This is a genomic window from Micromonospora pallida, from assembly GCF_900090325.1.
Classification (GTDB): domain Bacteria; phylum Actinomycetota; class Actinomycetes; order Mycobacteriales; family Micromonosporaceae; genus Micromonospora; species Micromonospora pallida.
This window is the reverse complement of sequence record NZ_FMHW01000002.1, coordinates 7,467,501-7,524,480: the sequence shown is the minus strand read 5'-3', so window position 1 is coordinate 7,524,480 and position 56,980 is coordinate 7,467,501. Positions and strand designations below refer to the sequence as shown.

Annotated in this window: 48 protein-coding genes, 2 rRNA genes and 1 pseudogene (2 of these 51 only partly in view); 14 read left to right on the top strand and 37 right to left on the bottom strand. The window is 72.0% G+C overall.

Annotation, left to right across the window (positions count from 1 at the left end; translation table 11 throughout):
* Positions 1-1,116: the 5' portion of a radical SAM family heme chaperone HemW gene (gene hemW / locus GA0074692_RS32415; RefSeq protein WP_091654469.1), read on the bottom strand. The gene continues 108 nt to the left of window position 1, outside the view; the window shows 1,116 of its 1,224 coding nt (coding positions 1-1,116); it begins with the start codon at positions 1,114-1,116; its stop codon lies off the left edge, out of view.
* 20 nt (positions 1,117-1,136) lie between these two features.
* Here hemW and GA0074692_RS32410 point away from each other — a divergent pair, with 20 nt between their 5' ends.
* The 3 genes from GA0074692_RS32410 to GA0074692_RS32400 all read left to right on the top strand — a co-directional run bounded on the left by GA0074692_RS32410 (position 1,137) and on the right by GA0074692_RS32400 (position 3,992).
* Positions 1,137-1,928 (top strand): enoyl-CoA hydratase family protein, encoded by a 792-nt coding sequence (locus GA0074692_RS32410; RefSeq protein WP_091651918.1) that lies wholly within the window; start codon positions 1,137-1,139, stop codon positions 1,926-1,928.
* A gap of 122 nt (positions 1,929-2,050) precedes the next feature.
* A complete protein-coding gene (locus tag GA0074692_RS32405) occupies positions 2,051-2,914 on the top strand; it encodes a hypothetical protein (protein ID WP_091651915.1) in 864 nt (287 codons plus the stop codon).
* Between the two features lie 175 nt (positions 2,915-3,089).
* Positions 3,090-3,992, top strand: coding sequence for a phytanoyl-CoA dioxygenase family protein (locus tag GA0074692_RS32400; protein ID WP_245730566.1), 903 nt, complete (start codon positions 3,090-3,092; stop codon positions 3,990-3,992).
* A 162-nt stretch (positions 3,993-4,154) separates the two neighbouring features.
* Here the strand turns inward: GA0074692_RS32400 and GA0074692_RS36315 are convergent, their stop codons facing one another.
* Entirely contained in the window at positions 4,155-4,805 is a 651-nt protein-coding gene (locus GA0074692_RS36315; RefSeq protein WP_091654466.1) for an MOSC domain-containing protein, read from the bottom strand.
* A gap of 80 nt (positions 4,806-4,885) precedes the next feature.
* Here GA0074692_RS36315 and GA0074692_RS35490 point away from each other — a divergent pair, with 80 nt between their 5' ends.
* The gene (locus GA0074692_RS35490) at positions 4,886-5,659 is read left to right on the top strand and encodes a hypothetical protein (protein ID WP_245730564.1); all 774 of its coding nucleotides are present in this window, start codon (positions 4,886-4,888) and stop codon (positions 5,657-5,659) included.
* Between the two features lie 147 nt (positions 5,660-5,806).
* Here GA0074692_RS35490 and GA0074692_RS32385 read toward each other — a convergent pair whose 3' ends face one another.
* From GA0074692_RS32385 to GA0074692_RS32360, 6 genes are all read right to left on the bottom strand, one after another.
* A complete protein-coding gene (locus tag GA0074692_RS32385) occupies positions 5,807-6,652 on the bottom strand; it encodes a carbohydrate ABC transporter permease (RefSeq protein ID WP_091651904.1) in 846 nt (281 codons plus the stop codon).
* Positions 6,652-7,635, bottom strand: coding sequence for a carbohydrate ABC transporter permease (locus GA0074692_RS32380; RefSeq protein WP_091651901.1), 984 nt, complete (start codon positions 7,633-7,635; stop codon positions 6,652-6,654). Before GA0074692_RS32380 ends, GA0074692_RS32385 begins: the two co-directional genes overlap by 1 nt.
* Positions 7,632-8,921: a sugar ABC transporter substrate-binding protein gene (locus tag GA0074692_RS32375; protein ID WP_091651896.1), complete on the bottom strand. Its 1,290-nt coding sequence runs from the start codon at positions 8,919-8,921 to the stop codon at positions 7,632-7,634. Before GA0074692_RS32375 ends, GA0074692_RS32380 begins: the two co-directional genes overlap by 4 nt.
* Before the next feature lie 186 nt (positions 8,922-9,107).
* Positions 9,108-9,392, bottom strand: a complete 285-nt coding sequence (locus tag GA0074692_RS32370) for a GlsB/YeaQ/YmgE family stress response membrane protein (RefSeq protein ID WP_091651891.1) — start codon at positions 9,390-9,392, stop codon at positions 9,108-9,110.
* Positions 9,393-9,711: 319 nt separating this feature from the next.
* Entirely contained in the window at positions 9,712-11,589 is a 1,878-nt protein-coding gene (gene lepA, locus GA0074692_RS32365) for a translation elongation factor 4 (protein WP_091651888.1), read from the bottom strand.
* A gap of 215 nt (positions 11,590-11,804) precedes the next feature.
* Complete coding sequence (locus tag GA0074692_RS32360) at positions 11,805-12,341, bottom strand: DUF4240 domain-containing protein (protein WP_091651884.1); 537 nt, start codon at positions 12,339-12,341, stop codon at positions 11,805-11,807.
* Positions 12,342-12,399: 58 nt separating this feature from the next.
* On the opposite strand from GA0074692_RS32360, the gene GA0074692_RS32355 reads away from it, so the two are divergent.
* Entirely contained in the window at positions 12,400-13,404 is a 1,005-nt protein-coding gene (locus tag GA0074692_RS32355) for a phosphotransferase (protein ID WP_091654465.1), read from the top strand.
* Positions 13,405-13,672: 268 nt separating this feature from the next.
* A complete protein-coding gene (rpsT, locus tag GA0074692_RS32350; protein WP_091651881.1) occupies positions 13,673-13,939 on the top strand; it encodes a 30S ribosomal protein S20 in 267 nt (88 codons plus the stop codon).
* A gap of 68 nt (positions 13,940-14,007) precedes the next feature.
* On the opposite strand, the gene GA0074692_RS37070 is transcribed toward rpsT, so the two are convergent.
* From GA0074692_RS37070 to pepN, 9 genes are all read right to left on the bottom strand, one after another.
* Positions 14,008-14,667: a hypothetical protein gene (locus GA0074692_RS37070; protein ID WP_245730562.1), complete on the bottom strand. Its 660-nt coding sequence runs from the start codon at positions 14,665-14,667 to the stop codon at positions 14,008-14,010.
* Positions 14,664-15,644, bottom strand: coding sequence for a DNA polymerase III subunit delta (gene holA, locus GA0074692_RS32340; protein WP_091651878.1), 981 nt, complete (start codon positions 15,642-15,644; stop codon positions 14,664-14,666). The genes GA0074692_RS37070 and holA overlap by 4 nt, the downstream gene beginning before the upstream one ends.
* 165 nt (positions 15,645-15,809) lie before the next feature.
* Positions 15,810-18,182, bottom strand: a complete 2,373-nt coding sequence (locus tag GA0074692_RS32335) for a ComEC/Rec2 family competence protein (RefSeq protein ID WP_245730560.1) — start codon at positions 18,180-18,182, stop codon at positions 15,810-15,812.
* Between the two features lie 125 nt (positions 18,183-18,307).
* Entirely contained in the window at positions 18,308-19,135 is an 828-nt protein-coding gene (locus GA0074692_RS32330) for a ComEA family DNA-binding protein (RefSeq protein WP_245730790.1), read from the bottom strand.
* Between the two features lie 231 nt (positions 19,136-19,366).
* Positions 19,367-20,218: a DegV family protein gene (locus tag GA0074692_RS32325; RefSeq protein WP_091651874.1), complete on the bottom strand. Its 852-nt coding sequence runs from the start codon at positions 20,216-20,218 to the stop codon at positions 19,367-19,369.
* Between the two features lie 136 nt (positions 20,219-20,354).
* Positions 20,355-21,017, bottom strand: coding sequence for a histidine phosphatase family protein (locus tag GA0074692_RS32320; RefSeq protein WP_091651871.1), 663 nt, complete (start codon positions 21,015-21,017; stop codon positions 20,355-20,357).
* Complete coding sequence (gene rsfS, locus GA0074692_RS32315; protein ID WP_091651868.1) at positions 21,014-21,427, bottom strand: ribosome silencing factor; 414 nt, start codon at positions 21,425-21,427, stop codon at positions 21,014-21,016. The genes GA0074692_RS32320 and rsfS overlap by 4 nt, the downstream gene beginning before the upstream one ends.
* Positions 21,428-21,504: 77 nt before the next feature.
* Positions 21,505-22,134 (bottom strand): nicotinate-nucleotide adenylyltransferase, encoded by a 630-nt coding sequence (gene nadD, locus GA0074692_RS32310; protein ID WP_091651865.1) that lies wholly within the window; start codon positions 22,132-22,134, stop codon positions 21,505-21,507.
* A gap of 127 nt (positions 22,135-22,261) precedes the next feature.
* On the bottom strand, positions 22,262-24,778 hold the full coding sequence (gene pepN, locus GA0074692_RS32305; protein ID WP_091651860.1) for an aminopeptidase N: 2,517 nt from the start codon (positions 24,776-24,778) through the stop codon (positions 22,262-22,264).
* A 67-nt stretch (positions 24,779-24,845) separates the two neighbouring features.
* Between pepN and GA0074692_RS32300 the strand changes: the two genes are divergently transcribed.
* Positions 24,846-25,064, top strand: coding sequence for a DUF397 domain-containing protein (locus GA0074692_RS32300; protein ID WP_091651857.1), 219 nt, complete (start codon positions 24,846-24,848; stop codon positions 25,062-25,064).
* A gap of 174 nt (positions 25,065-25,238) precedes the next feature.
* Here GA0074692_RS32300 and GA0074692_RS32295 read toward each other — a convergent pair whose 3' ends face one another.
* The 11 genes and pseudogenes from GA0074692_RS32295 to GA0074692_RS32245 all read right to left on the bottom strand — a co-directional run bounded on the left by GA0074692_RS32295 (position 25,239) and on the right by GA0074692_RS32245 (position 37,499).
* Positions 25,239-25,580, bottom strand: coding sequence for a hypothetical protein (locus GA0074692_RS32295; RefSeq protein WP_245730558.1), 342 nt, complete (start codon positions 25,578-25,580; stop codon positions 25,239-25,241).
* A 472-nt stretch (positions 25,581-26,052) separates the two neighbouring features.
* Positions 26,053-26,703: a DUF3618 domain-containing protein gene (locus tag GA0074692_RS32290; RefSeq protein WP_091651854.1), complete on the bottom strand. Its 651-nt coding sequence runs from the start codon at positions 26,701-26,703 to the stop codon at positions 26,053-26,055.
* Positions 26,700-27,176, bottom strand: a complete 477-nt coding sequence (locus GA0074692_RS32285; RefSeq protein ID WP_425413371.1) for a phage holin family protein — start codon at positions 27,174-27,176, stop codon at positions 26,700-26,702. The genes GA0074692_RS32290 and GA0074692_RS32285 overlap by 4 nt, the downstream gene beginning before the upstream one ends.
* 67 nt (positions 27,177-27,243) lie before the next feature.
* A complete protein-coding gene (locus tag GA0074692_RS32280) occupies positions 27,244-28,167 on the bottom strand; it encodes a YfjI family protein (protein WP_245730556.1) in 924 nt (307 codons plus the stop codon).
* A 248-nt stretch (positions 28,168-28,415) separates the two neighbouring features.
* On the bottom strand, positions 28,416-28,865 hold the full coding sequence (locus GA0074692_RS32275) for a GNAT family N-acetyltransferase (RefSeq protein WP_091651851.1): 450 nt from the start codon (positions 28,863-28,865) through the stop codon (positions 28,416-28,418).
* Positions 28,866-28,935: 70 nt separating this feature from the next.
* Positions 28,936-30,395 (bottom strand): annotated as a pseudogene (gene obgE, locus GA0074692_RS32270) (GTPase ObgE).
* 117 nt (positions 30,396-30,512) lie between these two features.
* Positions 30,513-30,770, bottom strand: a complete 258-nt coding sequence (gene rpmA / locus GA0074692_RS32265) for a 50S ribosomal protein L27 (protein WP_091651848.1) — start codon at positions 30,768-30,770, stop codon at positions 30,513-30,515.
* An 11-nt stretch (positions 30,771-30,781) separates the two neighbouring features.
* Positions 30,782-31,096, bottom strand: coding sequence for a 50S ribosomal protein L21 (rplU, locus tag GA0074692_RS32260; protein ID WP_018787289.1), 315 nt, complete (start codon positions 31,094-31,096; stop codon positions 30,782-30,784).
* 289 nt (positions 31,097-31,385) lie between these two features.
* Positions 31,386-34,469, bottom strand: a complete 3,084-nt coding sequence (locus GA0074692_RS32255; protein WP_091651846.1) for an Rne/Rng family ribonuclease — start codon at positions 34,467-34,469, stop codon at positions 31,386-31,388.
* 134 nt (positions 34,470-34,603) lie between these two features.
* Positions 34,604-35,410, bottom strand: coding sequence for a TIGR03936 family radical SAM-associated protein (locus GA0074692_RS32250; protein ID WP_091651843.1), 807 nt, complete (start codon positions 35,408-35,410; stop codon positions 34,604-34,606).
* A 97-nt stretch (positions 35,411-35,507) separates the two neighbouring features.
* On the bottom strand, positions 35,508-37,499 hold the full coding sequence (locus tag GA0074692_RS32245) for a TIGR03960 family B12-binding radical SAM protein (protein ID WP_091651840.1): 1,992 nt from the start codon (positions 37,497-37,499) through the stop codon (positions 35,508-35,510).
* Positions 37,500-37,657: 158 nt separating this feature from the next.
* Here GA0074692_RS32245 and GA0074692_RS32240 point away from each other — a divergent pair, with 158 nt between their 5' ends.
* The 4 genes from GA0074692_RS32240 to GA0074692_RS32225 all read left to right on the top strand — a co-directional run bounded on the left by GA0074692_RS32240 (position 37,658) and on the right by GA0074692_RS32225 (position 41,745).
* A complete protein-coding gene (locus GA0074692_RS32240; protein WP_141725464.1) occupies positions 37,658-38,293 on the top strand; it encodes a hypothetical protein in 636 nt (211 codons plus the stop codon).
* A 135-nt stretch (positions 38,294-38,428) separates the two neighbouring features.
* Positions 38,429-39,685, top strand: a complete 1,257-nt coding sequence (locus GA0074692_RS36625; protein ID WP_141725463.1) for a hypothetical protein — start codon at positions 38,429-38,431, stop codon at positions 39,683-39,685.
* Complete coding sequence (locus GA0074692_RS32230) at positions 39,673-40,206, top strand: hypothetical protein (protein ID WP_245730554.1); 534 nt, start codon at positions 39,673-39,675, stop codon at positions 40,204-40,206. The genes GA0074692_RS36625 and GA0074692_RS32230 overlap by 13 nt, the downstream gene beginning before the upstream one ends.
* 66 nt (positions 40,207-40,272) lie before the next feature.
* Entirely contained in the window at positions 40,273-41,745 is a 1,473-nt protein-coding gene (locus GA0074692_RS32225) for a cryptochrome/photolyase family protein (RefSeq protein ID WP_091651831.1), read from the top strand.
* 6 nt (positions 41,746-41,751) lie between these two features.
* Here GA0074692_RS32225 and GA0074692_RS32220 read toward each other — a convergent pair whose 3' ends face one another.
* The 3 genes from GA0074692_RS32220 to GA0074692_RS32210 all read right to left on the bottom strand — a co-directional run bounded on the left by GA0074692_RS32220 (position 41,752) and on the right by GA0074692_RS32210 (position 47,739).
* Positions 41,752-42,429, bottom strand: coding sequence for a lysophospholipid acyltransferase family protein (locus tag GA0074692_RS32220; RefSeq protein WP_091651828.1), 678 nt, complete (start codon positions 42,427-42,429; stop codon positions 41,752-41,754).
* Positions 42,430-42,649: 220 nt separating this feature from the next.
* The gene (gene ileS / locus GA0074692_RS32215; RefSeq protein ID WP_091651823.1) at positions 42,650-45,835 is read right to left on the bottom strand and encodes an isoleucine--tRNA ligase; all 3,186 of its coding nucleotides are present in this window, start codon (positions 45,833-45,835) and stop codon (positions 42,650-42,652) included.
* 332 nt (positions 45,836-46,167) lie between these two features.
* A complete protein-coding gene (locus GA0074692_RS32210) occupies positions 46,168-47,739 on the bottom strand; it encodes an alkaline phosphatase D family protein (RefSeq protein WP_091651820.1) in 1,572 nt (523 codons plus the stop codon).
* A gap of 267 nt (positions 47,740-48,006) precedes the next feature.
* On the opposite strand from GA0074692_RS32210, the gene GA0074692_RS32205 reads away from it, so the two are divergent.
* Positions 48,007-48,444 (top strand): carboxymuconolactone decarboxylase family protein, encoded by a 438-nt coding sequence (locus GA0074692_RS32205; RefSeq protein WP_091651817.1) that lies wholly within the window; start codon positions 48,007-48,009, stop codon positions 48,442-48,444.
* 77 nt (positions 48,445-48,521) lie between these two features.
* Here GA0074692_RS32205 and ndk read toward each other — a convergent pair whose 3' ends face one another.
* Positions 48,522-48,947, bottom strand: a complete 426-nt coding sequence (gene ndk, locus GA0074692_RS32200) for a nucleoside-diphosphate kinase (protein ID WP_091651814.1) — start codon at positions 48,945-48,947, stop codon at positions 48,522-48,524.
* 143 nt (positions 48,948-49,090) lie between these two features.
* On the opposite strand from ndk, the gene GA0074692_RS32195 reads away from it, so the two are divergent.
* On the top strand, positions 49,091-50,809 hold the full coding sequence (locus GA0074692_RS32195) for a VOC family protein (protein ID WP_245730553.1): 1,719 nt from the start codon (positions 49,091-49,093) through the stop codon (positions 50,807-50,809).
* A 20-nt stretch (positions 50,810-50,829) separates the two neighbouring features.
* On the opposite strand, the gene GA0074692_RS32190 is transcribed toward GA0074692_RS32195, so the two are convergent.
* From GA0074692_RS32190 to GA0074692_RS32180, 3 genes are all read right to left on the bottom strand, one after another.
* A complete protein-coding gene (locus GA0074692_RS32190; protein ID WP_091651811.1) occupies positions 50,830-51,240 on the bottom strand; it encodes a DUF4233 domain-containing protein in 411 nt (136 codons plus the stop codon).
* Positions 51,237-52,508 (bottom strand): bifunctional folylpolyglutamate synthase/dihydrofolate synthase, encoded by a 1,272-nt coding sequence (locus GA0074692_RS32185; protein WP_091654447.1) that lies wholly within the window; start codon positions 52,506-52,508, stop codon positions 51,237-51,239. The genes GA0074692_RS32190 and GA0074692_RS32185 overlap by 4 nt, the downstream gene beginning before the upstream one ends.
* A gap of 110 nt (positions 52,509-52,618) precedes the next feature.
* The gene (locus GA0074692_RS32180; protein WP_091651808.1) at positions 52,619-55,237 is read right to left on the bottom strand and encodes a valine--tRNA ligase; all 2,619 of its coding nucleotides are present in this window, start codon (positions 55,235-55,237) and stop codon (positions 52,619-52,621) included.
* Between the two features lie 69 nt (positions 55,238-55,306).
* On the opposite strand from GA0074692_RS32180, the gene GA0074692_RS32175 reads away from it, so the two are divergent.
* Positions 55,307-55,993, top strand: a complete 687-nt coding sequence (locus GA0074692_RS32175; protein ID WP_091654444.1) for a hypothetical protein — start codon at positions 55,307-55,309, stop codon at positions 55,991-55,993.
* A gap of 136 nt (positions 55,994-56,129) precedes the next feature.
* Here the strand turns inward: GA0074692_RS32175 and rrf are convergent.
* Together rrf and GA0074692_RS32165 are read right to left on the bottom strand one after the other, a co-directional pair.
* Positions 56,130-56,246: ribosomal RNA gene (rrf, locus tag GA0074692_RS32170) — 5S ribosomal RNA — on the bottom strand.
* A 79-nt stretch (positions 56,247-56,325) separates the two neighbouring features.
* Positions 56,326-56,980: ribosomal RNA gene (locus GA0074692_RS32165) — 23S ribosomal RNA — on the bottom strand (it continues 2,452 nt past the right edge of the window).

Genomic DNA, 56,980 nt, shown 5'->3' with positions numbered 1-56,980 from the left:
GGCCCGCTCGGCGCCGGCCCGGCCGGCGGGGTCGAGCACCGCCAGCGGCAGCCCGGAGGCGAGCCGCAGGCGGAGCATCACGTCCTCCATGTGCGCCTCGTCGGCGGTGAGGATCTCCCGGGCCTGACCGGGTGACGCGCCGCCGGCGAGCCGCGCCGCGTACGCGCTGGGGTGCTTCACGTTCCACCAGCGCACCCCGCCGACGTGGCTGTGCGCCCCCGGGCCGAGGCCCCACCAGTCCCCGCCGGTCCAGTAGAGCAGGTTGTGCCGGCACCGGGCGGCCGGCGTCCGGGCCCAGTTGGAGACTTCGTACCAGGAGAAACCGGCCGCGTCGAGGGCCGCCTCCGCCGCCAGGTAGCGGTCCGCCGCGACGTCGTCCGAGGGGTACGGCAGCTCGCCCCGGCGCATCCGGGCGGCGAGCCGGGTGCCCTCCTCCACGATCAGGGCGTACGCGCTGACGTGGTCCACCCCGGCGGCGATCACCTGGTCGAGCGAGGCGGCGAAGTCCTCGGCCCGCTCCCCCGGCGTGCCGTAGATCAGGTCGAGGTTGACGTGGTCGAACCCGGCGTCGCGGGCCTCGGTCGCGGCGGCGGTGGCCCGCCCGGCGGAGTGCGTCCGGTCGAGTACGGCGAGCACTCCCGACGCCGCCGACTGCATCCCCAGCGAGATGCGGGTGTAGCCGGCCGCCCGCAGGGTCTTCAACGACTCCGGCGTCACCGACTCCGGGTTCGCCTCGGTGGTGACCTCGGCGTCGGCGGCCAGCCCCCAGGTGCGGTCGATGCCGTCGAGGATGCGGGCCAGGTCGTCGGCGGGGAGCAGGGTCGGCGTGCCGCCACCGACGAAGACGGTGTCCACCCGGGGCGGCGGAGTGTCCCCGAGCACCCGGGCGGCGAGCGCCAACTCGGCCAGGACGGTGTCGGCGTAGTTCTCCCGGCTCGCGCCCCCGCCGAGCTCGCTGGTCGTGTAGGTGTTGAAGTCGCAGTAGCCGCAGCGACTGGCGCAGAAGGGCACGTGGACGTAGACGCCGAAACCACGCGCGCCGACCGCGCGCAGGGCGGTCGATGGGAGCGACCCGTCGGTCGGTACGGATTCGCCTTCTGGAGGGAGGCCGGGCATGGCCACTAGTGTGCCCTTCCATGACCTCTCCCGACGCGCTGGTGCGGGTGTCGACGGCCCGTGGGGTGACCACGCTCACCCTGGACAGCCCGCACAACCGCAACGCGCTCTCCACGCCCCTGATGACCGAGCTGCTCGACGGCCTGTCGGTGGCGGTCGCCGACCCCTCGGTCCGGGTGGTGGTGCTCGACCACACCGGCCCGGTGTTCTGCTCCGGTGCCGACCTCAAGGAGACCGCGGCGGCGTACGCGAGCGGGAGCGTGCCCGCCGGGAAGCTCGGCGACGTGCTCGCGGCGGTCCGGGAGTGCCCGAAGCCGGTGGTGGCCCGGGTGGCCGGACCGGCGCGGGCCGGTGGGTTGGGTCTGATCGCCGCCGCCGACCTGGCGGTCTGCGGGGAGGAGGCGACCTTCGCCTTCACCGAGGTGCGGCTCGGGGTGATCCCGGCGGTGATCTCGGCGACCGTCCTGCCCCGGCTGACGCCCCGCGCGGCGGCCGAGCTGTACCTGACCGGGGAGACCTTCGACGGCCGGCGGGCCGCCGAGATCGGCCTGGTCACCACAGCGGTGCCCGGCGCCGAACTGGACGAGACGGTGGCCGGCTGGTGCGCGGCGCTGCTGCGGGGAGCACCGGCGGCGCTGGCCGGGGCGAAGGAGCTGCTGCGCCGTCCGGCCGAGGCGGACCTGCGTCGCGAGCTGGCCCACCTGGCCACGCTCTCCACCGGCTACTTCCTCTCCGAGGAGGGACGCGAGGGGGTGGCAGCCTTCCGGGAGAAGCGGCCGACCCGATGGGTGGCGGCCCTCGACGAGGGGTAGGCGGAAGGGGCTGTCTCTGACGACGGACATCGCCGGAGGAACGGGGCACCAGGGGCCGAACCGGGCGACGGTGCGGAGTGGTGGGACGCGGGACGTACGCTTGGCTGACTGTCGTTCAGGGGGTGTGGGTGCGAACTCGGGCAATAGTGGCAATCGGCCTCGGTCTCACCATCATCGCCAGCATCGGGATCTATCTCGGCATCCGGAACGTCGGCGACGACCTCCGGCTGCCGATCGCGGGACGGAGCTGCACCGTCCAGGCCGACGGGCAGGTACGCCTCAACGCCGAGCAGATGGCGAACGCGGCGACCATCGCCGCCATCGGCATCCAGCGGAAGATGCCCGAGCGGGCGGTCGTGGTCGCGCTCGCGACCGCGTACCAGGAGTCCGGTCTGGAGAACCTGGCCGGCGGCGACCGGGACTCGATCGGCCTGTTCCAGCAGCGGCCCAGCCAGGGCTGGGGCACCCCGGAGGAGATCCGCGACCCGCGCTACGCGGCGAAGAAGTTCTACGCCGGGCTCAAGAAGGTGCGCGGCTGGGAGGAGATGCGGGTCACCGACGCTGCCCAGGCCGTCCAACGGTCGGCGTTCCCAGAGGCGTACCAGAAATGGGCCGACGAGTCGGAGGTCCTCACCCGGGCCCTGCTCGGCGACGCCACCGCGGCGGTCGCCTGCACGGTGGGCCGGACGCCGGTCATGCGGGGCGACGCCGCGGCGGCCGCGCTGACCCGGGGTCTCACCCTCGACTGGGGGTTGTCCGAGACGGCCAGCCTGGCCGAGCTGACCGGACTGGCCGTGCCCGCCGCCGACCCCCGGGACGGCTGGCGGTACGCCCACTGGCTGGTGTCGCACGCCCACGACCACGGGGTCAAGCGGGTCCGTTTCGCCGACCTGGAGTGGACGGCCAGCAAGGGCACCTGGTCCCGGGTCTCCGACCGGGACCGGCAGGACACCCGGGTGGTGGCCGAGGTCTTCGGCGAGGCGTGACCTACCTCGCTTCGTGACGACCCACGGGTCCACGTCGTTGCCCCAACGGGTGGACCGTCCACCGTCAGGCCGGTTCCCGGTGGTCGGGTGTCGGACGTCGACCTTGGCGACGGCGCGTTAACATCGGCGATCTGTGCCAGAAATGACGGAATCCTTTCGGGGAGGGGTGACAGCGGTGTTCGACTACGGCGCCCGGACCGGGTACGAGCCGATCAGCGATGTTGATCGCAAGGAGTTTCACGAGCAGGGTTTCCTCCTGCTGCGCAACGTACTGACGGAGGATCACCGGGCCGCCCTGGAGGCCGCGGTCGACCGCGTCTACGAGGAGGAGAAGGCCAAGGGCAACACCACCAAGGACGGGACCCTGCACCTGCTGGGCTTCCTGGAGCGGGACGAGCTCTTCGGCCAGCTGCTCACCCACCCGATCGCCTTCCCGTACATGTGGGGGCTGGCCGGCTGGAACATCTACACCCACCACAACCACCTGGACGTGACCCCGCCGGCGCTCGAGCCGGAGAAGCCGTACTGGGGTTGGCACCAGGACGGGTACCGGCAGAACTCCGACCCGGAGACGATGGACCCGAACCTCCCCCGGCCGATGTTCTCGCTGAAGGTGGCGTACGTGCTCTCCGACCTGTCGGAGAAGGGGCGGGGCGCGACCAAGGTCATCCCGGGCAGCCACCTGTGGAACTCGCTGCCCCGGCCGGACGACCTGACCGTGCACAACCCGGACCCGGAGGGCACGGTGGAGATCACCGCCAACCCGGGTGACGCCTTCATCTTCGACCGCCGCCAGTGGCACTCGCGGTCGACGAACCTGTCGACCATCACCCGCAAGATGCTCTTCGTCGGCTACACCTACCGGTGGATCCGGCCGCTGGACGAGCTGCACATCGACAAGGACGGCGAGTGGTGGGCCAACCGCACGCCGGTGCAGCGCCAGCTCTGCGGTGAGGGCACCCACACCGCGAACTACTGGGGCATCAACTGGAACGGGTACATCGACGACGAGATCCCGCTGCGCAAGGAGCTGAAGAAGCGCGGTCTGCTCGACCGCAGCGTCCCCTGGCTCCGCTGACCGCAGCCGCCGCCACACCGGCGTCGGGTGCCTGCAGGGGTCCCCTGTTACCCATTCTTGGGTAACAGGGGACCCCTGTTACCGCTTTTTGCGTAGCAGGGGTCCCCTGCAGGCACAGCAGGCCGGAGACGATGCAGTCCGGTTCGGGCCGAGACGACCCAGTCACCTCGGGTCGGTGGTGAGGCCCAGCCGGCGGCGGGCCTTCTCCCGGATCGCCTCGGGCAGCTCCGTCGCCTCGAGCAGCCGGGGCAGCAGCTCCGGCTCACGGTTCAACGCCCGGAACACCTCACCGACGGTGACCCCGTGCGCCGGGCGGTCCCGTACCTCGACCGGATCGCCGGCAGCGACCTCACCCTCCCGGAGCACCCGCAGGTACGCCCCGGGCGCGGCCCGCGCGGTGAACCGCTTGACCAGATCCGGTACGCCCCAGAATCCGGCGAACGTCCGGCAGGGCGTACGCGGCTTGGTGACCTGGAGCAGCGCGGACCCGATCGCCCACTGCTCGCCGATCACCGCCCCGGTCACGTCCACCCCGAGGGTGCTGAGGTTCTCGCCGAAACGTCCCGGCGGCAGGGCGCGGCCCAGCTCGGCCGCCCACCAGTCGGCGTCCTCCGTGGCGTACGCGTACACCGCCTGGTCGGGGCCGCCGTGGTGGGCCCGTTCGGCGATGAAGTCGCCGACCACCCCGTCCACCCGAACCGCCACGCGCCCGGCCGCCGGCCGCTTGTCGATGCCGCTGAGACCGCTGGCGTCACCGGCCCACTCCGCTTCGGTGACCACCGCGAGGTTCACCGAGATCACCTTTCCCGTTATACCGGTCAGCCTACGACCGGGCCTGGGGCGGCTGGCGGGTCGTGTCCCGGCGGCCGGTCCGGGTGGTCGAGAATGTGCACGTGGCGATGTCCCGTACCGGAGGCGACGGAGCGGCCGACCGGCCGCTGGCGCCCGTCCGACGGCCCCGGCCCACCGCGCCGGCGCTGGACTACTACCTGGTCCGTCCCCGGCTACCGGACGACCGACCGGCCGCGCCGCCCGAGGGCATCGTCGTCGAGGAGTTCCTGTTCGGCGCGGACCACACAGTGCTCCGGGTGGACAGCGCCGCGTGGACGCCGGGCGGACCGGGTTGGTGGACGTCATCCGCGCTGAGCAGGAGCATCCGGGCCGACCCCGAGCTGCGCGGACGGGTCGTCGGGGTCCCTCGCCACCGGGCCGAGGTCGTCTACCGCCAACTCGGCGGGGCCACGCTCCCGGACGAGGCGACCCTGCGCGGTCACCTGCGCGCGGGAGACACCCGTGCGGCGTCGGCTCCGTTGCTGCTGTCCCCGGAGCGGGTCACCCCCGGCTTCCACAGCACCCGGGTCTACCGGGTGCTGTTCGCCAACGAGCTGGGACCGGACGACCTCGTCCAACTGTCGTCGGGGTGGCCGATGACCCGCACCGATCCGATCCGCTCGAACGGGGTGGTCGGCACCGCCCGCCGTCGGATCGGGGCGGACGTCTTCCGTTGGGATCTGCGCCGAATCGGCATGATCGGGGCGTACGGCCTGGACCCGACCGTCGACCTGGTGACCGGACGGGACGACGGCGTACGGCCGGTGCTGCGTGAGCTGACCACGACGCTGCGCCTGCGGGGCCTGATCCCGGTCACCGTCGAGCGCTTCTCCTGAGTCCGCCCGGGCGGTTTGTCTGCCGGCTGGCCAGGCTGGTCAGCCGGGCGGGTGCGGTGGGTGGGCGGCGGTTGAGGTGTTTGCAGGGGTCCCCTGCTCCGCAAAAAGCGGTAACAAGGGTCCCCTGCTACCACCTCAACCGCCGCCTCAACCCTTGACCGCGCCCGCGACCAGGCCGGAGACCATCCGGCGCTGGACCACCAGGAAGAAGATGATCACCGGCAGGGTGAAGATGGTGGAGGCGGCCATCACCGGGCCCCACGCCGTGTCGTCCCGGCCGAAGAAGAACGTCATCGCCACCGGGAGCGTGTACCGGTCCTGGTCGTTGATGAAGGTCAACGCGAAGATCAGCTCGTTCCAGGCGGTGATGAAGGAGAAGATGCTCGTCGCCACCAGACCGGGAGCGACCAGCGGGAAGAGGATCTTCCGGAAGATCTGCGCGCGGCTGGCCCCGTCGATCGCCGCCGCCTCCTCCAGTTCCTTCGGCACGGCCGCCACGAAGCCACGCAGCATCCAGACCGCGAACGGCAGCGAGAAGCCGAGGTAGGTGAGGATCAGGCTGGGCAAGGTGTTGTACAGGCCGAGCCGCTGGATCATCAGGAACAGCGGGATGACCAGCGCCTCCAGCGGGATCATCTGGACGATCAGCAGCATGATCAGGAAGCTGGTCCGAAGCTTGAACCGGAACCGGGCCACTGCGGTGGCGGCGAGCAGCGCCACCAGGCCGCTGAGCAGCACGGTCGCCCCGGCCACCAGGACGCTGTTGAGGAAGAAGTCCGCGAAGGTGACCCCGGGGATCAGGTTGCCGGTGAGGATGTCCCGGTAATGGTCCAGGGTCGGCGCGGTCGGCACCGGTCGCGGCGTCGAGGAGAAGATCTCCCGGTTCGGCTTGAGCGACGTCGCGATCATCCAGTAGACGGGGAAGGCCGCGAAGAGGGCCACCAGCAGCCCGGCGCCGTTGAGGGCGATCCGCCTCACGGGGGTGCCGCGCATCACTCCTCCTCCTGCTTGAGCACCATGCGGACGTAGAAGCCGGTCACCACGAGCAGGATCAGGGTGAGGATCACCGCGATGGCCGCGCCCAGGCCGTACTTCGGCGGCGGCGAGAACGCCTCCGCGTAGGAGTAGATGGAGAGCATGAAGGTCGGACGGTCCTGGGTGCCACCGGCCAGCACGAACTGCTGGGTGAAGACCTTGAAGTCCCAGATGGTGGAGAGCACGATCAGGATGCCGAAGACCGGTCGCAGCAGCGGGAAGGTGACCTTCCAGAAGACCCGCCACGGGCCGGCACCGTCGACCCGGGCCGCCTCGTGCAGTTCGCTCGGCACGCTCTTCAACCCGGCGAGCACGCTGACCGCGATGAACGGGAACGAGTGCCAGACCACCACCAGGGTGAGGATGGCGAAGAAGAGCAGCGGCGAGTTGAACCAGCCGTAGCCGGTCCAGTCGGTGCGGCCGAAGAGCGCCTGGGACAGCCCGTCCGGCAGCGCGTTGAACAGCCAGGTGACCAGACCGCTGGTGTCGTCGAAGATCCACTTCCAGACGATCGTGCCGGTCAGCGCCGGGGTGGCCCAGGCGAGCATCACGCAACTGCCGACGAAGGTCGCCATCCGCTTGCCGAGCCGGTTGAGCAGCAGCCCGACCAGGGTGCCCAGGATCATCGTCAGCGCCACGTTGGCCACCGCGAAGAGCACGGTGTTGCGCAGCACCGTCCGGAAGAACGGGTCGGTGAGGATCTGGACGTAGTTCTCCAGCCCAATCCACGGCCACTCCCGGTCGCCGCGCAGCTGCCGGACGTTGTTGAGCCGGTGGAAGGACATCCACACGACCTGGCCGAGTGGCCAGAGCAGCAACACGGCGATGATCGCCAGGCAGGGCAGGAGCAGCAGATACGGCAGGCGGTCCACCCGGGGCCGCCGCCGCGCGGGGGTATCCCGCCCGGCGGCGACCTTCGGTGTGTCGGTCAGGGTGCTCACTTGGCGTTGAGGATGCTTTCCATCTCGGCCGCCGCGTCGGCGGTGGCCTGCTCCACCGTCTTCTGCCCCTTCATCACCGAGCTGTTCATCGCCTGGGTCACCGTCTTGGTCCGGCTGACCTCCACCCACTTCGGGGTGAGCGGCGTGAGCTTGGTGTTCTGGAGCGTGGTGGCGAACGCGCCCATGACCTTGTCGTTGGCGTACTCACCGCCGCCGACCAGGTCGGAGTAGACCGGGAAGAAGCCGAGGCTGTCGGCGAAGGTCTTGGCGTTCTTCTTGTTCAGCAGCACGGTGAGGTAGTCCCAGGCGAGGTCCTTGCGCTCGCTGTCCTCCCAGATGCCCAGGTCGGAGCCACCGGCGAAGGCCGGGGCCGGCTTGCCGTCCGGGCCGGGGATGGGGAAGGTGCCCCAGACCTTCTCGATCTCGGGGTTGTCCTTCTTGATGGCGCCCTGCTGCCAGCTTCCGGCGAACGCCATCGCCGCCTTGCCGGTGGCGAACTGGGTCCGGGCATCGATCTCGTTCCACCCGGCGGCGGCCGGCGGGGCGACCTTGTGCACGGTCACCATGTCGGTCCAGAACTTGACCGCCTTCTGGGCCTCCGGCGTGTTGTAGCCGGACTTCCAGGTGTCGCCCTCCTTGGTGGCAATCTCCGCGCCGGCGCTCCAGAGGAACGAGTAGAAGGGCAGCTCGGAGTTACCCGGCAGGGCGATGCCGTAGGTGTTCGGCTTCTTGGCCTGCACGGCCTTGGCGGCGGCGACCAACTGGTCCCAGGTCGTCGGCGGCTGCACGCCGGCCTCGGCGAACCAGTCGGTGCGGTAGTACATCGCCCGCACGCCCGCGTACCAGGGCAGGCCGTACTGCTTGCCGTCGAGCTGGGCGTTCTTCACCAGGTCGGGAAGGATGTCCTTGCCGTCGGCCCAGCCGTCCATCCGGCCGCTGAGGTCGGCCAGCGCCTCCTGCGCGGCCCAACCCTGCGTCTCGGTGTTGCCGAGCTCGGTGATGTCCGGCCCCTCACCGCCGGCGAGCGCGGCCTGGAACTTCTTCGGCGCCTCGAGCCACGGAATGTACTGGACCACCACGTCGGTCTCGGGGTGCTTCTTCTTGAACTCGGCCTCGACGCCGTCGAGGAAGGCGGTCTGCGCCTCGCTTCCCTCGCCCATCATCCAGACCGTCAACTTGCTGTTATCAGCTGACTCACCCTCGTCGGAGCCACCGCAGCCGGCGATCAACATCGCGGCCGAGGCCACGACGGCGGTGACCGGAGCCAGCCGTTTCCACCTGTTCACGCCACTTCTCCCTCGCGCCGTCTGGCACAAACCTTCTCCGCCGCACCTTAGCCGGTAAAATTCTTTTACGACAGGGGTGGACGCGAGGCGACCGTACAACAGACAGCAGGAGTCCCCGGCCGATCGGCCGGGGACTCCTTTGTGGTTGATATGGGGCTGTTACCGATGCGTGATGCGACGATGCCGTTACCGGTGCGTGACGTGGCGACGACGGCCGGAACCGGCGACCAGCGCGACACCGATGGCGGCGAAGGCGACCTGGAACAGCAGTTCGACCCAGTCGATGCCCGCGGTGTTCGCGACACCGAGCGCGCGGGCCACGATCGTGCCCAGCAGCGCGGCGCCGACACCGATCAGCATGTGCAGCCAGATCGGCATGTTCTGCCGGCCCGGGACGACCAGACGGCCGAGCGCGCCGACGATGAGACCAACGATGAGCGCAGTGATGATTCCCCAGACGGTGAGCTCCACGGTCGCCCTCCTCCAATGTGTTGTGTCACGTGGTGTGTCGTTCCTGTCGTGACCGCTAAGTTCCCTGGGCGCCGAAATCTCAAACCGGCACAACCGGACATCAGGCAACCGGCACCCGACCGCCGGCAACCTGAGAGCCACCTGAAAGCTCGGAGAAACCCCAGGTCAGAGAAGATTCGAGCCGCCCGGCGCCGCGTCGGGCGCAGTGCCGGAAATTCCTTCCGGTACGCGGGACGCAGCGTCGGGCGGCTCGTGGAGGCGCCATGAGCGGGCCGACCCGGCCCGCAAATCTGATACGGAGAGTGACTAACTGTAGGGACTACTTCTTTCCGGCAGCCTTGCCGTCACCGCTGTCGGAAGAGAGGGCGGCGATGAAGGCCTCCTGCGGCACCTCCACCCGGCCGACCATCTTCATCCGCTTCTTGCCCTCCTTCTGCTTCTCCAGCAGCTTGCGCTTCCGGCTGATGTCACCGCCGTAACACTTGGCGAGCACGTCCTTACGGATCGCACGGATGGTCTCCCGGGCGATCACCCGGCTGCCGATAGCCGCCTGGATCGGCACCTCGAACTGCTGGCGCGGGATCAGGGTGCGCAGCTTCGCGGCGATCGTGGTGCCGTAGTTGTACGCCTTGTCCTTGTGCACGATCGCGCTGAACGCGTCGACCGGCTCGCCGTGCAGGAGGATGTCCACCTTCACCAGGTCGGACGCCTGCTCGCCGGAGGGCTCGTAGTCGAGCGAGGCGTAACCCTTCGTCCGGCTCTTGAGCTGGTCGAAGAAGTCGAAGATGATCTCCGCGAGGGGCAGCGTGTAGCGCAGCTCCACCCGGTCGGCGGAGAGGTAGTCCATGCCGAGCAGGCTGCCCCGCCGGCCCTGGCAGAGCTCCATCACCGCGCCGACGTAGTCGTTCGGGGTGAGCACGGTGGCCCGTACCGTCGGCTCGTACACCTCGGCGATCTTGCCGGTCGGGTACTCGCTCGGGTTGGTGACCACGATTTCCTCGCCGTCCTCCTGGATCGCCCGGTAGACCACGTTCGGGGCGGTGGAGATCAGGTCGAGGTTGAACTCCCGCTCCAGCCGCTCCCGGATGATCTCCAGGTGCAGCAGGCCGAGGAAGCCGCAACGGAAGCCGAAGCCGAGCGCGCCCGAGGTCTCCGGCTCGTACGTCAGGGCGGCGTCGTTGAGCTTCAGCTTGTCCAGCGCGTCCCGCAGGTTCGGGTAGTCCGAGCCGTCGATCGGGTAGAGACCCGAGTAGACCATCGGCTTCGGATCCTTGTAGCCACCGAGCGCCTCGGACGCCGGCCGGGTGTTGATGGTGACGGTGTCACCGACCCGGGACTGGCGGACGTCCTTCACGCCGGTGATCAGGTAACCCACCTCGCCGACGCCGAGCGCGTCGGCCTTCTTCATCTCCGGGGAGATGACGCCGATCTCCAGCAGCTCGTGCACCGCGCCGGTGGACATCATCTTGATCCGGTCGCGGGCACTGATCCGTCCGTCGATCACCCGGACGTAGGTGACCACGCCCCGGTAGACGTCATACACCGAGTCGAAGATCATCGCGCGGGCCGGAGACTCGGCCTCGCCGACCGGCGGGATGAACTGCCGGACGATCTCGTCCAGCAGGTACGGCACGCCCTCGCCGGTCTTGCCGGAGACCCGGATGCAGTCCTCCGGCTGGCAGCCGATCAGGTGGGCCAGCTCCTCGGCGTACTTCTCCGGCTGGGCGGCCGGCAGGTCAATCTTGTTGAGCACTGGGATGACGTGCAGGTCGTTCTCGAGCGCCAGGTAGAGGTTCGCCAGGGTCTGCGCCTCGATGCCCTGCGCGGCGTCGACCAGCAGCACCGCGCCCTCACAGGCGGCGAGCGAGCGGGACACCTCGTAGGTGAAGTCCACGTGCCCCGGAGTGTCGATCATGTTCAGGACGGCGTGCTCGCCCTTGCGCTCGCCCTCCCGGACGGTCCACGGCATCCGGACCGCCTGGCTCTTGATGGTGATGCCGCGCTCCCGCTCGATGTCCATCCGGTCGAGGTACTGCGCGCGCATCTGCCGGGGATCCACCACCTCGGTGAGCTGGAGCATCCGGTCGGCCAGGGTCGACTTCCCGTGGTCGATGTGGGCGATGATGCAGAAATTCCTGATGCGCCCCGGGTCGGTGGCACCAGGAGCGTTCGCGCCGGAGTCGAGCATCGGTGGCACAGCGGTCCGTTCTGGTCGGCGTGACGTGAGCAGGCCGGCATGACGCCGGCCCCCTCTATGCTCCCACGTCCCCCCGGACACAGTCGGAGCGCTCCTCCACGCCCTCCCGCTCTCGTGGTAGCAAGGGTCCCCTGCTACCGCTTTTTGATGAGCAGGGGACCCCTGCTACCACCGAAGCCGGCGGCGGAGGCACAGGCGAGGGAGGGGCGGGGTGATCACTCGGCGGGGGGTTCGGTGAAGAGAGCGGCCAGCCGGGGCAGGTGCCGCCGGGCCTCCTCCTCGTCGTCGAAGTCCCAGAAGTCGTTCAGGTCCGGCGCGGTGACCGGGTCCCGGTCCGCCGGCAGCTCCGCAGCGGTCGCCTTCCGGTACGCCTCCCAGGGCACCGCCAGCATCTCCTCACACTCGAACTCCTCGCCGCTGAGCGCGGCGGCCCGGACCCGGGGCAGCTCGGCCAGCGAGTCCGGGTCGGCGACCGCCCGGGCGTACACCGCCCGGCCCTGGGTCATCAGCCAGCCCCGGAAGTACTCGAAGCCGTCGTCCGAGGCGCCGCCGTTGATCAGGTACGCCGCGCCCCAGAGGTCGACCCGGTACGAGGCGGCCAGCACCCGCCGCTGGTGGCTCGCGTACCCGACGATCTCCTCCGGGTTCCGCTCGGCGAGCAGGGCGACCGCGCGGGCGGCGACCGCCTCGGGTTCCCCGCCGGCGCCCTCCCGGGCCCGGTCGATCAACTGCCAGAAGTCGTCGGTCCTCATGAGGTCGCAGTCTGACAGAGCATGCGGTACGACCCGACCACGCGGCACCATGGAGGCCATGCGCGCGGTCTCGTTGCCCCCGGTGTCGTACGCGGTCACCGCCGAGCGTCCGGCCTGGGCGGACCTGCCGGCCGGGCTGCGCGACGCGGTCGCCGCGCGGCTCGGCGCACCGGTGCGGTCGGCCCGGGTCGCGTCCGCCGGCTTCACCCGGGGTTTCGCCGGTGTGCTGGAGAGCACCGACGGGGCGCGGGTCTTCGTCAAGGCGGCGTCGACGGCTGAGCAACCCCACCTGGTCGACTGGTACGCCCGCGAGATCGCCATCCTCGACCGGCTCCCGGCCGACCTGCCGGTGCCCCGCCCCCGGTGGACGCTGCACGCGGCCGGCTGGTTCGCGGTGGGGTCGACCGCGATCGACGGGCGGGTGCCGGAGTTGCCCTGGTCCGCTGCCGACCTCACCGCCACCCTCGCCGGGTACGCCGAGGTCGCCGCCGCGCTCGCCGATCCCCCGGCCGACCTGCTCGGGGTGGGCCTGCCCCGCCTCGCCGACCTGGCCTGGGCGGACCTCACCTGGTGGCGGGAGGTCGCCGCCGGGCGGGAGCCGTATCCGGGGCCACCCCCGACCGCCGCCGGCTGGGCGGCGGTCCTGCCCGAACTGGTCCGGCTGGAGTCGCTGCTGGTCGGGTACGCGCAGACCAGCGGCCTGGCCCACGGCGACCTGCGACTGGACAACGTGCTGATCGACCGGACCGGTCGGGCGTGGTTCTGCGACTGGACCTGGCTGTGCCAGGGACCGGCCTGGTTCGACCTGGTCGGCCTGCTGCTCACCGCGTACGGCAGCGGCCTGGACGCGGATGCTCTCTTCGCCGGCCATCCGGCGGCGGCCGGGGCCCCGCCGGACGCGCTGGACGCCGCGCTGGCGGCCCTGTCCGGCTACTACCTCACCGGCGCCAACGCCGCGCCCGGCACCGCCTCGCCGCAGATCCGGGCGCACCGCCTGTTCAGCGGTGGCCTCGCCCTCGACTGGCTCGCCGAACGGCGCGGCTGGCACCGGCCGGAGCGCTGACCGGCACCAGCCCGCCGGCCTGACCGTCGCCGCGTACCGGCCGCGCGGCGTGGTGCGCGTGCCTGGTCGCCCCCGCGGCCGTGCCCGGTCGCCCGCACGGCGTGGTGCGCGTGCCTGGTCGGCCGTACTGCTGCGGCCCACCGGCCCGCCTGCCCGTTTTTGGCTCGTCCCGAGGGACCTGGTAACCTGGCTTTTCGCGCAGCGATGACGCATGCTCGTCGCGCGCGATGCAGACCCAGAACCCGAGCTATCAAGACGAGGCTGTCGCGTGGCGAACATCAAGTCCCAGATCAAGCGCAACCGGCAGAACGAGAAGCGCCGGCTGCGTAACAAGTCGGTCAAGTCGTCGCTGAAGACCGCCATCCGCAAGTTCAACGAGGCCGTCGAGGCCGGCGACACCGAGAAGGCCGCCGTGCTCATGCGCGACGCCTCGAAGAAGCTGGACAAGGCCGCCAGCAAGGGTGTGATCCACGCCAACCAGGCCGCGAACCGCAAGTCCGCGATCGCCAAGCGCGTGGGCTCCCTCGCCGCCTGATCCGGCGACGTACGCCCTGACCGGGAACCCCCGGGCCGATCGGCCTGGGGGTTCCGGCTCTTCCCGGGTCAGGGCCGGGTCGGGCGGGGCGGCTTCGGGCGCCACCGGCCGGACTCGGCAGCCCGCCGGTCCGGGTCGGCGTGCCCCTGTGCTGGCTCGACAGCCAGCCGTTCCGGGGCGTTCCCCCGCCCGGGCACGGTCCGCCGACCCTGACCACCGTCGCCCGCCCGAGTCCCCGGAACGCGGCTCTGGCGAGCCTCCGGATCGCGGCTCTGGCGGGTCGACACCACCTCACCGGGGATCCACCAGGCCCGGCCGGTCTCCGGGTCGACGGGATGGTTGACCGGGGCGGCGTCCTGCCGGCCCGACCGGCGCGTCACTCGGGCTGGCACCGGGGCCCGTCCCACCGCCGGCTCCATCTGCCGGCGGAACCGGTCCCGCTCCTGTTCGGGGACGAGGGAGGCGGAGCGGACCACCGAGGCCGCCACCACGTCGTTCAGCTTGACCATCACCGCCACCGCGGCCGGCAGCAGCAGTACGGACCACCAGCTCACCAGCTCGGCGAGGGCGAGCAGGGCGGCCAGCGCCACCGCGCCCTCGAAGAAGAGGAAGCAGAGCACCCCACCGGGGTTGACGAACCGCAGCCCGAGAACCCGGGCGTACAACGGGCGGTACCGCTCCTCGTCCGCCGCGAGAGTCGCCCAGCCGGTCCGCGTCGGTCCGGTCACCGAGCACTGCCCTGCCGGGCCGCCGCCACTGAGAAGACCGCTCGTTCCAGCGCGTACGCCCGGTCGTCCGCGCCGCCCTTGACCGCCGCGTTGCACTCGGCGGCCACCCGCATCGCCAGGACCAGCCCCTCCGGGGTCCAGCCCCGGGCCTGCCGCTGTGCCCGTTCGATCTTCCAGCCCGGCATACCGAGACTGCTCGCGAGCTGGTACGGGCTGCCCCGACCGGCCGAGGCCACCCGGGCCACCGTCCGCACCCCGTCGGCGATCGCGTCGGCGATCGGAACCGGGTCGACCCCGACGTGCAGGGCCCAGCGCAGCGCCTCCAGCGCGGCCGGCACGTCACCGACCATCACGGCGTCGGCGACGGTGAAGCCGCTCACCTCGGCCCGCCCCCGGTAGTAGCGGGCCACCGTGTCGGCCCCGATCCGCCCGTCGGTGTCGGCCATGAGCTGCGAACAGGCCGCAGCCAGCTCGCGCAGGTCGTTGCCGACGGCGGCAAGCAGCGCGTGGGCGGCGTCGTCGGTGCATCTGCCCCCGGCCCGGCGGATCTCGTCCCGGACGAAGGCCACGCGTTCCCGGTCCCCCTTGAGCTTCGCGGCGGGGACCACCTGGGCGCCCGCAGCCCGTAGGCCGTCGGCGAAGGCCTTGCCCTTGGCCCCTCCCAGGTGCAGGACGACCAGGCGGACGTCCGGTTCCGGATCCTTCGCGTACGCCAGCAGCGCGGCCGCCAGGTCCTTGCGGGCGTCTTGGCCGGACCGGAGGACCAGCACCCGCCGCCCGCCGAAGAGCGAGGGGCTGATCATCTCGGCGATCTCGCCGACGGTCAGGCTGCCGGCCTGGTACTCCCGGACGTCCACGTCGGGGTCGATGGCACGGGTCTCGGCGACGGCCTGGGCGACGGCGCGCGTGGCGAGCAACTCCTCGTCACCGAGGACGAGCAGAATGGGTGCGAGGCTGGCGGGGGTCACGCCGCCCATATTCGCACGCTCCGGAAGCGCATCGTGCCTGCTCGCCATCGCCGCGACGGCAGAGCCCGCACTCAGTGCAAATCCAGACATCTAACTCAATCCGCCACCCATGCGGTCAATATGATCCATGGGTAGGCCACAAAGACGAGCCAGCCTCCCGCTTTCCGAACCGCTTCAGGGACGGCGTCCCGGGTCCGTTCCCCGCGCCACCACCGCTAGGCGTCCATTGGCGGCCACCACGGCCAGGTCTCCCTGGGTGTCGGTCCGCAGCACCCGGGCCCCGCCCCGGGCCAGCCTCGACAACACGGCCGGACTCGGGTGCCCGTAGTCGTTGTCGACGCCCACCGGCACCAGCGCCACCGCCGGACGGGTCGCGTCGAGGAAGGTCGGATCCTGGTAGGCGGATCCGTGGTGGGCTACCTTCAGCACGTCGACCCGGAGCGCATCGGGCGGCGTCCGGTCCAGCACCGCCCGCTGCTCCTCGGTCTCGGCGTCCCCGGCGAGCAGGATCCGCACCCCGTCCACCCGGGCGAGCAGCATCACGGAGTTGTTGTTCGGGTCGGAGCGGGTGCCGCGCATCGGGTACGGCGGACCGAGCAGGCCCAACTCCACCCGACCATCACGAAACGTCCAGCCGTCCCCGGCTGGCCGCACCGGTGTCCCGCCCACCGTCGCCGTCACCTCGACGAGTTCCCGGCCGGCCGCCGGCTCCGGCCACTGCGGGGTGACCACCGCCGTGACCCGCCGATCCCGAAACACCCCGGTCACACCGGCGGTGTGGTCGGCGTGGAAGTGACTGACCACGAGCAACGACACCTGTCGTACGCCGAGCCGGCGCAGACAGCCGTCGGCGGCGGCCGGGTCGGGGCCGGCGTCCACCACCACGGCCCGACCCGCCGCCACCGGGAGCACCACCAGGTCACCCTGGCCGACCGCGCACACCGCGACCACCCAGCCCGCCGGCGGCCATCCGCTCGCCACCAGCCGGACCGGCAGCGCGCCCAGCACGGCGGCGACCGCCACCACGGCGACCAGCCGACGAACCACCGGCCGGCGAACGGCCACCAGCAGCGCGACGGTCAGCGCCGCCAGCAGCAACCCTCCGGCGACCCCGCCCGGCCAGGGCAGGGTGCCCGCCGGCAGGCGCGCGCCGTACCGGGCGACGCTGACCAGCCACCACGCCGGCCAGCTCGCCAGCCAGGCGGCGAACTCGGCGGCGGCGGGCCAGACCGGGGAGAGCAGGGCGGCCACCACGCCCAGCACCGTGGCGGGCGCGATCGCCGGCACCGCGAGCAGATTCGCCGGGACGGCCACCAGGCTGACCGTGCTGGAGAGCCCCGCGACCACTGGCCCGCAGGCGAGTTGGGCGGCGGCCGGCACGGCGAGCGCCTCGGCCAGGCCGGCTGGCACGCCCCGGCGACGCAGTCCGTCGCGCCACCGGGGCGCGAGCAGCAGCAGTCCGGCGGTGGCCAGGACGGAGAGGGCGAACCCCGGGTCACCGGCCAGTTCCGGGTCGACCAGCACGAGCACGGTCACCGCGGCGGCCAGGGCGGGCAGCGCGACCCGGGGCCGTCCGGCGGCGAGTGCGGCCAGCCCGATCGCGCCCATGGTGGCGGCCCGCACCACGCTCGGCGACGGACGGACCAGGATGACGAAGCCGACCAGGGCGAGCCCGCAGCAGGCGACCGCCAACCGGGGACCGGCCCGTGCCCAGCGGGCGAGTAGGAGCACCGCGCCCACCACGATCGCCACGTTGGAGCCGGAGACGGCGTTCAGGTGGGTCATGCCGGTGGCCCGGAAGTCCTCCTCCACGGCCGGCGGTAATCGGCTGGTGTCGCCGACCACCAGGCCAGGGAGCAGCCCACCCGGGTCGTCCGGCAGCGGCGTACAGGCCCGTTGCAACCCGGCGCGAAGCGTGCCGGCGGCCCGCTGCGCCCAGCCGGGGGCACCGCGCGGCGTCGGTGGACCGGTGGCGCTGAGCACCGCCCCGGTCAGGTCCCCGCCGCGCGGCTCGGCGAGCCGGCCCTCGGCGGTCAACCGCTGACCGGGCAGGAGCGCACGCCAGGCCGGGTCGGTGGCGAGCACCAGGGTGCGGATCGGGGCACTGACCCGTCGGCCGTCCGGTCCGGTCACGGTGACCAGGTCGGCCGAGATCAGCAGCATGGCCGGGCGTCCGGCCGCGCCCCGGACCGGACGCGGATCGTCCCGGACCACCAGGTCGGCGGTGACCGAGGCCCGGGTCTGGGCCAGCGTACGGATCACGGCCGCGTCGCGGGCCGTCAGCCGGGCGCTGGTCGCCGCGCCGCCACAGACCACGCCAAGCAGTACGGCGACGGCGATCCACCCATACCGCCGAACGGAGTCGGGTGGCCGCCCGAGCCATCCGCGCAGGTGGGCGACGAGCGCACCAGCGAGGCCGGCGGCAGCCCCGGCGAGCAGCAGTCCCATCGGGGCGGAGAGGTGCAGTCCGGTGAGGGCGGTCAGCCAGGTCGCCACGGCGAGCCCGGCCAGCCGCAGGTCGGGCGGCCGGTCCTGCTCCTCCCCCACCCCGACCGACGGCAGCGGGGTGCCGGGCGGACCGGACGGACCGGGCCAAGCGGACGGAGCAGGACGAGCAGGCGGAGCAGGACGAGCGGACGGACCGGGACGGGCGGGAGGGCGGCCGGGGCGGGTCACACCGTCACCAGGTCCTTGAGCTGCTCGTACCGGGCGTCTCCGATGCCCTCGACCTGGCGCAGGTCGCCGACCGACCGGAAACCGCCCTGCCGGTCGCGGTGGTCGATGATCCGCTGGGCGAGCACCGGGCCGACTCCGGGCAGCGTGTCGAGCTGCGCGACGGTGGCCGTGTTCAGGTTGACCTTCCCACCCGCCGCCGGTGCCCCCGGGCCGCCCGCACCCGGGGCCGCCCCCGCCGCGGTGGGCCCCGCACCTGGTGGCGGGGTGACCCCGACGAGAATCAGCTCGCCGTCGGTGACCCGGCGGGCCAGGTTGAGCAGCGCGACGTCCACTCCGGGCTGCGCGCCGCCGGCCGCCTCGATCGCGTCGGCGACCCGGGCACCGGCGGGTAGCCGGACCAGCCCGGGGCGACGCACCCGGCCGGCGACCGCCACCACCAGTTCGGCCGCGCCGCTGCCCGACGGCGGTGCCGGGGCGGCGTCGGCAGGCAGAGCAGCCGATGCCGACGGCGCCGGCACCGGCTCCACCTGCGGCCGGGACCGCCAGGCCCAGAAGCCGGCCCCGAGCACCACCACGGCCGCGACCGCGGCGAGTGCCCGGACGCCCCGCCGCCCCGGGTCGAAGACTCCCGGGCCGGTCAGCGGTGCCCGGGCTGCCATCGCCGGCGGGGCGGCTCCGGACACGTGATCGCCGGACGGTGCTGGCCACCCCGTCTCCGGGCCGCCGGGTATTCGGGCATCCGGTAATACGGCGCGACCGGGGTCATGGCCGTGGTGGACCGGGCCGGCTTCTTCCGGTGGCGGGCCGCCCGGCCGATCCGGCACCAAGAGCGGGAGCGGCTCGGCGGGCGTACCAGTGGGCACGGGGAGCAGCCGCCGTAGCCGTTGGCGTACCTCGGTCTCCTGGTCGTCGGACACGGCGCGACGTTAAGCCGGCGAAGGCGGGGGCGAGGCCGTCGGCCGGGTCACCTGTGGACGACGGGCCCTCCTGTGGAAAACGCCCTGATCATGCCCTGGCTGTGCTAGTCGACCTCCGGACCGCCCACGACCAGCGGCTCATTCCGACCGCCGATGCACCACCACCGACGCCAGTCCCGGCCCGGCGTGCGCGGCCACCACCGCACCCGCCTCGGTCAGGTAGGTGTCGTGCAGTCGGTCGCCGAGCCGTACGCGCAACGCCTCGAGCAGTTGCTCGGCCCGCTCCGGCGCGGCCAGGTGGTGCACGGCCAGGTCCACCTGGTCGTCACCGGCGGCCTCGACGGCGAGGTCCACCAGGCGGGCCACGCCCCGGCTGGCGGTACGGACCTTCTCCCGCAGCACGATCGTCCCGTCGACCACGTGCATGATCGGCTTGACCGAGAGGGCCGTGCCGAGCAGCGCCTCGGCGGCGTTGATCCGGCCGCCTCGGCGCAGGAACTCCAGCGTGTCGACGTAGAACAGGACGCGGGTGCGGTCCACTGCGGCCAGCGCCGCGTCGCGTACCCCGGCAAGGTCCGCGCCGCGCTCGGCGGCCCGCGCGGCGGCGAGCACCGGGAACCCGATGCCCATTCCGGCGGACCGGCTGTCCACGACGGCCACCCGACCGGCGAGGTCGCCGGCGGCGGCACGGGCGCCCTCGACCGTGCCGGAGAGTTCGGCGGACAGGTGCACGGACACCACCCCGTCGGCCCCGGCGGCCAGCAGTCGGCGGTACGTGTGACCGAACTGCTCCGGGGCGGGACGGGAGGTGCTCACCGAGACCCGGCGGGCGCCGAGGGCCCGGGTGGCGTCGTCGGGGCCGGTTTCGACGCCTTCCAGGCCCTCTGCGCCGTTGAGCACGACGGTCAGCGGCACCACGGTCAGCCGGTGCGCACGCACCAGGTCGGGTGGCAGGTAGGCGGTGGAGTCGGTGACGACCGCGACGGGCATGCCCGCACGCTAGTCGATACCGCTGTGGGCCGCCGGCCGGCGCGGGCCGGTCGCCATCCGGTACGCCGACTGCCCGATCTCCCGCTGCGGGCCGCCGGTCGCGCCGGCCGGCACTTCCGGGCCGGCCGGCCAGGGATCAGATCGCCTCGGTGGACGCGGCCGGCCCGGCACCGACCGCCGCGGCGGACAGCCCGACAGCAGGGACGCCGACGTTGTGGGCCCGCAGTTGCCAGCCCCGGACCTCGTCGTGCCGCAGCTCCGTCCAGTGGCAGTTGCCCAGGGAAGTGACGGTGGCCAGCACCGTGTGGTCCCAGCCGAGCAGGTGGCCGCAGCCCTGGCGGGCCCCGCCGCCGTGGGTGGCGACCACCACCGTCCCGCCCGGGGCCGCGTCGGCGGCGGCCCGGAGGCCGGCGCCGACCCGCTTGCCGAGGTCGTCGAGGCTCTCCAGCCCGGCGCCCGGGTCGGGGTCCCCGGCCCGCCAGCGGGCGTACTCGGCGGGGTGACGCTCGGCCACCTCGCTGGTCAGGAGTCCCTGCCAGTGCCCGAAGTACCGTTCCCGCAGCCGCGGATCGGTGCGTACCGGCAGTCCGGTCAGCGCGGCCAGCGCGGCGGCGGTGTCCGCCGCGCGGCTCAGGTCGCTGGAGACGATGGCGTCCGGACGGAGCGCGGCGAGCAGCGGCGCGGCGGCCAGCGCCTGCTCCCGACCCCGCTCGTTGAGCGGCACGTCGGTCTGCCCCTGCACCCGCCCGGCGTTGTTCCAGTCGGTGTTGCCGTGCCGCCAGACGATCAGTCGGGTCATTCGGCGGAGGCCGCGGAACCGGCGGTGGCGTCGGCCTCGACCAGGTCCCGGTCGACGAACGGGATGGTCGGACAGTCCTTCCACAGCCGGTCGAGGGCGTAGAACTCCCGCTCTTCGGTGTGCTGGACGTGCACCACGATGTCGACGTAGTCGAGCAGCACCCAGCGTCCGCCCCGCTCGCCCTCTCGCCGGACCGGCTTGGCCTTCTCCGGCAGTTCCAGCAGCCGTTCCTCGATGGCGTCCACGATGGCGAGCACCTGGCGCTCGTTCGGGGCCGAGGCGAGCAGGAAGGCGTCGGTGATGGCGAGCTGGTCGCCCACGTCGATGATGACGATGTCCTGCGCCTTCTTGTCGGCTGCGGCCTGGGCGGCCGCGGTCGCCAGCTCGTGGGCGCGTTCGGAAACTGTCACCGTTCTCCTTCGATCAACCGTGCGATTCTCCTAGCGTCTCACACGCGGCGCGGGAGTGACGCGTCAGTTCCGGGCGACTAGCGGACGTGTCGGGACGAACCAGGCATAGATCGGTCCTGGTAGAGCCCGCGCTTCGCGATGTACTGCACCACACCGTCAGGAACCAGGTACCAGACCGGTTCGCCGCGCCCGACCCGGGCCCGGCAGTCGGTCGACGAGATCGCCATCGCCGGCACCTGCACCAGGCTCACCGTGTCGGCGGGCACGTGCGCGTCGGAGAGTTCGAACCCCGGCCGGGTGACCCCGATGAAGTGGGCCAGCTCGAAGATCTCGTCCAGGTCCTTCCAGGAGATGATCCGGGCCAGGGCGTCCGCCCCGGTGATGAAGTACAACTGCACCTTCGGGCCGTACTCGGCCTGTAGGTCACGCAGCGTGTCGACGGTGTAGGTGGGACCGCCCCGGTCGATGTCGACCCGACTGACCTGGAAACGCGGGTTGGAGGCGGTGGCGACCACCGTCATCAGGTAGCGGTCCTCGGCCGGGCTGACCGGCTCGTCGGCCTTCTGCCACGGCTGCCCGGTAGGGACGAAGACCACCTCGTCCAGCCCGAACCGGTCGGCGACCTCGCTGGCCGCCACGAGGTGGCCGTGGTGGATCGGGTCGAAGGTGCCACCCATGATCCCGATTCGCCGGATGTCTTCCTCCATCCGGTGATCGTATGCCCGTTGGAAGGCCACTGACCTGCCCTGCGGGTGCGGCAGCGGTCACAGCGACCGCTGCCGCAGACCCGGGTCGGCCGGGTCGACGTGCGCAAGACGGCAACCCGGCTGGGTGCTACGCCGCCACCGCGCGGGCCGTCCGGGCGATCAGGGCACGCCGCAGGTCGTCGTCGGCGTCGATGACGACCCGGCGCAGGTCGGGGGTGAGGTCCGCGCGGCTCAGCAGCGCCGCGGCCAACTCCCGGGTCGACGCCGCCACCGCGTAGCGGGGGTAGGCCAGCTTCGCGACGTGCTCGGCCACCCACGGGGTACGCAGCGTCGCCGCCGCCGGCATCTCGGCGAAGTACCGCGCCACGTACGGCTCGGTCAACTCGGCCTGCTCGGGCTGCCAGAAGTTGTCGGCGGCCCCCTCGACCAGCCGGTTGGACAGGTCGGTGTCCCTGGTGACGATCTCCCAGGCCCGCCGCTTGGCGTCCGGGTCGGGCAGGGCCGCCCGGCACCGGACCGCCTCCACCGCACCGGTCGCGCTCGGGTCGGCGGCCGACTCGGCGGCGATCTCCGCCTCGCCGACCGCACCGAGCACCGCCAGCCGGTGCAGCAGCGCCCAGCGCAGATCGGCGTCGACGGCCAGCCCGTCGGGCACGCCCGCCCCGGCCAGCCAGCCGCCGAGCAGCGCGGTGTCGGTGCTGGCCCCGATGAGCCCCTGGGCGGCGGCGAGTTGCAGCGAACCACCGGCCGGGGCGGCGGCCAGCAGTCGCTGACAGGCCCCGGCAACCTCGGCCAGGGCCGCGTCCCGCGCCGCCGGTTCGAGATAGCGGTCGATCAGCGGACGGCTCAGCCCGAGCACGTCCTCGGCGATGATCACCTCGGTCTCGGTGGGCAGCGCCGCCGCGATCAACGCCACCACGGCGGTGACCGGCCGTTCCCCGTCGATCGCGGCGTGCAGCGCCTCACCCCAGAGCAGCGCGCGGGCCAGCGGGTCGGCCAGTCCGGGCAGCACCAGCGGTACGGCGTCCGCCGAGGCGGGGTCGAGGCGTACCTTGGCGAAGGTCAGGTCACCGTCGTTGGGCAGCAGCAGCCGAGCCGCCGGCTGCCCGGTCAACCCGGAGAGGACGGTACGCCCCCCGTCGGTCGCCGGGTCGAGGTCGACCTCCTGCCGCTGGACCGTGCCGTCGACCGAGTAGAGCCCGACCCCGATCCGGTGCGACCGCAGCACCGGGTGGGTCTCCGGAGCGGTCTGCGTGATCGCCACCTCGGTGTACCGACCGTCGGCGTCCAGGCCCACCTCGGCCCGCAGGGTGTTCACCTCCGGGCGACGCAGCCAGCTCTCCGCCCAGCCGCCGAGGTCGCGCCCGCTGGCGGCGCTCAGGCTGGCGAGCAGGTCGGCGAGGGTGGCGTTGCCGAAGCGGTGCGCGGCGAAGTGCGCGTTCAGGCCGGCGAGGAAGGCCTCGTCACCGAGCCACGCGACGAGCTGCCGCAGGACGCCGGCGCCCTTGGCGTACGAGATGCCGTCGAAGTTGAGCAGGGCCTCGGCGGCGTCGGCGACCTCCTCCGGGGCGACCGGATGGGTCGAGGGACGCTGGTCGGCGGCGTACCCCCAGGCCTTGCGCCGCAGCGCGAAGGTCGTCCACGCCTGGTCGAAGCGGGTGGCCTCGGCGGTGACCCGGACCCCGAGATACTCGGCGAAGGACTCGTTCAGCCACAGGTCGTCCCACCAGCGCATGGTGACCAGGTCACCGAACCACATGTGGGCCATCTCGTGGGCGATCGTGGTGGCCCGCAGTTCGCGCTGCGAGTCGGTGACCGCCGACCGGAAGACGTAGTCGTCCCGGATGGTGACCAGCCCGGGGTTCTCCATCGCCCCGGCGTTGAACTCGGGCACGAACGCCTGGTCGTACTTGTCGAACGGATAGCGCTCGGCGAAGAGCTGGTGGAACCGGTCGAGGCACTGCCGGGTGACGGTGAAGATCTCCTCGGCGTCGGCGTCCAGGTGCGTGGCGAGGGAGCGTCGGCAGTACAGGCCGAGCGGAATGCCGTCGTGCTCGGTCTGCCGGACGTGGTACGGCCCGGCGATCAGGCTGAAGAAGTACGTCGCCAGCGGCGCGGTCGGGGCGAACTCCCAGCGCCCGGGGCGGGGCCTGGCGGCGAGCCGTCCGTTGGCCGCGACCGTCCACTCCGGTGGGGCGGTGACCGACAGGGTCACCGGGGCCTTCAGGTCGGGCTGGTCGAAGGCGGCGAAGATGCGCTGCACGTCGTCCAGGAAGGACATGGCGTAGAGGTACGTCTCGCCGTCCGCCGGGTCGACGAACCGGTGCATGCCCTCGCCGGTGTTCGAGTACGCCATCTCGGCCTCGACGGTCAGCGTGTTCACTGCGGCCAGCTCGGTCAGCGGCAGGCGGTTGTCGACCAACAGACCCGGGTCGAGGTCGCGGTCGTTGAGGCGGACCCGGGTCAGCCGGGCGGGCTTGACCTCGACGAAGGTCCCGGCTCCGGGGGTGGCCCGGAAGGTGATGGTGGCGTGGGAGCGGAAGCGGTCGTCGCTGTCACCGGTCAGGTCCAGGTCCACCTGGTAGGACTCGACGGTAATCAACGCGCCACGCGCAGTCGCCTCTACACGGCTCAGGCTCGGCATCCGCTTATCCTGCCCGATGAGGGAACGGACAGCGTTCCCATTACACTCGGCACTGGAGGAAGCAACAATGGGTCAGCACCCCAAGGGCGATTTCGACCTGTCGCGGGCCGTCTGGCAGCGCGCCGAGGGGGACACCTCCGACAGCGCGGTCGAGGTCGCCTTCGTCGACGACCTGATCGGCATGCGCAACTCGGCCGAGCCGGACGGCCCCGTCCTGGTCTTCACCCAGGACGAGTGGGACGCCTTCGTCGCCGGCGCGCAGGATGGCGAGTTCGACCTGGACTGACGCCTCCGCGCGGGTCAGACATCCGATCGACGACCGTACGGCGTGGGGTCCCGGCTCGCGGAAGCCCCACGCCGCCCGGTCCGGACGGTCAGCGTTCGCCGTCACCCCAGCGGTCACCGTCGCCCGTCACCCCAGCCATCGCCGTCGCCCCCGGCCGTCGCAGCCTTCCTGGTCTCAGCGGTCGCCGTCACCGTCGCCCCAGCCGAGGCCACCTGGTCCGGGGGCGTGGTGGAAGCCGGGATGGCCGGCCACGTCGGCGCACCGTTCCTCGTCCGGGCCGACCGACCCGCAGAACAGCGGCTCCGCGCGGTGCCAGGCCCCGGCCGGGGAGCAGGCGGCGGCGCCGAGGGCCAGCTCGGGACGGAGCAGGCTGAGCGCCTCCGCGTACTCCACCGCCCGCTCGCGTGCCTCGGTCAGGTGCGCCGCCTCGAAGGCGAGATGCGCGGTGTAGAGCCGAGGCGGAGACGGTACCCGCCGCCCGTCCGCCCGCCACCGTGGTGACCTGTTGTCCTTCATGCCGCCCCTTCCCCTCACCGGCACCGGCCGCCGTACCCTGCCGCCGGTCCACCCAGCCAAGCAGGAACCGGGCCGACGGGGAGGAGCCAGCGAACCCATCCGCGGCTGGCCCACACCCCACAACCGAGGAAACCCATCGGCTCCAGACCGGCGAGGTGCCGTGTGACACGAGAACCGACACCGAGAGCACCAATGCCTCACCTCGATCACAGCCTGTGCGAACACCCGCGCACGAAAAAGGCCCGTGGTGCTGGAGGACATCCGGGACCCTGGCGTACGCGCCAGACACCCGGCCCCGCTGAGGTGGTTGCAGGGGTCCCCTGCTCGGCAAAAGGCGGTAACAGGGGACCCCTGCTACCAACCAACCACAAGAAGGTCAGCGCACGGGCGGCGACGGAAACGGCTCGCGGCCACCTCCGGCGGGTGGTGCCGGGGTGGCCGCGAGCCGCGGTGTACGGGTCCGTACGGCTGGTCAGTGCCGAACCTGTTCGCGCGCGTACTGTGCCTGGTCCTTCACGTCGTGCGCGGCGGCCTTGGTGTCGTCCTTGACCGTCTGCGCGGCCTCTTGGGCAGTCGACTTCACCGACTCGGTGGCCCGCGTCGCCGGTTCGCGGAGCTGCTCCTTCATCTCCCCGGCGACCTCGCCCAGCTTGTCGGTGACCAGGTGGGAGTGCTCCCGGGCCTTCTCCTTCACCTGCGTGGCGGCCCGCTGTTCCCGGTCGGTGGCGGGCAGCAGCGACGATGCCAGCCAGCCCACGCCGAAGGCGATCAGGCCGGCGGCCAGCGGATTTCCCTGGGACTTGTGCCGCAGCGTCTGCGGTGCCCGGTGCGCCGCGTCCTGCACGGACGAGGCGGCCGAGTGCGCCGCGTGCCCGACGCTGGACGCCGCCGAGGAGGCACGGTCGGTGACCGAGTGGGCGGCGTGCCCGCCGGTGTGTCCGAGGTCAGACGCGGTTCCCATCACCTTGTCCCTCACATTCTGCAGGGCGTCGCGCGCCCGCTGCTTGCGATCGTCGACGATGCGGCTCGGGCTGACCTTGTACGCCAGCGCGTCCACATCGGAGCTCAGGTTGTTGCGGGTGGCTTCGATCTCGCGGCGGATCTGGTCGGGATCGGTGCTCATCGGGTCACTCCCTCCGGGTGGGGCTTCAAGGCGCCCGGGATCCGGTGCACGGTGTCGTTCGTGCGCTTCAGACCGCGTACGCGCTCGGCGTTCTTCTTGCCCATCGAGTAGAGGACGGCGGCGACCACGCCCCAGAGGACGGCGACGATCAGTGCCGCCCAGCCTGCGTCCATCACGTTCGACAGGCCGCCCCAGAGGGCGAGCGAGAGGAACAGGGCCACCATGTAGCCGCCGAAGCCGGCTCCGCCGAAGAATCCGGCGGCCTTGCCCGCTTTCTTCCCCTCCTCGCGGATCTCGGCCTTGGCCAACTCCACCTCCTGCCGCATCAGCGTGGAGAGGTCGGCCGTGACCTGCCGCATGAGGTCGCCGACCGAACGCCCGGTGACCTCTTCGGCGGTGTGCGGGCGGGAGTGCCCGTTCAGGTTCATCGTGGGCTGTTGGGCGGGGTCGTACCCCTGCGTCGGCATGCTCACGCCGCCGGCTCCTTTCCGTGCGCGCCGGCCCGCGCCCCGCCGGGGACGCGCCGGCTGGTCAGCGGCTTCACGGGCGGGTGAACCCGCTCGACGGGACGCCCGGCAGCGGGTCGGTCTGGTCGACCGGCGGCAGCGGCCGGCCGGTACCGCTGGGGGGCATGGGGTCGGCGTAGCCGCCGGACGGCATGGGGTCGGCATAGCCGCTGGACGGCATGGGATCGGCGTAGCCGCTGGACGGCATGGGATCGGCGTAGCCGCCCGGGCGCGGGGACTGGTGGTAGCCGTCGGTCATCGGGTCGGCGTAGCCCGGGTCGGGCATCGGGTAGCCGGCGGGCGGGAGCACCGCGGTGCGGTCCAGGTCCGCGACCGGCTGGTAGGCCCGATGCCCGTTCATCGCGTGCTGGCCGCTGTCGGTGGCGGCCATGTTCCTGGTCAGCCGGCCGGCGAGGACGCCGAGCACGGCCGCGCCCACCAGGAAGGTGCCGGGGTTGCGGCGGGCGTAGTCGCGGACCTCGTGCAGCAGGTCACCCGGCTGACGTTCGTCGAGCCAGTTGGCGACGCCGTGCACCCGCTCGGCGGCCTGGTGGGCGAGTTCTGTCACCGGACCGGCCTGCCCGCCCTGGTGCGCCATCGAGCGCATCTCGTCGGCCAGCGACCGTAGGCCGCCCGCCGCGCGTCGCTGCTGGTCACTGGCCTGGCTGGCGAGCTGGCTGCGGGCCTCGCCGTAGACGTTGCGGGCCTGTCGGGTGGCCTCGTCGACCACCTCCCGGCCCTGTTCCCTGGCCGTGTGCGCGACCGCGCCGCCCGCCTGGGCGGCCTCCGCTCCGACCTGCCGGGCCTGCTCGCGTACGCCATTGTCCGACGTCGACGTTCCGTTGTGCGACTCGATTCCGTTGTGCGACTCGTACGTGGCGGTGTGCGATCCGTACGTGCCGTTCTGCGGCTCGTATCCGTAGCCGTGATTCGAGGTGGTTGCCGGATCGTAGGTCATGGTCTGCCTTCCGTCCGCTGGGATAGACTCGTCGCGGTTCAGCTGGGGATGTACGCCGGCTTTCTCGTCGGCTGTCTACTGACCTACCCCTGGCTTACGGCTCCATGCCTTCTTTCTTCACGGGTTCCGTCCGCGCTGTCGTCGCCCGAGACACAGTGGCCGGTCGGCACGCCCACGACCGACCGGCTCACCCCGACCAGCTCACCCCGCACGGCCGAGACGACTACGGACGGTGAAAACTCGGGAGTTCAGGCGGCCAGCGGAAGGCGCTTGGCGAAGCAGACGCTGTACGCCTTGCCGACGTACTCCCCGAAGAGCGGCACCGAGGCGTACCCGCCGGAGGTGTAGAGCGCGATCGCGGCCGGCAGATACGTCGCGGTCTCCAGGCAGAGAGTGTGGAGTCCCTGTTGGAAGGCCACTTCCTCGAGGGCGACCAGCAGTTGCCGGCCGATCCCGCGACCCCGGAACGCCGGCCGGACGTACATTCGCTTGATCTCACCGGTGCCGCTGTCCAGCGCCTGGATGCCACCGCAGGCCACCGCCCGCCCGTTGACCACGACCGCCAGGTAGCGGACGTCGTCCCGGGTCTCGGTGGCCTGGCCCGCCAGTCCCCCGTGGGCCTCCCGCAACTCCCACTGCTGCGCCGCGATCAGCGCGGCGATCTCGGGGTCGCTGGCGGGGCGCATCTGGATCAGCATTCCGTCACGCTAGGACCACCGGATTTCCCCTAGGTTTCCAGCGGTCGACCCGGTCAGGGAGCGTAGCCAGCTATTCGGCGTCGTCGCTCTCGTCGCCCTCGGCCGGACCGGCTTCGATCTCGTCGGCCGGGCGCTGCCGGCGGGCCTTGCGCGCGGCGAGCCGGTCGGCCGTCGAGACCCGGGTCGACTTCTCCTCCAGCCGGATGTCGGTGCCCCGGTTGCCGGGGACGAAGTCGACCCCGGCGTAGAGGGTGGGCTGCCAGTCGAACTCGCGCTCCCCGATCCGCACCAGGTCGCCGGCCTGCGCGCCGGCCTTGGCGAGCTTGTCCTCGACGCCGAGCCGGGCCAGCCGGTCGGCGAGGTAGCCGACCGCCTCGTCGTTGTCGAAGTTCGTCTGCCGCACCCAGCGCTCCGGACGCGTGCCGCGCACCACGTACGAGCCGTCGGGCTGCGCCTCGATGGTGAAGCCGGCATCGTCGACCGCCTGCGGCCGGATGACGATCCGGGTCGGCTCAACCGGCGGCGCGGCCTGCCGGGTCTGTTCCACCAGCTCCGCCATCGCGTAGGTCAGCTCGCGCAGCCCCTCCCGGGTGGCCGCGGAGACCTCGAAGATCGGCCAGCCACGGACCTCCAGGTCCGGCCGGACGATCTCGGCGAGGTCCCGCCCGTCCGGCACGTCGACCTTGTTCAGCACGATCAGCCGGGGCCGGTCCTCCAGCCCCCGTACGCGGTCAGCTCCGCCTCGATGGTGTCGATGTCGGCCGCCGGGTCCCGCCCCGGCTCCAGGGTGGCGGTGTCGACCACGTGCACCAGCACCGAACAGCGCTCGATGTGCCGGAGGAACTCCAGCCCCAACCCCTTGCCGGTGGCCGCGCCGGGGATCAGGCCCGGTACGTCGGCGACGGTGAAGGTGCGCTCGCCGGCCTGGACCACGCCGAGGTTCGGCACCAGCGTGGTGAACGGGTAGTCGGCGATCTTCGGCTTGGCTGCGGAGATCACCGAGATCAGCGACGACTTGCCGGCCGACGGGTAGCCGACCAGTCCGACGTCGGCGACGCTCTTCAGCTCCAGGACGACATCGAGCTGGTCGCCGGGCTCGCCCAGCTCGGCGAAGCCGGGGGCCTTGCGCCGGGCGTTGGCCAGCGAGGCGTTACCCCGGCCACCCCGGCCACCCCGGGCCGCCTCGAACGTGGTGCCGGCACCGACCAGGTCGGCGAGCACGGTGCCGTCGGCGGTCTGCACCACGGTGCCGTTGGGCACCTTGATCACCAGGTCACGGCCGTTGGCCCCGTCCCGGTTCGAGCCCGCGCCGCCCTTGCCGTTGTCGGCCTTGACGTGCGGGCGGAAGTGGAAGTCGAGCAGGGTGTGCACCTGCGGGTCGACGACCAGCGAGACGCTGCCGCCGTGCCCGCCGTTGCCGCCGTCCGGGCCACCGAAGGGCTTGAACTTCTCCCGGTGGATCGAGACACAGCCGTGCCCGCCGTCACCCGCCCGCAGGTGCAGGACGACCCGGTCCACGAACATCGTCATGTCATCGATCCTCTCCGCGAGGACCCTCCCCCGCGCATGGAACGTCCGGGACACCGCCGGACGCGAAAAGACGAAGCGGGCCGGGACACCAGGTCCCCGGCCCGCTTCGTCGGAAGACTACTGACCAGCCGGAACGATGCTGACGGTCTTGCGACCGCGCTTGGTACCGAACTGGACCGCACCGGCGGCCAGCGCGAAGAGCGTGTCGTCTCCGCCGCGGCCGACCAGGTCACCCGGGTGGAACTTGGTGCCCCGCTGCCGGATGATGATCTCGCCGGCGCTGACGACCTGACCACCGAAGCGCTTCACGCCGAGCCGCTGGGCCGCGGAATCACGACCGTTACGCGAGCTGGACGCACCCTTTTTGTGAGCCATTGGAGGACGACCTACTTCCCGCTGGAGATGCCGGTCACCTTGACCTGGGTCAGCGGCTGGCGGTGACCCTGGCGCTTGTGGTAGCCGGTCTTGTTCTTGAACTTGTGGATCCGGATCTTCGGGCCCTTGGTGTGCGCGGCGATCTCGCCGGACACTGCGACCTTGGCGAGCTTGGCCGCGTCGGTCACCAGGTCGTCACCGTCGACGAGGAGCACCGCGGTGAGCTTCACCGCGTCGCCGGGGGCACCGGCGAGCTTCTCGACCTCGATCACGTCGCCCTCGGCGACCTTGTACTGCTTGCCGCCGGTCTTGACGATCGCGTACATCGGAGGCGGACTCCCTGTCGTTGAGGCTGCTGGCGGTCGTTCCCGCGGCGGCTCGCCGGGCGTCGAAGGGCGCGGCGGCTCGGGCAGCGAGAACTCGGCGCACCAAAGTACGCCGCAGGCAAGAGTACGCCATGGGTTGGGACAGCCCCAAATTGGGGTTGTACCTGCGTGGGACACCGGCTGGCTCAGCCCCGACCGGAGCCGTCCGGGCACAGGAACAGGGCCCCGCCCGCCGGCTCGATCACCGGGAGCGGGGCCCTGTCACCCCAGCTACGCGTTCAGCGGCCGGTCACGGCCGGGTACGCCGCCGCGCGCCACCCCGCCGGGAGCGACGGCGTCCACCGCCCGCCTCGGCGAGTTCGTCGTCGGTCTCCCCGTCGACCAGCGCGTCCGGGTCGTCGGGGGCGGCGAGCCGGGCGGAATCGCCGCGCTGGGCGTCGGCGACCGCCGGGGCGGCGGCCGTGTCGGCCTCGTACCGGGACAGGTCGTAGCCCATCGTGTCGTGGTACGGGTCGACCGAGGGCTGCTCGGTCACCTCCACCTCGACGGTGCTCCGTTCCGGCGCGGCCGACTTGCGCGCCCGCCGGCGCGTCGACGCGCCGTTCTGCTCGGCGGCGGCCGGAGCGGCAGCCGGAGCGGCCGGCGGAGTCGTCGCGGCGACCACCTTGGTCTTCTCCCCCGCACCGCCCGGACGCGGCTTCTCCGGCACCGGCTCGGTGTGGATGATCAGGCCCCGGCCCTTGCAGCACTCGCAGTTCTCGCTGAACGCCTCCAGCAGCCCCGCCCCGATGCGCTTCCGGGTCATCTGCACCAGCCCCAGCGAGGTGATCTCGGTGACCTGGTGCTTGGTACGGTCCCGGCCGAGGCACTCGGTGAGCCGGCGCAGCACCAGCTCCCGGTTCGACTCCAGCACCATGTCGATGAAGTCGATGACCACGATGCCGCCGATGTCCCGCAGCCGGAGCTGGCGGACGATCTCCTCGGCTGCCTCCAGGTTGTTGCGGGTGACCGTCTCCTCGAGGTTCCCGCCGGCGCCGGTGTACTTGCCGGTGTTGACGTCCACCACCGTCATCGCCTCGGTCCGGTCGATGACCAGGTGGCCGCCGGAGGGCAGGAAGACCTTCCGGTCCAGCCCCTTGAGGATCTGCTCGTCGATGCGGTACGTGGCGAAGACGTCGGCGGCGCCGGTGTGCCGGCGCAGTCGCTCGACCAGGTCCGGCGAGACGTGCGACAGGTACGACTCGACCACGTCGTACGCCCCGTCGCCCTCGATCACCAGCTCGCGGAAGTCCTCGTTGAACAGGTCCCGCACCACCCGGATGACCAGGTCGGGCTCCTCGTAGAGCAGCACCGGGGCGCCGCCCTCGGCGGCCTTGGCCTGGATGTCCTCCCACTGCGCCTGGAGCCGCTTGACGTCCCGGGCCAGTTCGTCCTCGCTGGCCCCCTCGGCGGCGGTCCGGACGATCACGCCCGCGCCGTCCGGAACCAGCTTCTTCAGCACGTCCCGCAGCCGCTTGCGCTCGGTGTCCGGCAGCTTCCGGCTGATGCCGGAGGCGTTGCCGTTCGGCACGTAGACCAGGTGCCGGCCGGAGAGCGCGATGTGGCTGGTCAGCCGGGCGCCCTTGTGCCCGATCGGGTCCTTGGTGACCTGCACCAGCACCGAGTCGCCGGACTTGAGCGCCTGCTCGATCGACCGGGCCCGCCCCTCCAGGCCGGTGGTGTCCCAGTTCACCTCGCCGGCGTACAGGACCGCGTTGCGACCCCGCCCGACATCGACGAAGGCCGCCTCCATGCTGGGCAGAACGTTCTGCACCCGGCCCAGGTAGACGTTGCCGGCCATGGTGCCGGACGAGTTGCGGGTGACGTAATGCTCCACCAGGACGCCGTCCTCCAGGACGCCGATCTGGGTGCGGTCACCCCGCTGGCGGACCACCATCACCCGGTCGACGGCCTCGCGGCGGGCCAGGAACTCCGACTCGCTCAGGATCGGCGGTCGGGTCCGGCGCTGCTCCCGGCCGTCGCGGCGGCGCTGGCGCTTCGCCTCCAGCCGGGTCGAGCCGGAGACGCCCTGCACCTCGTCGACGGTCTTGCGCGGCTCGCGGATCTTGACCACCGTCGGGACACCGTCGTCCGCGGTCGTCTCGACCTCGCCCGCACCGCGCCGACGACGGCGGCGACGACGACGGGTCAGCCCGTCGGCGGTCTCGTCCTCCTCGTCCGTCTCGGCCTCGGCCTCGGCCTCGGTCTCGGTCTCCTCGTCGGCGTGGGCCGACTCCTCGGCCTCCTCGTCCTCGGCCTCGTCGGCTCCGCCCCGACCACGGCCCCGGCCCCGACGGCCCCGACGGCGACGACGACGCCCGCTGGCGGTCTCGTCGTCCTCGTCCTCCTCCTCGGCGGCCTCGTCCTCGACCTCGACGGTCGGCTCCTCCTCGACCTCGACCTCAACCTCGACCGGCTCGACCTCACGGCGGCCACGGCGACGGCGACGGGTGGTCTCGGGGGCCTCCTCGGCGGCGGCCTCCTCAGCCGGCGGAGCCACCCGGACGGGCACCGCCTCCGGCTCCGGGGCCATGAAGAGCACGGTCGGCGCGGTCAGCGCGGCCCGACGACGGCGGGTCGGCTTCTCCTCGGGCGCGGCCGGCGGTTCGGCCGGGGCGGACACCGCCGGCCCCGGCGGGACCGCACCGCTGACCGTCGGTGGGGTCGGGGCTCCGGCCGTCACGTCCGGGACGTTCTCCTCGGCGGCCTCTGCCGCCGGCTCCTCGTCCGTCGCCTCCGCCGGCCCGCCCGGCACGCTCTCCGCCGCCGGCACGTTCGTCGGCGGCTTCTCCCCGGCCGGCACACTCTCCGCCGTCGGGGCCTGCACCGCCGCGGCCTGCGCGGTCGCCTCGGCCTGAGCCGGGGTGGCGGCCTCGGTCGCCGGGCTCTCGACGGCAGCCTTCCGGCGCCGCGTCCGGGTCGCCTTGACCGGCGGTACGACCTCCGCACCGGCCTCCGCCGCCTCGGAGACGACAGCCGCCTCGGGGGCGACGGCCGGCTCGGGGGCGACGGCCGGCTCGTCGGCGGTCTTCGGGCTGGTGGCCTTGCGGCGACGGCGGGTGGCCTTCGGAGCCGCCGCCTCCAGGTCACCGGCGATCGGGGCGAGCACCTCCGCCTGGGGTGCCTCGCCGCTGGTCGAGGCGGTGCCGAGGGCCGCGTCGACCGGCGCCTCGGTCTGTTCCGGTTGGTTCAGCGGGGCGGCCCGGCGCCGGGTGGCCCGCCGCTTGGTCGGCGGGGCCACGGTGTCAGCCGTGGGGGTGTCAGTGGTCTCGGCGGTCTCGCCGGCCGGCTGTGTGCCGGTCCGTTCGCCGCCCTCGGGCTCGTTCTCGAGCATGGACGTTCTCCAGTTCTGGCTGCCCCGGGCGCGGGTGAGCGCTGCCACGCAGGGTTGCCGCAAAGTTTTTCCGCGGGCACGCGAGGTGCACGCCCGTCGAAGTCTGCCTGCCTGAGAACCGACCGGATGTCCGGTCAGCGCTCAACGATGGTTGCCCTGTCGCGGTCCGCCTCCAACGGATCCGCGATCGCGCCCTGCGCGGTCAACGTGCCCTGCGCCAGCCGGGTCACCCGCGGCGACACCGGCGGCTCCAGGTCGGCCACCACGCGAAGGCCGGAAAGGACGTCATCGGGTCGAACGGAGGGGGTGACCTGCCGGACGACCAGTTCGAGTATCGCACACGGTACGCCGGTGACCTCGGAAGGCGTCTCCGCCGGCTCCCGGACCACGGCCCGGACCACGGCGGCTCGGGCGTCGAAGGTGCGCCGCCCCTGTTTGGTCATCCGCTCGACCAGCACCTCGCCGGCGGCGGTGAAGGCGTCCACGGCCCGGTGCAGCGTGACCGGGTCGACACCGGGCAGCTCGATCCACCAGTGGGATGCCTCGATCCGGTCGGCCAGGCTGCCGCCGTCGGCCACCACCGCGTCGAGCACGTCGAGACCGGGCGAGAGCGCGGCGTCCAACGCGACGCGCAGGTCGGCCGGGTCGACCGGGGCGCGCAGGCCGATCTCCAGGTACTCCGCCTCGCTGGCCACCCCGGTTGGGGCGGCGCTGGCGTAGGAGATCTTCGGGTGCGGGGTGAAGCCCTGGGAGAAGGCGATCGGCACCCCGGCCCGCCGCAGTGCCCGTTCGAAGGCCCGCGCGAAGTCCCGGTGCGAGGTGAACCGCAGCGGTCCCCGCTTGGCGTACCGGATGCGGACGCGCTGAACGACCGGCGCCTGCCCACCCTCCGGCTGTGGTTTCTTGTTGATCTTCGTGCTCCTCGGAGTGTCAGTACCCATTGATCACGGAGTCATTGTCGGTGACACGCACCGTGACGACAACTCGATGATCAGCCCGGACCTTCCCCGGCGCACGACGAGCGCGCCGGGAAGGTCCCTACTGGGCCGCCGGGGTGGGTACCCGCAGGCCGGTACCGGTGATCGGGGTGAGCGGAAGCAGTTTCCGTCCGGTCGGGCCGATCTGGATCTCGGTGTCCATGGCCGGACAGACACCGCAGTCGAAACAGGGCGTCCACCGGCAGTCGTCCTGCTCGTACTCGCTGAGCGCGTCCTGCCAGTCCTGCCAGAGCCAGTCCTTGTCCAGGCCGGAGTCGAGGTGGTCCCAGGGCAGGACCTCCAACTCGTCCCGTTCCCGGGTGGTGTACCAGTCCAGGTCGACACCGAACGTCGGCAGCACCTCGGCGGCGGCGTCCACCCAGCGCTGGAAGGAGAAGTGCTCGCTCCAGCCGTCGAACCGGCCGCCGTTCTCCCAGACCCGGCGGATCACCGAGCCGACCCGCCGGTCACCCCGGCTGAGCAGGCCCTCGATCATCGACGGCTCGCCGTCGTGGTACCGGAAGCCGATCGCCCGACCCAGCGAGCGGTCCGCGTTGATCGCCTGCTTGAGCAGCTTGAGCCGGCCGTCGATGACCTCCGGCCGCTCCATCGGCGCCCACTGGAACGGGGTGTGCGGCTTCGGCACGAACCCGCCGATGGAGACCGTGCAGCGGATGTCCTTCGAGCCGGTCGCCGCCCGGCCGGCCTTGATCACCTCGTGCGCCATGTCCGCGATCTCCAGGACGTCGGCGTCGGTCTCGGTGGGCAGGCCGCACATGAAGTAGAGCTTCACCTGCCGCCAGCCGTTGGTGTACGCGGTGACGACCGTGCGGATCAGGTCTTCCTTGGAGACCATCTTGTTGATGACCCGCCGGATCCGCTCCGACCCGCCCTCCGGGGCGAAGGTCAGGCCGGTACGCCGGCCGTTGCGGGACAACTCCTGGGCCAGGTCGATGTTGAACGCGTCCACCCGGGTCGACGGCAGCGACAGCGACACGTTCGTGCCCTCGTACTGCTGGGCCAGGCCGGAGCACATGTCGCCGATCTCGGAGTGGTCGGCCGACGACAGGGAGAGCAGGCCCACCTCATGGAAGCCGGAGAACTCCAGCCCCTGCTGCACCATCTGCCCCACGGTGGTGATCGACCGCTCCCGTACCGGGCGGGTGATCATGCCGGCCTGGCAGAACCGGCAACCCCGGGTGCAGCCCCGGAAGATCTCCACCGCGTACCGCTCGTGCACCGTCTCGGCGAGCGGGACCAGCGGCTTCTTCGGGTACGGCCAGGCGTCCAGGTCCATCGTCGTGCGCTTGTGCACCCGGAACGGCACGTCCGCCCGGTTCGGCACGACCCGCTGGATCCGGCCGTCGGGCAGGTAGTCCACGTCGTAGAAGCGCGGCACGTAGACGCTCTCCGTGCGGGCCAGCCGCAGCAGCAGTTCGTCCCGGCCGCCGGGCGAGCCCTCGGCCTTCCACTCCCGGACGATGGCGGTGATCTCCAGGACCGCCTCCTCGCCGTCGCCGAGCACAGCGGCGTCGACGAAGTCGGCGATGGGTTCCGGGTTGAACGCGGCGTGCCCGCCGGCCACGATCACCGGGTCGGCGTCGGTACGGTCGGCGGCAAGCAGCGGGATGCCGGCCAGGTCGATCGCGTTGAGCAGGTTGGTGTAGCCCAGCTCGGTGGAGAACGAGACGCCGAACACGTCGAAGCCGCGCACCGAGCGGTGCGCGTCGACGGTGAACTGCGGGACGCCGTGCGTCCGCATCAGCTTCTCCAGGTCCGGCCAGACCGCGTACGTCCGCTCGGCGAGCACGTCGGGCAGCTCGTTGAGCACCTCGTAGAGGATCTGCACGCCCTGGTTGGGCAGGCCCACCTCGTACGCGTCGGGGTACATCAGCGCCCAGCGGACCGTCGCGGCGTCCCAGTCCTTGACCACCGCCCCCAGTTCACCACCGACGTACTGGATGGGCTTGGTCACCTGGGGCAGCAGTGGCTCCAGCCGGGACCAGACGGAGTTCGCCACGGTGGGACGCGGCGTGGTGGACGGGACGCTCATGACGCCCAAGGGTACGCGCCCGCCCACCGGCGCTCGCCCACCGGCGTCCACCGGGCGGCGCCCCGCCCACCGGCGTCCACCCGACCGGGCCCGCCGGACCCGGTCGGTCGACCCGAACGGACGATGTGCGGTCGATCGACGACGACCACAATCCCCCGATGATCAACACCGTACCCGGTCGACTGCTCGCCCTGTCCCTGCTCCCGCTCGTTCTGGCCGGCTGCACCGGTGGAACCACCGGGAAGACCGAGGCGCAGGCTCCCGCCGCCGACTCGTACCAGGTCGGCACCGGGCTGTGCGACGAGGTCGACTACAAGCTCGTCGCCCCGCTCCTCGGCGAACTCGTCGAGACCCCGATGGACAAGAAGCCAGGCGGCCGGGTCACCCTCGACGAGCCGGGCCTCTTCCGCTGCATGGTGCTCTTCTACGGTCAGCCGGGTCGCTCGGGCGGCGACGCCTCGGTCAACGTGTACACCTTCGACACGCCTCAGCTCGCCAAGGCGGAGTACGAGAAGCCGAAGGCGGACTTCCGGCAGTTGTCCGGAACTGCCTCCCCGCTGCCCGCGAGCTTCCCTCGCACCCTCGAGGAGCCGGCGGACGGCGTCCGGCTGTGGCAGACCGACGACGCCACGACCGTCGACGTCCTGTACCGCAACCTGCGCATCGAGGTCGAGGTGAGCCCCATCGAGGGCAACTCCGCCCTCGGTTCGGCAGCCGCCGCCCTGCCGAGCACCACCATCGCTCTGACCAATCAGGTGTTCGAGCGGCTCCGCGCCACGGCGACCACCCGGTAGGTGGCCGGTCCGGCCGGACCGGGCCGGACCGGCCACCGTCGGTAGGTACCGGACATCCCGGGTACGGGGGGCGCGAATGGCCCCGGTTGGCCTACCGGTACTAACCTCGCAACGGCGCGAGAGGAGATTGCCGCGATGCCGGAGCCGCAGCCGGGAGCAGAAGAGCCGGCCGCCGGGAACACGCCGGCCCCACCACCGTCCGCGACGGAGGCCCGGGACCAGGTGATTTCCGGCCAGCCCGAACCTCCCGCCGTACCCACCGACCGGACGGTCGAGAGCCCGGCGGGCGAGCCCGACGAACCGGCGACCGGGGAGAGCCCGACCGCCCCGCACCGGTCCGACCCGACCGCGCCGGAGCAACACGTCCCCGACGCCACCCGGACCGAGGAGCGCGAGCCCGACGCCACCCGGGCCGAACCGGCCCGGCCCGGCGATCATGCGCCCGACGCCACCCGGGTCGAGGCGGACCCGCCGGAGCAGCGCGCGCCCGACGGCACCCGGATCGACGCGGTCCCCCCGGACCGGACGCCCGAGGGCACCCGGATCGACCGGGTCATCCCGGACCGGACGCCCGACGGCACCCGGATCGACCGGGAGGCGGGCGCGGCGGAGCCGACCCCCGCCCCGCCCGCACCGCGCTGGAGCGGTTCCGCGTCGGTGCCACCGCCCAAGCCGAAGAAGCGTGGTTGGGGCCACTCCGCCGAGCCGACCCCGCCGCCCATGCCGCCGGTCGAGCCGCCGGAGCACCAGACTCCGGTCGACCCGTGGGCGGGCGCCGACACCGGTAGCTGGGACCTGAACGCGGGTTACGAGCCGCTGCCACCGACCCGGACGTACCCGGCCCCGCAGGACGCCCCGGCCTGGACGCCCCCGGAGCCGCCGGCCCCGGCCTGGTCACCGCCACCGGTCACCCCGCAGCCGCCGGTGAGTCCGGTCTCCGGGCATCCGGCGCCCCCGCCGGTCGCGCGCCCTGTCTCGCCGCCCCCGATCGCCCGGCCGGTGTCGCCGCCGCCCGCGCGTCCGGTGTCCGCCCCGGCCGCCCGGCCGGTGTCGCCGCCGGCCTTCCCCCGCCGGCTCCGGCGCCGCAGGCCCGGCCCGCCACCCCACCCCAGGCCCGGCCGGTCTCACCGCCCCAGGCCCGGCCGGTCTCCGCGCCCCAGGCCCGGCCGGTCTCCGCGCCGCAGGCCCGGCCGGTCTCCGCGCCGCCGCCGGCAGCGGCGCGACCGGTCTCACCACCTCCGGCGCGGCCGGCCGCCCCGCCGGTCGTCCCGCCCCAGCAGCGGCACGCCCCACCGCCGGTCGCCCCGCCGCCCAACTGGCACGCCCCGCAGGGGTACGCCCCGCCGCCGCCGAAGAAGAAGCGCCGCTGGCCGACCCGGATGCTGGTCCTGACCCTGCTCTCGATCGCCTGCTGCTGCGGCTGCCCCGCCTGGTTCGGCAAGCCGATGTGGGAGCAGTACCCGGCCAACGCGAGCCTGCCGTCGCAGGTCAGCGACCTGCGGCTCCAGAGCGACGTGCGCAGCGAGCGGACCGCCAACGAGCTGCGTACCGAGCTGGAGGCCCAACACGTGCTGGCCGATGAGGTCTTCGCCGGGGTCTACAGCAGCTCGCAGGGCAAGACCGTCACCGTCTTCGGCAGCACCGGATTCCGATTCACCCCGGAGTCGGACGCCGAGGAGGAGCTGACCCGGCTGACCCCGAAGTACAAGCTGGGCACGCAGCAGGTGGTGGAGACCGACGTACGCGGCGAGCACCAGCGCTGTGCGGTCGGGCGGGCCGACACCACGGACGTGGTGGTCTGCACCTGGGCCGACCACGGCAGCATCGCCAGCGGGGTCTTCACCCGGCTCTCGCTGACCGACAGCGCGGCCCTGCTCGACAGCTTCCGGGAACGGATCGTGGCCCGAGGGTGACGTGGAACACGAACGACTGTTCACGTTCGGGGCACACCTAACCGCCCTTGGGGGCACAATCAGGACATGCCCCGGCGGTGGCTCTTCGCCGACCAGCTCGGACCGCACTTCCTCGACGACCGGCACCAACCGGTCCTGCTGATCGAGTCCAAGGCGGTCTTCCGCCGCCGTGCCTACCACCGGCAGAAGGCGCACCTCGTCCTCTCCGCGTTGCGGCACCGCGCCGCCGAACTCGGCGACCAGGCCCGCTACCTGCGCGCCGAGACGTACGCCGAGGCGCTGCGCGAGGTCCGCGAGCCGGTCGAGGTGCACCACCCCACCTCCCGCCGGGCGCTGGCACTGGTCCGCCGACTGGACGGGGTGACCGTCCTCCCGCCGAAGGGCTTCATCACCAGCCTCGAGGACTTCGCCGACTGGGCGGACGACCGGCGCGGGGCACTCCGCCTCGACGCGTTCTACCGGTTCGCCCGGCAGCGGCACGGGGTGCTCGTCGAGGGGGAAGAGCCGGTCGGCGGGCGGTGGAGCCTGGACACCGAGAACCGTCAGCCCCCGCCGAAGGGCACGGCGCGGTTGGCCGTACCGGCGCCGCCGATGCCCCGGGAGGACGACATCGACGCCGAGGTCCGGGCCGACCTGGACCGTTGGGAGCGGGAGGGGATCCGGTTCGTCGGCCGGGACGGTCCACGCCGCTTCCCGGCGACGACGAAGGAGGCCAGGGCCCGGCTACGGCACTTCCTCACGCACCGCCTGCCGGAGTTCGGCCCGTACGAGGACGCCATGCTGGCCGGCGACCCGTGGATGGCGCACAGCATGCTCTCCGCCGCGTTCAACCTGGGCCTGCTCGACCCGATGGCGGCGGTACGCGGCGCCGAGCAGGCGTACCGGTCGGGCCGGGCCCCGCTGGCCAGCGCGGAGGGCTTCGTCCGACAGATCCTCGGCTGGCGGGACTTCGTCTGGAACCTGTACTGGTACTTCGGCCCGTCCTGGCGGCAGAACAACGAACTGGCCGCCCGCCGCCGGGTGCCGGACTGGTTCCGGGACCTGGACGCGGACGCGGTGACCGCGCGCTGCCTGGCCGACGTGCTGGCCGGAGTCCGCGACCACGGCTGGGTGCACCACATCCCCCGGCTGATGGTGCTCGGCAACTACGCCCTGCAACGGGGCTGGCGCCCCGCCGAGTTGGTCGACTGGTTCCACCACAGCTTCGTCGACGGCTACGACTGGGTGATGACCGCCAACGTGATCGGCATGAGCCAGTACGCCGACCTGGGCCGGATGACCACCAAGCCGTACGTCTCCGGGGGCGCGTACGTCAACCGGATGAGCGATTACTGCGGCGACTGCCGGTACGACCCGAAGCAGCGCCTGGGCGAGGACGCCTGCCCGTTCACCGCCGGCTACTGGGCGTTCCTGGCCCGCAACCGGCACCGCATCCCGCGTAACGCGCGGATGGCCCGCACGCTGGCCCAACTGGACCGCCTCACCGATGTCGACGCCGTGGTGGCCCAGGAGGAGCACCGGGCCACCGGTCCGCCCTGACCGGGGTCAGCGGGGAGGCTGGTTGCGGGGCGGGGCGTAGCGGGAGACGTACTCCTGGCCGGTGAGCTTCTGGATCTCGGTCATCAGCTCGTCGGTCATCTCCCGCAGCGAGGTGCGGTCGTCGGAGCGCCCGGTGAAGTCCAGCGGCTTGCCGAACCGCACGGTGATCTTCCCCGCGCCGAGCTTCGGCATCCGGGCGCCGATCGGCTGCACCTTCTCCGTACCGATCATGCCCACCGGAACGATCGGCACACCGGCCAGGACGGCGAGCCGGGCCGCGCCGGTGCGGCCCCGGTAGAGCCGGCCGTCCGGCGACCGGGTCCCCTCCGGGTAGACGACCACCAGGTCACCGGCCTTGAGCGCGGGGATCGCCGCGTCGAACGCGGACAGCGCGGCCCGTCCCCCGGCCCGCTCCACCGGAATCGCGCCCAGTCCGGTAAGCAGCGACTTGGTCAGCTGGCCCCGGAACCCGGTGCCCTTGAAGTACTCGGACTTCGCCCAGAAGGCGAGGTGCCGGGGAATCGTCGCACCGAGGAACAGTTCGTCGGCGACGGAGAGGTGGTTGCCGGCGAGGATCGCACCCCCCTGCTCAGGTACGTGCTCCAGCCCCTCCACTGTCGGGCGCCATCCCCACCGCAGCAGGTTACCCACGGTGAGCTGACCGATGGTGTAGAGCAGCGGCACGGGTCCTCCGGCGGTCGTACGGTCTCCGGCGTGTCACGTTATCCGACGGGCGGCCCACCACCAGCGGCCCCCGCCGGGTCACCCAACCGGCGGAACCGGTGCGCCGGAAAGGGCCTTCTTCCAGCGAAAACAGGCTGAGCCACTCCGGTTGCGGCAAGTCGGGGTGTCCTGCGTCATGATGAGCCCGACTTGCCGCAATCCGTGCGCGTCCCCCGCAGAGTCAGACCCGGCGGACGGCCACCGTCACCCGGTCGCCCTCGCCGGCCTCGCCGGTGAACCCGTCGACCGCGTCGGCGAAGTCCACGGACTCCGCCAGCACCTCGGCAGCGACGAAGTCCCGGTACGCCGACACCGCCGCCCGCACCTCGTCCGAGGCGGACAGCACCAGCGTGATCCGGTCCGACACGTCCAGGTCGGCGTCCCGGCGGGCCTGCTGCACCACCCGGACGACGTCCCGGGCCAGCCCCTCGGCGGCCAGTTCCGGGGTGACCGTGGTGTCCAGCACCACCACCCCCTCACCGCCGGGCAGCGGTGCGGAGTGCTCCGCGTCGGCGGCGACCAGGCGCAGCTCGTACTCGCCCTCGGCGAGGGTGACCCCGGCGGCGACCGGGGCGCCGTCGACCAGCTCCCACTCCCCCGCCTTGACCGCCTTGATGACCTGCTGCACCTGCTTGCCGACCCGGGGGCCGAGCGCCCGGGGCACCACGGTCAGCACCTGCTGGCAGTAGTTGGCCACCTCGCCGGTGAACTCCACCGCCTTGACGTTGACCTCGTCGGCGACCAGGTCACCGAAGGGACGCAGCGCGACGGCGGCCGGCGAGGCCACCGTCAGTCGGGCCAGCGGCAGCCGGACCCGCAGCCCCTTGGCCTTGCGCAGCGACAGCGCCGCCGAGCAGACCTCCCGGGTGGCATCCATCGCGGCGACCAGGTCGTGGTCGGCGGGGAACTCGTCGGCCGACGGCCAGTCGGTCAGGTGCACCGACCGCTCGCCGGTCAGCCCCCGCCAGATCTCCTCGGCGGTCAGCGGGGCCAGCGGCGCCACCACCCGGCAGAGCGTCTCCAGCACCGTCCAGAGCGTGTCGAAGGCGTCCGCGTCACCGGACCAGAACCGGTCCCGCGAGCGCCGCACGTACCAGTTGGTCAGCGCGTCCAGGTACGACCGTACGGTGGCGCAGGCCCCCGAGATGTCGTACGCGTCCATCTGGGCGCCGACCGTGGCGACCAGCTCGTTCGTCTTCGCCAGCACGTACCGGTCGAGCAGGTTACCGGCGGCTTCGCCGCCACCGGCCGGCGCGGCGTCGGTCTTCCGCTTCGCCTGGTACCCGTCGGCGTTGGCGTAGAGCGAGAAGAAGTACCAGACGTTCCAGAGCGGCAGCAGCACCTGCCGGACGGCGTCCCGGATGCCCGCCTCGGTCACCGCCATGTCCCCACCGCGCAGCACCGGCGAGGACATCAGCATCCAGCGCATCGCGTCCGACCCGTACGAGTCGAAGACGTGGTACACGTCCGGGTAGTTGCGCAGGCTCTTGGACATCTTCCGGCCGTCCGAGCCGAGCAGGATGCCGTGGCTGAGGCAGTTACGGAACGCCGGCCGGTCGAACAGCGCGGTGGCCAGCACGTGCATGGTGTAGAACCAGCCCCGGGTCTGTCCGATGTACTCGACGATGAAGTCGCCCGGGTAGTGGTTCTCGAACCAGTCGCGGTTCTCGAACGGGTAGTGCACCTGGGCGAACGGCATCGAGCCGGACTCGAACCAGCAGTCCAGCACCTCCGGCACCCGACGCATCGTCGACTTGCCGGTCGGGTCGTCCGGGTTGGGACGGACCAGGTCGTCCACCGCCGGCCGGTGCAGGTCGGTCAGGCGTACGCCGAAGTCCCGCTCGATGTCCGCGAGCGACCCGTACACGTCCACGCGCGGGTAGTTCGGGTCGTCGGACTTCCACACCGGGATCGGCGAGCCCCAGAACCGGTTCCGGCTGATCGACCAGTCCCGGGCGTTGGCCAGCCACTTGCCGAACGAGCCGTCCTTGATGTGTCCCGGGGTCCAGTTGATCTGCTGGTTCAGCTCGACCATCCGGTCCTTGAACTGGGTCACCGCGACGAACCACGACGACACCGCCTTGTAGACCAGCGGGGTGTCGCAGCGCCAGCAGTGTGGGTACGCGTGGGTGTAGGTGTCCTGCTTCAACACCACCCCCCGCTCCTTCAGCTCCCGGATCACCGGCTTGTTCACGTCGAAGACCTGCTCGCCCTGGTACGGCGGTACCAGCGCGGTGAACCGGGTGTGGTCGTCCACGGTCACCACGGTCGGGATACCGGCCGCGTTGCAGGCGTTCTGGTCGTCCTCACCGAAGGCCGGGGCCATGTGCACGATCCCGGTGCCGTCCTCGGTGGTGACGAACTCCGCGCCGAGCACCTGGTACGCGTTCGGCCCGGCCGGCTCGACCAGGAAGTCGTAGAGCGGGGTGTAGCGCCGACCCACCAGGTCCGCGCCCCGGACCGTGCCGACCTGCTCGTACCCCTCCAGTTCCTTCGCGTACGCCCCGAGCCGCGCCGCGCCGACCACGTAGCGCTCACCACTGTGCCCGCTGTCGGGGGAACCCTGGTGCTCCAGCACCGCGTACTCGATGTCCGGGCCGACGGCGAGGGCGAGGTTCGACGGCAGCGTCCACGGCGTGGTGGTCCAGACGCCCAGCCTGACCGGCCCGCGCACCAGCTCCGGGGCGTTCTCGTCCGGGGTCAGCGTGAACCAGACCGACAGGGTCGGGTCGTGCCGGTCCCGGTAGACGTCGTCCATCCGGGTCTCGGTGTTCGACAGCGGCGTCTCGCACCGCCAGCAGTACGCCAGCACCCGGAAGCCCTCGTAGACCAGGCCCTTGTCGTGCAGGGTCCGGAAGGCCCACATGACGCTTTCCATGTAGTCCAGGTCGAGGGTCTTGTAGTCGTTGGCGAAGTCGACCCAGCGGGCCTGCCGGGTGACGTACCGCTCCCAGTCGTGGGTGAACTCCAGCACCGACGTGCGGCACGCCTCGTTGAACCGGTCCACGCCGAGGTCGAGGATCTCCGCCTTGGTGGTGATGCCGAGCTGCTTCTCGGCGACCACCTCGGCGGGCAGGCCGTGGCAGTCCCAGCCGAAGCGCCGGTCCACCCGCCGGCCACGCATCGTCTGGTAGCGCGGGACGACGTCCTTGACGTACCCGGTGAACAGGTGGCCGTAGTGCGGCAGGCCGTTGGCGAACGGCGGACCGTCGTAGAAGACGTACTCGTTGTCGGCGGGACGGGCCTCGACGGACGCCTCGAAGGTCTTGTCGGCCGTCCAGTGCTCCAGGACCCGGCGCTCGACCGCGGGCAGGTCCGGGCTCGCCGGGACACCGCCGGCGGTCGGGTCGTGCAACGGATAGGCCATCGGGGTCGTTCTCCTCAACAGCAGCTCACGGTATGTGGGTCTGCGAGGACGAGCCGTCGTCGGTACGCCGTGACCGGCGCCCCGGGTCGGACCCGCGGTACCACCCCGCTTGACGGCCGAGATCGACCGCCCGCTCGTTGGCCGGCTGTGACGGGCCGGACCCGTCCGGTTCTACTCGGGCCGCACGGCCCTTTCTTCCGGAGGCTCACCGGTGATGGCCGGGTCGTCGCCTTACGGTGCCCAAGGATACTCGACCCCACCCCGGGTCCGCCGCCGAGTAATCCCCGTCTCCGGGGCCGGCGGCGGACCGTCGACCCCGGAGACGGCGGACGTCAGCGCCCGGGGGCGGGCAGGGTCGTGGTCCAGAGGGAGACGCCGTCCCGGTCGCGCAGGTGCACCGTGAACGCGCCCGACTCCCCGTCGATGCTCACCTCGCCGAAGTGCTGGAAGCCCTCACCGGGGGAGGTGTTGGCGCGCGGCGGGGCGTTCACGAAGACCGCCTGCGGGCCGAACGTGCCGTCCAGCGCGTTCGGGCCGAACGCCCCGGCGTGCGCCGGGCCGGAGACGAACTCCCAGAACGGGGTGAAGTCGCGCACCGCCGCCCGCGCCGGGTCGTAGTGGTGCGCCGCGGTGTAGTGCACATCGGCGGTGAGGAACACGATGCCGGTCACCCCGGCCCGGTGCGCCGCGCCCAGCACCTCGGCGAACTCCAGTTCCCGGCCGGCGGGGGCACCCGGGTCGCCCTGCGCGACGCCCTCCTGCGCGGCCGACCCGTCCGGCACCACCACGCCGATCGGCAGGTCGTTGGCGATCACCTTCCAGGTCGCCCGGGACCGCTTCAGCTCCCGGATCAACCACTCCCGCTGCTCCCGGCCGAGCAGGCCGCGCTCCGGGTCGGCGTACGTGTTGCCGTCGTTCTGGTCCTTGTAGGTGCGCATGTCCAGCACGAAGACGTCCAGCAGCGGCCCGTACGACAGCTTCCGGTACAGCGTCGACTCCGTCGGCACGGGCAGCCACTCGCCGAACGCCTGCCGGGCCCGTGCGGCGAGCACGTCCACCCGCTTCTCGGTGTACCGGGCGTCGGTGAGGATCTCCCCCGGGTACCAGTTGTTGGTCACCTCGTGGTCGTCCCACTGGATGACCTGCGGGACCTCGGCGACGAGCGCCCGCAGGTGCTCGTCGAGCAGGTTGTACGCGTACTGCCCCCGGTACTCGGCGAGGGTTTCGGCGACCTTGCTCTTCTCCGGGGTGACCAGGTTGCGCCAGATCCGGCCGTCGGGCAGGGTGACCGTCTCGGCGAGCGGCCCGTCGGCGTACACGTTGTCGCCGCTGCACAGGTAGAAGTCCGGCCGGACGCCCCGCATCGACTCGAAGATCTTCATCCCGCCGAAGTTCGGGTCGATGCCCCAGCCCTGCCCGACGATGTCACCGGTCCAGACGAACCGCACGTCACGGCGCTGCTGCCGGCCCGGGGCGGTGGTGAACGAGCCGAGCAGCGGCTCGCTGCGCACCCCGTACCGGTCCAGGCTCTCCACCGACACCCGGTAGTGCAGCCGCTCCCCGCTGGGCAGGCCGGTCAGCCGGACCTGGCCGGTGAAGTCGCCGGACGGGTCGAGCACCGGTCCGCGCAGCACCCGCGCGCCGCGCAGGTCCGGCCGGCGGCTCACCTCCACCCACAGCCGGCCCGGCCGGTCGGCCCGGGTCCACACCCGCGCGGACTCGGCCGTCACGTCGCCGCTCTGCACACCGTGGGTGAGAACCGGGCGGCCGGAGGCCCGCCAGGCCGGCGCGCCGACCGTCGGCGCGGCCCCGGCCCCGGCGCCGCCGAGCAGCGCGCCGCCGGCCAGTCCCGCGCCGGTCACCAGGCCGGCGCGCAGCAGAGTACGTCGGTCGAGAGAAGTCATCTGTCCCCTCCAGGGAAGTCGGTCACCTGTGGTGTACCGGGGACAGGTGAGGTCCGGCCGCGACCCGGATGACCAGCGGAGGAAGGCCGCCTGACCAGTGGGCGACCGGACGCCCGCGACTGCCGGGCGGGGTGGTGTCGACCACGTCGGCGGCCGATCCGGCCCACCCGCACCGGCGGCATGACCACCGTCACACCACCCGGCCGTCACATCCGTGGACCCGTCTCCCGTCGGTCGGAGTACGGACCCACGAAACGGGAGGACGCGATGAGTCGGATCAACCTGGCGACGGTGGCCCCGGAGGCATTCCAGGCGGTGCTCGGACTGGAGGGGTACGTCCGGGCGAACGTCGACAAGCGGGTGCTGGAGCTGGTGAAGCTCCGGGCCTCGATGCTCAACGGCTGTGCCTACTGTGTCGACCTGCACAGCCGGGACGCGCTCGACGCGGGCGAGTCCAGCCGTCGGCTGTTCGCCGTGGCCGCGTGGCGCGAGGCGCCCTTCTTCGACGAACGGGAACGGGCCGCGCTGGCGCTCACCGACGCGGTCACCCGGCTCGGCGAACACGGCGTACCCGACGACGTGTGGGACGAGGCGCGGCGGGTCTTCGCCGAGAAGGAGGTGGCCGACCTGATCGTGGCCATCGGGACCATCAACGTGTGGAACCGGATCGCGGTGACCAGCCACACCCGGCCACCCGTCGACTGAGGTGGTAGCAGGGGTCCCCTGTTACCGCATTTTGCGTAACAGGGGACCCCTGCAGGCACCTGGGAAAGCCGGGACGCTCAGCCCAGCTCGGGGAACCAGAGCGCGATCTCGCGCTTGGCGCTGTCCACGGAGTCGGAGGCGTGCACCAGGTTCTCCCGGTTCGACAGGGAGAGGTCACCCCGGATCGTGCCGGCGGCAGCCCGCCGACCGTCGGTCGCGCCGACCAGCCCGCGTACGACCTCGATCACCTGGTCGCCGGAGAGCACCAGGGCGACCAGCGGACCGCCGGTCATGAACTGCTTCAGCGGCGGGTAGAACGCCTTCTCGACGTGCTCGGCGTAGTGCTCGTCGGCCAGCGCCGCGTCCATCGTCCGGGACACCATGGCTTCGATCCGCAGGCTCTTGCGCTCGAACCGGGAGAGGATCTCGCCGACCAGGCCGCGCCGGACCGCGTCAGGCTTGATCAGTACGAGCGTGCGCTCGTCCGGGCTGATGTCGGACACGCTGGTTTCCTCCTGTGCGCGGAATTCGGTACGGCTCGGTACGGTCAGCGTAGCGACCCGGCCCCGGCACCGGCGCGGCGGATGCGCCTTCCTTCCACCGCCGATCCGGCCTAGCCTGGCCCTTGACCCCTGGGAGGTCCACAGTGGCGAATGGCGGGAACCGCGCGATCGCGCCGGTGCGGAAGCTGATCGCGGCGGTGCTCGGCACCGTGGCGACCTTCGTGGTCCTGTTCGGGTTGGGCATGACGAGCTGGTCGATCGTCGCGCTGGGCGTGGCACTGGTCGCCCTGGCAATCGCGCTGGCCACCTTCAAGGTCGGTGGCGGCCGTGCCTGGGTGGTCGGCGTCGGGCACGTGCACAGCGCCTCCGAGCCGCCCACCACGTACTCCTTCGGTCGCTGCGAGTTGCAGCTCGTCATCGACGCTCCGGGGATGCCGCCCCGATCCAAGAAGATCATCGAGCCGCGGGTGCCGGTCGCCAAGTGGCCCGCGATCGGGCAGACGTTGCCCATCCGGGTCGCCCTCGACGACCAGAGCCGGATCCGGGTGCTCTGGGACGAGGTGCCGACCCACGCCGAGGCGGCCGCGACCGTGGCCGACCTGCCGCCCGAGTACGCCGGCGCGGACCCGCTCGACGAGGTCCTGATCCAGCAGGACGCGCCGCCGTGGGCCGAGCGTGGACCGGACGACGACTACCGCGACCCGCCCCCGGCGGACCCGCTCCTGGACGACGTCGGCGGGCGCTCCGAGGACCGGGAACCGGTGGTGGTGCACCAGCGGCCGGGCGGCCCGGTGGTGCTGGAGGGCACGGTCGTCGAGCCGGGCACGGCTCCCCTGCCGCGCCGGGCCGCCCCCGCGCCGCGCCCGCCCGCCGAGGACGCCCCCCCGACCGCCTACGGCGACCCGTACGCGGGTTCGCCCGACGACCCGTACGCCAGCCGGCCGCTGAGCCCGTACCGCGACCCGTACGACGAACTGCCCGGCGACCCGGACCTCGACCGCCCCGCCTCCCCCTACCGCGACCCGTACGACGAGGCATCCGGCGCGACGTACGCCGACCGTCCGGCGTCCCCGTACCGCGACCCGTACGGCGACCTCGACGCGGATTACCCCACGTCCTCGCGTCCCGACCCGTACGGCGGCCCACGGACCGAGCCGGCCGGATCGGACGAACCGACCGAGTCCGTCACGTATATCGAGTCGCCCGGACCGGTCCGGCCGACTGAGCGGGCCACGCCGGCCTCGGAGCCGATTCGGTCCGAGGGGGCGGCCCGGTCCGAGGGGGCGGCCACGTCTGCTGCGGAGCCGGGTACGTCGGCCCCGGAAGCGGTGAAGCCGGGTGGGGAACCGGTCGTCCCGGTCCGGCAGCGCACCGACGAGCCGATCGTCGACCCGGTCGACGTACCCCTGGACGCCCCCGACGACGAGCCCGCCCCCGACGAGCTGGACGAGGCGATCTTCGGCGCCGAGGCCGGCGGCAGCACCACCCCGATCAGCGGCGTCGGGATCACCGTGCTGGTCACCAACCTGGACCGGTCGGTGGACTTCTATCGGGACACCCTCGGTTTCGAGGAGTTCGACCGTGGCGCGGGCAACGCCGTCCTCGCCTCCGGCAGCACCCGGCTGGTGCTCCGCGAGGTCAGCGAGGCCGCGCCGATCAGCCGCCGACTCGTGCACGTCAACCTCGAGGTGGACGACATCCAGGCCGCGTACGAACGGCTCCGCGAGTCCGGGATCCGCTTCACCTACGCCCCCCGGGTGGTCAACCGGGGCGCGAAACTGGACGTCTGGGCCGCCGCCTTCCGGGATCCCGACGGCCACGGCATCGCCCTCACCCAGTGGCGCACCCGCGCCGACGTCTGACAGCACGTCCGGCGGGCGATTCAGCCCAGGATCACCCGCCGGACGTGCAACGCGTACGCCCACACCAGGCCGAAGATGATGCCGAGCACCGCCAGCGACAGGTGCAGGAACCCGCCGAGCGCGAGCACGACCTGGAGCAGGGTGCCCACGTGCCACGCCCAGCGACGGCCCATCATCCCGGCGAGCAGCACCGCCGCCACGGCCAGGCCGACGATCAGGCCGATCGCGGCTCCACCGAGTTGACCGCCGAGCACCCGGATCGGCTGGATCGCCAGCAGCAGCACCAGCGCCTCCAGGGCCAGTACGGCGGAGCCCAGTCCCCGTACCGCGCGCTCCGGGTTACGCAGCCCGGAACGACGGCCGGTCGCCGGCGGCGTCCCCTCCGGACCGTCCGGCGGGTCCGGCCGGTGGGCCGGCTCGGCGCCGCTCACCGCTTCAGCAGCCGACGGGCGTCGGCCACCGTCACCACCGACCCGGTGATCAGCACACCCACCCCGCTCAGCTCCCCCGGCACGTCGGACTCGGCGAGCGCGACGGCCGCCTCGATCGCGTCCGGCATCTCCTCGGCGCTCTCCACCCGGTCCGGACCGAACACCTCGGCGGCCAGCGCGGCCAGCTCCGACACCGGCATCGCGCGGGGTGAGCTGTTCCGGGTCACCACCACCTGGTCGACCACCGGCTCCAGCAGCTCCAGCAGGCTGGCCGCGTCCTTGTCGCCGAGCACCGCGAGCACGGCGACCAGCTTGCTGAACGCGAACTCCTCCTGCACCGCGGTGACCGTGGCGGCCATCCCGTGCGGGTTGTGCGCGCCGTCGAGCAGCACCGTCGGGGCGGTACGGACCCGCTCCAGCCGGCCGGGCGAGCTGGCCGTGGCGAAGCCCTCCCGCACCGTCTCCACGTCGAGCTGGCGCTTCGCGCCCGCGCCGAGGAACGCCTCGACCGCGGCGAGCGCCACCGCCGCGTTCTGCGCCTGGTGCGCCCCGTGCAGCGGTACGAAGACCTCGTCGTACACCCCGCCGAGGCCCTGCAACGTCAGCACCTGCCCGCCGACCGCCACCGACCGGCGCAGGACGCCGAACTCGGCCCCCTCCCGGGCGATGGTCGCGTCCACCTCGGCGCAGCGTTCCAGGATCGGCCGGGCGGCGTCCTCCTCCTGCGCGGCGCAGATCACCGTCGCGCCCTTGTGGATGATGCCCGCCTTGGCCAGGGCGATGTCCTCGATCGTGTCGCCGAGCCACTCGGTGTGGTCGAGCCCGATCGGGGTCAGCACGCACACCCCGGCCTGGATGACGTTGGTCGCATCCTCCGCCCCACCCAGACCGACCTCCACCACGGCGACGTCGACCGGCGCGTCGGCGAACGTGGCGAACGCCAGCGCGGTGGTCATGTCGAAGTAGGTCAGCGGCTCGGCGGACCGTTGGTCGACCAACGCGGCCAACGGCGCGACCTCCCGGTACGTGCCGACGAACCGTTCCTCGCTGACCGGCTCCCCGTCCAGACTAATCCGCTCCCGGACGGTCTCCAGGTGCGGGCTGGTGTACCGGCCGGTGTGCAGCCCGAACGCCCGCAACAACGAATCGATCATGCGGGCGGTGGAGGTCTTGCCGTTCGTCCCGGTCAGGTGGATCGACGGGTACGCCCGCTGCGGACTGCCCAGCAGGTCGAGCAGGGACTCGATCCGGTCGAGCTCGAAGGCCATCCGGGTGAACCCACGGCCGGCGAGTTCCGCGTCGACGGCCGCGAAGCCGGTGCGGTCGACGGCCCCGGAGCGGTCGCCCCGGGTGCCGTCGGTGTGGTCGGTACGGTCGGTCACGAGGGCAGCGCCTCCAAAGCGGCGTCGATGCGGACAAGGTCGGCCTCGGCCGCCGTGAGCCGGTCACGGATCTTGTTGACCACCGGCTCGGGGGCCTTGCCGACGAAGGCCGGGTTGTCCAGCTTCGCCCGCGCCTGCGCGACCTCCTTCTCGGCGGCGGCGCGGTCCTTGGTGAGTCGGGCCCGCTCGGCGGCCACGTCGATCGAACCCCGGGTGTCCAGGGCGACGACCACCTCGCCGGGCAGGGTCAGGGTGGCGCTGGCCTGGAAGTCCTCCCCCGCCGGGTCGAGGCGGACCAGCGAGCGGACCAGCCGCTCGTGCGCGGCGATGCCCGCGCCGGCCAGCCCGTCCAGGCGCGCCACGACCCGCTGGGTCGGCCGCAGCCCCTGGTCGGAACGGAACCGGCGGATCTCGGTCACCACCCGCTGGACCGTGCCGACCTGGCCTTCCGCGGCGTCGTCGACCAGCGTACGGTCAGCGACCGGCCAGGCCGCCGTCATGACCGTCGCGCCGCCGGTTAGCGCGGTCCACAGCTCCTCGGTCACGAACGGGATGACCGGGTGCAGCAGCCGCAGCAGCTGGTCGAGCACGTGCCCGAGCACCCGACGGGTCGCGTCGGCCGCCGCGCCGCCCTCGGCCAGCACCGGCTTGCTCAGCTCCACGTACCAGTCGCACACGTCGTCCCAGGCGAAGTGGTACAGCAGGTCGCAGACCTTCGCGAACTCGTACGCCTCGAACTGCGCGTCCACCTCGGCGGTGACGTGCGCCAGCCGGGACAGGATCCACCGGTCGACCGTCGACAGCTCGGCGGTAGCCGGCAACGCGTCGGTGGTGTGCGCGCCGTTCATCAGCGCGAACCGGGTGGCGTTCCAGAGCTTGTTGCAGAAGTTCCGGGAGCCCTGGCACCAGTCCTCGCTGACCGGCACGTCCCCGCCCGGGTTCGCGCCCCGGGCCAGGGTGAACCGGGTGGCGTCGGCGCCGTACCGGTCGATCCAGTCCAACGGGTCCACCACGTTGCCGAACGACTTCGACATCTTCTTGCCGAACTCGTCACGGACCATGCCGTGCAGGGCCACCACGTCGAACGGCTGCTTGCCGTCCATCGCGTACAGGCCGAACATCATCATCCGGGCGACCCAGAAGAAGAGGATGTCGTATCCGGTGACCAGCACGCTGGTCGGGTAGAACTTCGCCAGGTCCGGCGTCTGCTCCGGCCAGCCGAGCGTGGAGAACGGCCACAGGCCGCTGGAGAACCAGGTGTCCAGGACGTCCTCGTCCTGTCGCCAGCCCTCGCCGGTCGGCGGTTCCTCGTCCGGGCCGACGCAGACCACCTCGCCGTCCGGGCCGTACCAGACCGGGATCCGGTGCCCCCACCAGAGCTGGCGGGAGATGCACCAGTCGTGCATGTTGTCGACCCAGGCAAAGTATCGCTTCGACAGCTCCGCCGGCTCGATCCGCACCCGCCCGTCGCGCACCGCGTCGCCGGCCGCCTGCGCCAGCGGGGTGGTGTTGACGAACCACTGCAACGACAGTCGGGGCTCCACGGTCGTCCGGCACCGCGAGCAGTGCCCGACCGCGTGCACGTACGGCCGCTTCTCCGCGACAATCCGGCCCTGCTCGCGCAGCGCCGCCACGATCGCCGGACGGGCCTCGAAGCGGTCCAGCCCCTCGAACGGGCCGTGCGCGGTGATCACGCCCCGCTCGTCCATGATCGTCAGGGACGGCAGGTCGTGCCGCTGGCCGATCTCGAAGTCGTTCGGGTCGTGCGCCGGGGTCACCTTGACCATGCCCGTACCGAAGGACGGGTCGACGTGCTCGTCCCCGACGATCGGAATGCGCCGGCCGGTCAGCGGCAGTTCCACCTCGGTGCCGATGAGGTGCTTGTACCGCTCGTCGTCGGGGTGCACCGCCACGGCGGTGTCACCGAGCATCGTCTCCGCCCGGGTGGTGGCCACCACCACGTCGTCGCTGTACCGGATGGAGACCAGCTCACCGTCGTCGTCGGTGTGCTCCACCTCGATGTCCGACAGCGCGGTCAGGCAACGCGGGCACCAGTTGATGATCCGGTTCGCCCGGTAGACCAGGCCGTCGTCGTACAGCTTCTTGAACATCGTCTGGACGGCCCGGGACAGGCCCGCGTCCATGGTGAAGCGTTCCCGGTCCCAGTCGACCGAGTCACCGAGCCGGCGCATCTGGCCGAGGATCGTGCCACCCGACTCGGCCTTCCACTGCCAGACCCTCTCGACGAACTTCTCCCGGCCCAGGTCGTGGCGGGAGAGCCCCTGGCCGGCGAGCTGCCGCTCCACCACGTTCTGGGTGGCGATGCCCGCGTGGTCCATGCCGGGCAGCCAGAGCGCCTCGTAGCCCTGCATCCGCTTCCGCCGAACCAGCGCGTCCTGGACGGTGTGGTCGAGCGCGTGCCCCATGTGCAGCGAACCGGTGACGTTCGGCGGCGGGATGACGATGGTGAACGGGGGCTTGTCGCTCTGCGCCGACGCCCGGAAGTGGCCGCCGGCTACCCACTGCTCGTACCGTCGCTGCTCCACCTCGCCCGGCTGGTACTGGGCGGGCAGTTCGGGGACGTCGGGGCGACGGGCATCCAGTCTCTCGGTCACCCTGAAAGTCTACGGAGCGCTTCGACGGACCCGACGTGCGCCACCTGGTGTTCGCGTACGGTGGCGGACATGTCCGACGCACACCTGTCCGAGCGTTCGCCGTCCGACCGGTCGGAGCCGATCGACCTCACCATGGAGCCGATCCGCCTGGGCCACCCCGACCCGGACGACGAGGAGAACGGGCCGCCCACGCCCCGCTCGCGACGCTGGAAGATCCTCATGGGCTCCGGCCTCGCCGTCGGACTGCTCGGGGCCGCCGTCTTCGGCACCTTCGGCTGGCGCGTGACACAGCAGAAGGACACCGACGTCACGGTTCGACCCGAGGTCGCCGGCCTCCGGCAGGACGACAGCGAGCGGGCCCTGAGCACGGCGGACTACCTCCGCAGCGGGTTCGCGGCCAGCATCGAGTTGGACCGTAGCTTCGGCGTGGTCTACCAGGACCCCGCGGACGCGAGCAGGTCTGTGCTCGTCTTCGGCGGCACCACGCTGCTGTGGCAGCCGGAACGGGAGTTGGACACCCTGTTCGGGATGATGACCGACGAGACCGGGGCGGTGGAGGGGCTGCACGAGGTGCCGGCCGGCCACCTGGGTGGAGTGATGAAGTGTGGCACCACCAGCGGCGACGGCGGTGACTTCGCGGTCTGCGGTTGGGCCGATCACGGGAGTGTGGCGATGGGGATGTTCCCCGGCCGTCCGGTGGACGCGGCGGGCACCCTGTTCCGACAGATCCGCGAGGGTATCCAGAGCCGTCCCTGACCACTGATGACGCACCGGCTGTCGACAGGTCGCCGAACCCAGTTTCAACCGGCGACCCCGACGGCTGGTCCCGTCCAATTCTCCGGGAAATGCAACGAGGGCCACCCCCAATGGGGGTGGCCCTCGACTGAAAGAAGTCCGGCGGTGTCCTACTCTCCCACACCCTCCCGAGTGCAGTACCATCGGCGCTGGAGGGCTTAGCTTCCGGGTTCGGAATGTAACCGGGCGTTTCCCCTCCGCCATGACCGCCGTAACACTATCAACATATCAAACAACCCAAACACCTGGTTGTTCGTTAGCTGTGAATCACACAGTGGACGCGTAGCGGCTTTGTAGTCAAGTCCTCGGCCTATTAGTACCGGTCGACTGAACCCGTTACCGAGCTTACATCTCCGGCCTATCAACCCAGTCGTCTAGCTGGGGGCCTTACCCATCCGAAGATGGTGGGATACCTCATCTTGAAGCGAGCTTCCCGCTTAGATGCTTTCAGCGGTTATCCCTTCCGAACGTAGCTAACCAGCCGTGCCCCTGGCGGGACAACTGGCACACCAGAGGTTCGTCCGTCCCGGTCCTCTCGTACTAGGGACAGCCCTTCTCAAGTATCCTACGCGCACGGCGGATAGGGACCGAACTGTCTCACGACGTTCTAAACCCAGCTCGCGTACCGCTTTAATGGGCGAACAGCCCAACCCTTGGGACCTGCTACAGCCCCAGGATGCGACGAGCCGACATCGAGGTGCCAAACCATCCCGTCGATATGGACTCTTGGGGAAGATCAGCCTGTTATCCCCGGGGTACCTTTTATCCGTTGAGCGACACCGCTTCCACACGCAAGTGCCGGATCACTAGTCCCGACTTTCGTCCCTGCTCGACCTGTCAGTCTCACAGTCAAGCTCCCTTGTGCACTTGCACTCAACACCTGATTGCCAACCAGGCTGAGGGAACCTTTGGGCGCCTCCGTTACCCTTTAGGAGGCAACCGCCCCAG

Excerpts from the sequence above, each read along its gene's own strand:
- GA0074692_RS32410 (WP_091651918.1), top strand. The coding sequence starts at position 1,137 with ATGACCTCTCCCGACGCGCTGGTGCGGGTGTCGACGGCCCGTGGGGTG.
- GA0074692_RS32385 (WP_091651904.1), bottom strand. The coding sequence starts at position 6,652 with ATGCGCGGCACCCCCGTGAGGCGGATCGCCCTCAACGGCGCCGGGCTG.
- GA0074692_RS32360 (WP_091651884.1), bottom strand. The coding sequence starts at position 12,341 with ATGAGGACCGACGACTTCTGGCAGTTGATCGACCGGGCCCGGGAGGGC.
- GA0074692_RS32355 (WP_091654465.1), top strand. The coding sequence starts at position 12,400 with ATGCGCGCGGTCTCGTTGCCCCCGGTGTCGTACGCGGTCACCGCCGAG.
- holA (WP_091651878.1), bottom strand. The coding sequence starts at position 15,644 with ATGGGCGGCGTGACCCCCGCCAGCCTCGCACCCATTCTGCTCGTCCTC.
- GA0074692_RS32325 (WP_091651874.1), bottom strand. The coding sequence starts at position 20,218 with ATGCCCGTCGCGGTCGTCACCGACTCCACCGCCTACCTGCCACCCGAC.
- GA0074692_RS32320 (WP_091651871.1), bottom strand. The coding sequence starts at position 21,017 with ATGACCCGACTGATCGTCTGGCGGCACGGCAACACCGACTGGAACAAC.
- nadD (WP_091651865.1), bottom strand. The coding sequence starts at position 22,134 with ATGGAGGAAGACATCCGGCGAATCGGGATCATGGGTGGCACCTTCGAC.
- pepN (WP_091651860.1), bottom strand. The coding sequence starts at position 24,778 with ATGCCGAGCCTGAGCCGTGTAGAGGCGACTGCGCGTGGCGCGTTGATT.
- GA0074692_RS32300 (WP_091651857.1), top strand. The coding sequence starts at position 24,846 with ATGGGTCAGCACCCCAAGGGCGATTTCGACCTGTCGCGGGCCGTCTGG.
- GA0074692_RS32295 (WP_245730558.1), bottom strand. The coding sequence starts at position 25,580 with ATGAAGGACAACAGGTCACCACGGTGGCGGGCGGACGGGCGGCGGGTA.
- GA0074692_RS32290 (WP_091651854.1), bottom strand. The coding sequence starts at position 26,703 with ATGAGCACCGATCCCGACCAGATCCGCCGCGAGATCGAAGCCACCCGC.
- GA0074692_RS32280 (WP_245730556.1), bottom strand. The coding sequence starts at position 28,167 with ATGACCTACGATCCGGCAACCACCTCGAATCACGGCTACGGATACGAG.
- GA0074692_RS32275 (WP_091651851.1), bottom strand. The coding sequence starts at position 28,865 with ATGCTGATCCAGATGCGCCCCGCCAGCGACCCCGAGATCGCCGCGCTG.
- rpmA (WP_091651848.1), bottom strand. The coding sequence starts at position 30,770 with ATGGCTCACAAAAAGGGTGCGTCCAGCTCGCGTAACGGTCGTGATTCC.
- rplU (WP_018787289.1), bottom strand. The coding sequence starts at position 31,096 with ATGTACGCGATCGTCAAGACCGGCGGCAAGCAGTACAAGGTCGCCGAG.
- GA0074692_RS32255 (WP_091651846.1), bottom strand. The coding sequence starts at position 34,469 with ATGCTCGAGAACGAGCCCGAGGGCGGCGAACGGACCGGCACACAGCCG.
- GA0074692_RS32250 (WP_091651843.1), bottom strand. The coding sequence starts at position 35,410 with ATGGGTACTGACACTCCGAGGAGCACGAAGATCAACAAGAAACCACAG.
- GA0074692_RS32245 (WP_091651840.1), bottom strand. The coding sequence starts at position 37,499 with ATGAGCGTCCCGTCCACCACGCCGCGTCCCACCGTGGCGAACTCCGTC.
- GA0074692_RS32240 (WP_141725464.1), top strand. The coding sequence starts at position 37,658 with ATGATCAACACCGTACCCGGTCGACTGCTCGCCCTGTCCCTGCTCCCG.
- GA0074692_RS36625 (WP_141725463.1), top strand. The coding sequence starts at position 38,429 with ATGCCGGAGCCGCAGCCGGGAGCAGAAGAGCCGGCCGCCGGGAACACG.
- GA0074692_RS32230 (WP_245730554.1), top strand. The coding sequence starts at position 39,673 with ATGCTGGTCCTGACCCTGCTCTCGATCGCCTGCTGCTGCGGCTGCCCC.
- GA0074692_RS32225 (WP_091651831.1), top strand. The coding sequence starts at position 40,273 with ATGCCCCGGCGGTGGCTCTTCGCCGACCAGCTCGGACCGCACTTCCTC.
- ileS (WP_091651823.1), bottom strand. The coding sequence starts at position 45,835 with ATGGCCTATCCGTTGCACGACCCGACCGCCGGCGGTGTCCCGGCGAGC.
- GA0074692_RS32210 (WP_091651820.1), bottom strand. The coding sequence starts at position 47,739 with ATGACTTCTCTCGACCGACGTACTCTGCTGCGCGCCGGCCTGGTGACC.
- GA0074692_RS32205 (WP_091651817.1), top strand. The coding sequence starts at position 48,007 with ATGAGTCGGATCAACCTGGCGACGGTGGCCCCGGAGGCATTCCAGGCG.
- GA0074692_RS32185 (WP_091654447.1), bottom strand. The coding sequence starts at position 52,508 with ATGGCCTTCGAGCTCGACCGGATCGAGTCCCTGCTCGACCTGCTGGGC.
- GA0074692_RS32175 (WP_091654444.1), top strand. The coding sequence starts at position 55,307 with ATGTCCGACGCACACCTGTCCGAGCGTTCGCCGTCCGACCGGTCGGAG.